This window comes from Dyella caseinilytica, from assembly GCF_016865235.1.
In the GTDB taxonomy this organism is placed as follows: domain Bacteria; phylum Pseudomonadota; class Gammaproteobacteria; order Xanthomonadales; family Rhodanobacteraceae; genus Dyella_B; species Dyella_B caseinilytica.
The window spans coordinates 2809684-2867354 of record NZ_CP064030.1; the positions used below are offsets into that span (position 1 = coordinate 2809684).

General features: G+C 58.0%; 52 protein-coding genes and 1 tRNA gene (2 of these 53 only partly in view). 22 read left to right on the plus strand and 31 right to left on the minus strand.

Translation table 11 applies throughout. The features are described from left to right. The 4 genes from ISN74_RS12105 to ISN74_RS12120 form a co-directional block, all read left to right on the plus strand. Nucleotides 1–3142 carry the 3' portion of an AAA domain-containing protein gene (locus ISN74_RS12105; RefSeq protein ID WP_188800971.1) on the plus strand. It extends 1637 nt beyond the left edge of the window, so only the last 3142 of its 4779 coding nucleotides appear in the window; its start codon lies off the left edge, out of view; it ends in the stop codon at nucleotides 3140–3142. Between the two features lie 119 nt (nucleotides 3143–3261). Next, complete coding sequence (locus tag ISN74_RS12110; protein WP_188800973.1) at nucleotides 3262–4065, plus strand: hypothetical protein; 804 nt, start codon at nucleotides 3262–3264, stop codon at nucleotides 4063–4065. Further along, entirely contained in the window at nucleotides 4056–4859 is an 804-nt protein-coding gene (locus ISN74_RS12115) for a hypothetical protein (protein ID WP_188800975.1), read from the plus strand. Before ISN74_RS12110 ends, ISN74_RS12115 begins: the two co-directional genes overlap by 10 nt. Continuing rightward, the gene (locus ISN74_RS12120; protein ID WP_188800977.1) at nucleotides 4850–5185 is read left to right on the plus strand and encodes a hypothetical protein; all 336 of its coding nucleotides are present in this window, start codon (nucleotides 4850–4852) and stop codon (nucleotides 5183–5185) included. The genes ISN74_RS12115 and ISN74_RS12120 overlap by 10 nt, the downstream gene beginning before the upstream one ends. Here the strand turns inward: ISN74_RS12120 and ISN74_RS12125 are convergent. From ISN74_RS12125 to ISN74_RS12195, 15 genes are all read right to left on the minus strand, one after another. Beyond that, nucleotides 5182–7386 (minus strand): hypothetical protein, encoded by a 2205-nt coding sequence (locus ISN74_RS12125; protein ID WP_188800978.1) that lies wholly within the window; start codon nucleotides 7384–7386, stop codon nucleotides 5182–5184. The genes ISN74_RS12120 and ISN74_RS12125 overlap by 4 nt on opposite strands. 117 nt (nucleotides 7387–7503) lie before the next feature. Next, complete coding sequence (locus tag ISN74_RS12130; protein WP_188800980.1) at nucleotides 7504–9456, minus strand: UvrD-helicase domain-containing protein; 1953 nt, start codon at nucleotides 9454–9456, stop codon at nucleotides 7504–7506. Next, nucleotides 9453–11783, minus strand: a complete 2331-nt coding sequence (locus ISN74_RS12135) for an AAA family ATPase (protein ID WP_188800982.1) — start codon at nucleotides 11781–11783, stop codon at nucleotides 9453–9455. Before ISN74_RS12135 ends, ISN74_RS12130 begins: the two co-directional genes overlap by 4 nt. 113 nt (nucleotides 11784–11896) lie before the next feature. Then, nucleotides 11897–13135, minus strand: a complete 1239-nt coding sequence (locus ISN74_RS12140) for a DUF5677 domain-containing protein (protein ID WP_188800984.1) — start codon at nucleotides 13133–13135, stop codon at nucleotides 11897–11899. Between the two features lie 14 nt (nucleotides 13136–13149). After that, on the minus strand, nucleotides 13150–17685 hold the full coding sequence (locus ISN74_RS12145) for an AAA domain-containing protein (protein WP_188800986.1): 4536 nt from the start codon (nucleotides 17683–17685) through the stop codon (nucleotides 13150–13152). Nucleotides 17686–18041: 356 nt separating this feature from the next. Next, nucleotides 18042–18599: a hypothetical protein gene (locus ISN74_RS12150; RefSeq protein WP_188800988.1), complete on the minus strand. Its 558-nt coding sequence runs from the start codon at nucleotides 18597–18599 to the stop codon at nucleotides 18042–18044. A gap of 3 nt (nucleotides 18600–18602) precedes the next feature. Further along, nucleotides 18603–19205, minus strand: a complete 603-nt coding sequence (locus ISN74_RS12155; RefSeq protein WP_188800990.1) for a hypothetical protein — start codon at nucleotides 19203–19205, stop codon at nucleotides 18603–18605. Nucleotides 19206–19404: 199 nt separating this feature from the next. Next, nucleotides 19405–19917: a GIY-YIG nuclease family protein gene (locus ISN74_RS12160; RefSeq protein WP_188800992.1), complete on the minus strand. Its 513-nt coding sequence runs from the start codon at nucleotides 19915–19917 to the stop codon at nucleotides 19405–19407. A gap of 51 nt (nucleotides 19918–19968) precedes the next feature. Beyond that, nucleotides 19969–20460 carry a hypothetical protein gene (locus tag ISN74_RS12165; protein WP_188800994.1) on the minus strand — a complete coding sequence of 164 codons (492 nt, stop codon included), beginning with the start codon at nucleotides 20458–20460 and terminating at the stop codon, nucleotides 19969–19971. 47 nt (nucleotides 20461–20507) lie between these two features. Continuing rightward, nucleotides 20508–21545: a hypothetical protein gene (locus ISN74_RS12170; RefSeq protein ID WP_188800996.1), complete on the minus strand. Its 1038-nt coding sequence runs from the start codon at nucleotides 21543–21545 to the stop codon at nucleotides 20508–20510. A gap of 68 nt (nucleotides 21546–21613) precedes the next feature. Then, nucleotides 21614–22060, minus strand: a complete 447-nt coding sequence (locus ISN74_RS12175) for a hypothetical protein (RefSeq protein WP_188800998.1) — start codon at nucleotides 22058–22060, stop codon at nucleotides 21614–21616. A gap of 92 nt (nucleotides 22061–22152) precedes the next feature. Further along, entirely contained in the window at nucleotides 22153–22629 is a 477-nt protein-coding gene (locus ISN74_RS12180) for an OmpA family protein (RefSeq protein ID WP_188801000.1), read from the minus strand. Continuing rightward, nucleotides 22619–22945, minus strand: coding sequence for a hypothetical protein (locus ISN74_RS12185; protein ID WP_203546600.1), 327 nt, complete (start codon nucleotides 22943–22945; stop codon nucleotides 22619–22621). The genes ISN74_RS12180 and ISN74_RS12185 overlap by 11 nt, the downstream gene beginning before the upstream one ends. 5 nt (nucleotides 22946–22950) lie before the next feature. Beyond that, a complete protein-coding gene (locus ISN74_RS12190) occupies nucleotides 22951–23472 on the minus strand; it encodes a tetratricopeptide repeat protein (protein ID WP_188801004.1) in 522 nt (173 codons plus the stop codon). Further along, a complete protein-coding gene (locus ISN74_RS12195; protein ID WP_188801006.1) occupies nucleotides 23469–25439 on the minus strand; it encodes an RHS repeat-associated core domain-containing protein in 1971 nt (656 codons plus the stop codon). Before ISN74_RS12195 ends, ISN74_RS12190 begins: the two co-directional genes overlap by 4 nt. Before the next feature lie 379 nt (nucleotides 25440–25818). On the opposite strand from ISN74_RS12195, the gene ISN74_RS12200 reads away from it, so the two are divergent. After that, complete coding sequence (locus ISN74_RS12200) at nucleotides 25819–26268, plus strand: hypothetical protein (protein ID WP_188801007.1); 450 nt, start codon at nucleotides 25819–25821, stop codon at nucleotides 26266–26268. Between the two features lie 2 nt (nucleotides 26269–26270). Here ISN74_RS12200 and ISN74_RS12205 read toward each other — a convergent pair whose 3' ends face one another. From ISN74_RS12205 to ISN74_RS12215, 3 genes are all read right to left on the minus strand, one after another. Next, entirely contained in the window at nucleotides 26271–27785 is a 1515-nt protein-coding gene (locus tag ISN74_RS12205) for an MASE1 domain-containing protein (RefSeq protein WP_188801008.1), read from the minus strand. A 438-nt stretch (nucleotides 27786–28223) separates the two neighbouring features. Next, nucleotides 28224–29447 carry a hypothetical protein gene (locus tag ISN74_RS12210; protein ID WP_188801009.1) on the minus strand — a complete coding sequence of 408 codons (1224 nt, stop codon included), beginning with the start codon at nucleotides 29445–29447 and terminating at the stop codon, nucleotides 28224–28226. A gap of 102 nt (nucleotides 29448–29549) precedes the next feature. Then, a complete protein-coding gene (locus ISN74_RS12215) occupies nucleotides 29550–30629 on the minus strand; it encodes a hypothetical protein (protein WP_188801010.1) in 1080 nt (359 codons plus the stop codon). Nucleotides 30630–30847: 218 nt separating this feature from the next. On the opposite strand from ISN74_RS12215, the gene ISN74_RS12220 reads away from it, so the two are divergent. After that, a complete protein-coding gene (locus ISN74_RS12220; RefSeq protein WP_188801011.1) occupies nucleotides 30848–31135 on the plus strand; it encodes a helix-turn-helix domain-containing protein in 288 nt (95 codons plus the stop codon). A 138-nt stretch (nucleotides 31136–31273) separates the two neighbouring features. Here ISN74_RS12220 and ISN74_RS12225 read toward each other — a convergent pair whose 3' ends face one another. Next, entirely contained in the window at nucleotides 31274–32236 is a 963-nt protein-coding gene (locus tag ISN74_RS12225) for a DUF932 domain-containing protein (protein WP_188801012.1), read from the minus strand. 112 nt (nucleotides 32237–32348) lie between these two features. After that, nucleotides 32349–32717, minus strand: a complete 369-nt coding sequence (locus tag ISN74_RS12230) for a hypothetical protein (RefSeq protein ID WP_188801013.1) — start codon at nucleotides 32715–32717, stop codon at nucleotides 32349–32351. A 799-nt stretch (nucleotides 32718–33516) separates the two neighbouring features. Between ISN74_RS12230 and ISN74_RS12235 the strand changes: the two genes are divergently transcribed. Next, nucleotides 33517–34053 carry a hypothetical protein gene (locus tag ISN74_RS12235; protein WP_188801014.1) on the plus strand — a complete coding sequence of 179 codons (537 nt, stop codon included), beginning with the start codon at nucleotides 33517–33519 and terminating at the stop codon, nucleotides 34051–34053. 541 nt (nucleotides 34054–34594) lie between these two features. Here ISN74_RS12235 and ISN74_RS12240 read toward each other — a convergent pair. From ISN74_RS12240 to ISN74_RS12250, 3 genes are all read right to left on the minus strand, one after another. Next, on the minus strand, nucleotides 34595–34882 hold the full coding sequence (locus tag ISN74_RS12240) for an EF-hand domain-containing protein (RefSeq protein ID WP_188801015.1): 288 nt from the start codon (nucleotides 34880–34882) through the stop codon (nucleotides 34595–34597). A gap of 135 nt (nucleotides 34883–35017) precedes the next feature. After that, nucleotides 35018–36349 carry an ATP-binding protein gene (locus ISN74_RS12245; protein WP_188801017.1) on the minus strand — a complete coding sequence of 444 codons (1332 nt, stop codon included), beginning with the start codon at nucleotides 36347–36349 and terminating at the stop codon, nucleotides 35018–35020. Continuing rightward, nucleotides 36342–37064 (minus strand): response regulator, encoded by a 723-nt coding sequence (locus ISN74_RS12250; protein ID WP_188801019.1) that lies wholly within the window; start codon nucleotides 37062–37064, stop codon nucleotides 36342–36344. The genes ISN74_RS12245 and ISN74_RS12250 overlap by 8 nt, the downstream gene beginning before the upstream one ends. Before the next feature lie 303 nt (nucleotides 37065–37367). Between ISN74_RS12250 and ISN74_RS12255 the strand changes: the two genes are divergently transcribed. From ISN74_RS12255 to ISN74_RS12265, 3 genes are all read left to right on the plus strand, one after another. Continuing rightward, complete coding sequence (locus tag ISN74_RS12255; RefSeq protein ID WP_188801020.1) at nucleotides 37368–38201, plus strand: sterol desaturase family protein; 834 nt, start codon at nucleotides 37368–37370, stop codon at nucleotides 38199–38201. 63 nt (nucleotides 38202–38264) lie between these two features. Then, nucleotides 38265–38597 (plus strand): hypothetical protein, encoded by a 333-nt coding sequence (locus ISN74_RS12260; RefSeq protein WP_188801021.1) that lies wholly within the window; start codon nucleotides 38265–38267, stop codon nucleotides 38595–38597. Between the two features lie 6 nt (nucleotides 38598–38603). Beyond that, entirely contained in the window at nucleotides 38604–39293 is a 690-nt protein-coding gene (locus ISN74_RS12265) for a DUF3313 domain-containing protein (protein WP_188801022.1), read from the plus strand. Between the two features lie 89 nt (nucleotides 39294–39382). On the opposite strand, the gene ISN74_RS12270 is transcribed toward ISN74_RS12265, so the two are convergent. Next, a complete protein-coding gene (locus ISN74_RS12270) occupies nucleotides 39383–40597 on the minus strand; it encodes a M23 family metallopeptidase (RefSeq protein ID WP_188801023.1) in 1215 nt (404 codons plus the stop codon). 52 nt (nucleotides 40598–40649) lie between these two features. Here ISN74_RS12270 and ISN74_RS12275 point away from each other — a divergent pair, with 52 nt between their 5' ends. The 4 genes from ISN74_RS12275 to ISN74_RS12290 all read left to right on the plus strand — a co-directional run bounded on the left by ISN74_RS12275 (nucleotide 40650) and on the right by ISN74_RS12290 (nucleotide 43467). Then, nucleotides 40650–40787, plus strand: a complete 138-nt coding sequence (locus tag ISN74_RS12275; protein WP_188801024.1) for a hypothetical protein — start codon at nucleotides 40650–40652, stop codon at nucleotides 40785–40787. An 87-nt stretch (nucleotides 40788–40874) separates the two neighbouring features. After that, nucleotides 40875–41360 carry a nuclear transport factor 2 family protein gene (locus ISN74_RS12280; RefSeq protein WP_229679397.1) on the plus strand — a complete coding sequence of 162 codons (486 nt, stop codon included), beginning with the start codon at nucleotides 40875–40877 and terminating at the stop codon, nucleotides 41358–41360. 227 nt (nucleotides 41361–41587) lie between these two features. Continuing rightward, a complete protein-coding gene (locus ISN74_RS12285; protein ID WP_188801025.1) occupies nucleotides 41588–43030 on the plus strand; it encodes an MFS transporter in 1443 nt (480 codons plus the stop codon). After that, nucleotides 43027–43467: a MarR family winged helix-turn-helix transcriptional regulator gene (locus ISN74_RS12290; RefSeq protein ID WP_203546601.1), complete on the plus strand. Its 441-nt coding sequence runs from the start codon at nucleotides 43027–43029 to the stop codon at nucleotides 43465–43467. Before ISN74_RS12285 ends, ISN74_RS12290 begins: the two co-directional genes overlap by 4 nt. A gap of 177 nt (nucleotides 43468–43644) precedes the next feature. Here the strand turns inward: ISN74_RS12290 and ISN74_RS12295 are convergent, their stop codons facing one another. The 3 genes from ISN74_RS12295 to ISN74_RS12305 all read right to left on the minus strand — a co-directional run bounded on the left by ISN74_RS12295 (nucleotide 43645) and on the right by ISN74_RS12305 (nucleotide 46148). After that, a complete protein-coding gene (locus ISN74_RS12295) occupies nucleotides 43645–44424 on the minus strand; it encodes a LytR/AlgR family response regulator transcription factor (protein ID WP_188801026.1) in 780 nt (259 codons plus the stop codon). Further along, nucleotides 44417–45427: a sensor histidine kinase gene (locus tag ISN74_RS12300; RefSeq protein WP_203546602.1), complete on the minus strand. Its 1011-nt coding sequence runs from the start codon at nucleotides 45425–45427 to the stop codon at nucleotides 44417–44419. Before ISN74_RS12300 ends, ISN74_RS12295 begins: the two co-directional genes overlap by 8 nt. Before the next feature lie 208 nt (nucleotides 45428–45635). After that, the gene (locus tag ISN74_RS12305) at nucleotides 45636–46148 is read right to left on the minus strand and encodes a Cif family virulence factor (protein WP_188801029.1); all 513 of its coding nucleotides are present in this window, start codon (nucleotides 46146–46148) and stop codon (nucleotides 45636–45638) included. Nucleotides 46149–46635: 487 nt separating this feature from the next. Here ISN74_RS12305 and ISN74_RS12310 point away from each other — a divergent pair, with 487 nt between their 5' ends. Continuing rightward, nucleotides 46636–47730, plus strand: coding sequence for a 3-keto-alpha-glucoside-1,2-lyase-like domain-containing protein (locus ISN74_RS12310; RefSeq protein ID WP_188801030.1), 1095 nt, complete (start codon nucleotides 46636–46638; stop codon nucleotides 47728–47730). On the opposite strand, the gene ISN74_RS12315 is transcribed toward ISN74_RS12310, so the two are convergent. Further along, nucleotides 47721–48770 carry a glycerophosphodiester phosphodiesterase gene (locus ISN74_RS12315; RefSeq protein ID WP_188801032.1) on the minus strand — a complete coding sequence of 350 codons (1050 nt, stop codon included), beginning with the start codon at nucleotides 48768–48770 and terminating at the stop codon, nucleotides 47721–47723. The two genes, ISN74_RS12310 and ISN74_RS12315, sit on opposite strands and share 10 nt — an antisense overlap. A gap of 420 nt (nucleotides 48771–49190) precedes the next feature. Here ISN74_RS12315 and ISN74_RS12320 point away from each other — a divergent pair, with 420 nt between their 5' ends. Beyond that, nucleotides 49191–49445, plus strand: a complete 255-nt coding sequence (locus ISN74_RS12320; protein WP_188801034.1) for a GlsB/YeaQ/YmgE family stress response membrane protein — start codon at nucleotides 49191–49193, stop codon at nucleotides 49443–49445. Between the two features lie 89 nt (nucleotides 49446–49534). Here ISN74_RS12320 and ISN74_RS12325 read toward each other — a convergent pair whose 3' ends face one another. Together ISN74_RS12325 and ISN74_RS12330 are read right to left on the minus strand one after the other, a co-directional pair. Then, on the minus strand, nucleotides 49535–49879 hold the full coding sequence (locus ISN74_RS12325; protein ID WP_188801036.1) for a hypothetical protein: 345 nt from the start codon (nucleotides 49877–49879) through the stop codon (nucleotides 49535–49537). A 418-nt stretch (nucleotides 49880–50297) separates the two neighbouring features. Then, nucleotides 50298–51287 (minus strand): zinc-dependent alcohol dehydrogenase family protein, encoded by a 990-nt coding sequence (locus tag ISN74_RS12330; RefSeq protein WP_188801038.1) that lies wholly within the window; start codon nucleotides 51285–51287, stop codon nucleotides 50298–50300. A gap of 168 nt (nucleotides 51288–51455) precedes the next feature. On the opposite strand from ISN74_RS12330, the gene ISN74_RS12335 reads away from it, so the two are divergent. Beyond that, nucleotides 51456–52373, plus strand: coding sequence for a LysR family transcriptional regulator (locus ISN74_RS12335; protein WP_188801040.1), 918 nt, complete (start codon nucleotides 51456–51458; stop codon nucleotides 52371–52373). Nucleotides 52374–52485: 112 nt separating this feature from the next. Here the strand turns inward: ISN74_RS12335 and ISN74_RS12340 are convergent. Then, nucleotides 52486–52562, minus strand: a tRNA-Arg gene (locus ISN74_RS12340). A 147-nt stretch (nucleotides 52563–52709) separates the two neighbouring features. Here ISN74_RS12340 and amaB point away from each other — a divergent pair. The 5 genes from amaB to murB all read left to right on the plus strand — a co-directional run. After that, nucleotides 52710–54245, plus strand: a complete 1536-nt coding sequence (gene amaB / locus ISN74_RS12345) for an L-piperidine-6-carboxylate dehydrogenase (protein WP_188801043.1) — start codon at nucleotides 52710–52712, stop codon at nucleotides 54243–54245. A gap of 195 nt (nucleotides 54246–54440) precedes the next feature. Beyond that, nucleotides 54441–55214 (plus strand): SDR family NAD(P)-dependent oxidoreductase, encoded by a 774-nt coding sequence (locus ISN74_RS12350; RefSeq protein ID WP_188801044.1) that lies wholly within the window; start codon nucleotides 54441–54443, stop codon nucleotides 55212–55214. Nucleotides 55215–55221: 7 nt separating this feature from the next. Continuing rightward, nucleotides 55222–55989, plus strand: coding sequence for a class I SAM-dependent methyltransferase (locus tag ISN74_RS12355; RefSeq protein WP_188801047.1), 768 nt, complete (start codon nucleotides 55222–55224; stop codon nucleotides 55987–55989). A 5-nt stretch (nucleotides 55990–55994) separates the two neighbouring features. Beyond that, nucleotides 55995–57032, plus strand: a complete 1038-nt coding sequence (locus ISN74_RS12360; RefSeq protein ID WP_188801048.1) for a quinone-dependent dihydroorotate dehydrogenase — start codon at nucleotides 55995–55997, stop codon at nucleotides 57030–57032. Nucleotides 57033–57042: 10 nt separating this feature from the next. After that, on the plus strand, nucleotides 57043–57671 hold the 5' portion of the coding sequence (gene murB, locus ISN74_RS12365) for a UDP-N-acetylmuramate dehydrogenase (RefSeq protein ID WP_188801223.1). It continues 400 nt past the right edge of the window; the window shows 629 of its 1029 coding nt (coding positions 1–629); the start codon lies at nucleotides 57043–57045; the stop codon falls past the right edge of the window.

Below are 57671 nucleotides of genomic sequence, written 5' to 3' on the forward strand. Positions count from 1 at the left end.
GCGCATGGAGGTGGCAAGGGATTGCGTCAAGCGGTTGACGACTACTCCCTCGGAAGAAAATGCCCAGAAACTCTCTGATCTCCTATGGCGCCCCGATACCTTCCATTGGGCCGCGCGCTACTGGGAGGGCAGATTTCTTCTCGCGCAACGCGAGCGCTTGATCACTCGGCATCCGCTCAACGTTGAAGAGGCCCTCCGCCGTATCTGCATGCTAACGCCTTGCATCGTATCGACGCTGCACAGTGCCCCACGGCTCTTGGAAATCCAGCGTGACTTCGTGGATCCAGCCGATCCCGTGACGCACGTACTCGGGAAGGTCGACCTCTTGGTCGTCGACGAGGCGGGACAAGCATCACCCGAGCTTGCAGCTTCAATCTTCGCCCTTGCCCGCCGCGCGGCCGTGGTGGGGGACATCAAGCAGCTCGCGCCCATTTGGAACAATACGCCTCTTACGGAATTCGGTATTGCCGCCCAAACCGACACCCTCGCACACCTCGACGCTATCGTCCGTTCGCGACGCTCAGTAGCCAGTGGCAGCATACTTGGCGTAGCGCGACTGCTGTCACGCTGGCGCGAGCGCAACGACCTCGGGGTCAGTCTGCGGTACCACTACCGGTGTAAACCCAACATCATCAGCTACTGCAATACGCTGGCCTACGATGGCCAGCTCATTGCACGAACCCGCGAGGATGACAAGGGGCCTGAGCCGACGATGGCGTGGGTTGCCGTAGATGCAACACCTGTCCCTGTCAGCGGTTCGTGGAGTAATCCGCGCGAGGTTGAGGAAATCGTTTCCTGGATCGTCGAACGCTGGCCGACATGGCGGAAGCACCCACAAACCGAGAACAAGTCGCTGCATGAGATTATCGCCCTCATCACGCCGTATCGCCCGCAAGCTGACTTGCTAAAAAGCAGCCTCAAGAACGCGATCGAACACGCACGAAAGAAGCACGGAGGAGACTGGCCCGATAAAGAGGATGTCGAAAAGGTGGTAATCGGCACCGTTCATAAGCTTCAGGGTGCCGAGAGACCAATCGTTTGCTTTAGCCTTGTCGAAGGCCCAGAGCAGAGTGGTACGAGCTTCATCGATACCGAACGCAGTCTACTGAACGTAGCAGTTTCACGCGCGAAGCGCTCCTTCATCATCTTCGCGAACCCGCGTCGACTGTTTTCGGATGACTTGCGTCGCGAAGTACGAGAAAGCCCGGAACTACTGGGAGCCACGATTGCCTCTATGTCACCCTCACATCAGCTCGGCGCGCACTTGCATTACCGTATCAGTGCTCGCCCGCTGTATCCGCAAAGAGTCGTTTTCATCGAGGCAATTAACAAGCAGCAAACGCTTTCAGACATCCTCGGAAAGGTATCTGCGGTCATGGCGACGGCTGGTGCGCTCACCCAGTTACCCGTCAACGGTGGGGTCGACATAGGTGCTGGCTTCGTCCCCTACCCCATAAACGAATCGACGGCCAGAGATTTCCTCAATCGAGCCGCGCGGATCCTTCCTTCCATCAACGAAGTCGTTCTGGCAACCGACGACGATCGCATGGGCGAGTACATCAGCTGGCAGATAAGCCGCCTGTTACGTGGAGAGCTGACCGGCAAGCTGGTTGTGCGCGCGCGCCTGGCGGCCATGACGCGATCGGCAGTCAGTCGAGCCATCGACGCCTCGACCGACATAAACGAACGCAAGGTGACTGCGGAAATAGTTCGTGAAATTGCCGACTGCCTTATCACTCAGCGCTTCACCGGATTATCCGCCTCAGAAGGAGTCAGGCTGGCGTGTGGCACCCTCTACGATAAACTCGCCCCGCTCGGCGCGATCGAGACGGACAGGTCACCGACAGGCCATGTCCCATCCCTGGGCAGGGTGCAGGCCGCCATCCTCGGGTTACTGCTACGGCAAGCCCGCGAGACGCTGGAACTCGCAGGATCAAACCGTATCGTCGCCGAGATTCCTTATGGCAAGGGTGCCCTGTATGGCGAGGTGTTTCATCTCGCGCAAAATCGCGCCACGACGCAGACCCGCGATGGACTTAGCGCATTGGCCGGCCTCGCCTTGGCTCCTGACACCCCTCCAATGATCGTGCGAGACGTAGCCGGACCACCGGAGGCGGGAACGATCTCGATCATGGCGCAAGCTTGGCGCCGCTTCGGCCTCGAGCCATGGACGACAATGGATGCGCTACAATCGCTCTACGATGGTTCATGGTCCGCGCAAGGCCACCAGTCCTCAGCGCCCGATCCATACGAACCGGAGGAACCGGTCGTTCCGCTTGAGCGCCAGGGACATCCACCGATCACGCCGCTCGATCGTACGGCCACCCCCGACGTACTTGCGCATCAGTTTTCCAATCCTGCCTGCGACCAGGTCTATCGACTCGTCTGGGACCGGCTCGCCGCTGCCGAACGTGGCCCGTACGAGCTCCGCTATGCAACCCTTGACCTGCCATTTGATTCGAACAGCGCCGCACAGATCTGCATTCGCGTCCGTGCCGCGTCCTGCAGGCCAGCTATCACTGCGCCGACGTTCCGTGACGACGATAATGCCATAGAAACCGCAACTCTCATGCTTGGCGATGATCCCGCGCGAATCAACGCCGTCGATGACCTGCTCGAAGCCTGGGATCGCCGTTCGTTCGACGGCGTCATACCCCGCCTGTCCATGGAACCCGCAGGTCAATGGGAGATGCCACTCGATCGCCTGTTACTTGATCTCGAAAGCGCAGGCATCGGACGTCCATCAACATTGGCCCGTTCACTCCAGAGGCTAGTCGAGAAAAAGCTAATCGTCCTCCCGGCTGCAGGCGGCTCGGTCAAGCTTACAAAATCGGGAGTCGAAGCCGCGCTCACTCTGGAAGCGGCGGAGCCAGAGTTATCGTCACCCGATTTCTCCTCGCGTATGTCCGGCCGGCTCGATGCGATCGAACGAGGCGAAGCGGGGCCCCGCGACGTACTGGCATGGCTTGCCACGTACTTCATGCCACGCGCAGCGGTGCGCGAACTGACGCCGCGTATCTGGAATTCGTTGGCCGAGCTCGAGTTCGCGATGGATCATCGAACGGCGTCGATTCCGTCGGGCGGCCTAGTCAGTCGTGCATCGAATACCGATAGCATCACGGGTCGGGAGCAGAACACTTGAGTGGAGGGCTCACGTCATATCCCCGCACTGGTGGCGGGGGTGGCTCTTCGCTCGCAGCTATCCATCGCCTGCTTGGTCGTCTTCATACGGGAAGCCAGGCAAGCAACGATACGTATGCAATGCAATTGCTAGATGCACTTGAGCGATTCAGGACTGAGCAATCCAATCAAGGCCTGCACGAGTCGACCATCGCCCAAGCCATCCTGATCAGGGACGCACTCTTCGCTGCACGGGCTTCGGGCAGAGTATCGCGCGCCCACCACCAGAAGGCCATGGAAATCTGTGCCGAGGAATTCAGAGTCATAAGACCATTTGCTAGCACAGGGTTCATGCAACGCTCCCAGAACGCAATCCTGGCGGCGAGCCAGCCCAACATCACGCTCGCAACACTGCGTGGACTTAAGGAAGAAATCGGTCTTGTCGCATGGCTCTACGAGGCATCCGCTCTGCTCGGAGTAGACCTATCCACGACCATCGCCGCCAACACGACGGCGTTGCACGCCCGATGGGGAGTTGCTTACGGTTCCAACGGTAATCTTGTCTACCTCGAGACCGGCGCTTCGTACAACGTGAATATCGTGATATGCATTGAGGTGCCGGGTAGCCCCGGCCCGCTCATCATGGCGGGGGAAGCCAAGGGTGGCCATAGCGCTTACGGCATCGTGCAAGGTTCACCAACTATGCGCGCCGAGCTCAAAGTAACGTCTCCGATCTCACAAGGCTCGCTCATTTACGCAAGATCCCGGGCGTGGTACATGCGTAGGGACATGGGAACGGCCCCACACAAGGTCGAGCGTCGCAAGGGGGGTATCATGATCGAGGAAGCCGCGAAGAGTCGCCGATTGGTCTTCATGGCGGCGCGTGGTGACATAGTGGCGGCGCAGACACAATCGACATCCCGGGACCACCTCGAATGCAATTGATACTGCCCGCTCCCCTGGAAGACACCGCGGAAGCCATCAGCCGCGACGACATGACCATGTACGAGAGCCTGCTCGCCGAAGGGGTCCTTACCCGCACCACTGCTATCAACCGGGACAACATCCAACCCGTGGCGGAACTGCATATCGGCCTAATCCAGTACCTAGGCGGCGCTTACCATCTACGGGACGCGGAGCGCTTTCGCAAAGCCGTGTCCATGCATCTGAGTCTCGCCGAGTGGCTGGTCGAGCGCTTCGAACCAGAGCCACGCCATCTGTTAGTCGACTTGTGCCTTTCAGTCATTAATGGTTCCTCGCAAACCCGTCGCTCTCTCGCCAGGGCCATATTAACGGCGCCTGGTGGCGTAGATATCCATGACGAAGCTGGACTCCTAGCCACGATATTGGCCGCAACCAGCGACTTAGATCGCGGCCGCGCAGTACTCGAAATAGCGAGACTGCGCAACGCTTGCGTCGCCCGCACCTTTCCTCGCCTGCGTACGCGAGCCCTGATCGCATTCGCGATCGGCGCACGCGAGATCAACGCTGGAACCACGACGCGCTTCGCTTCGTGGTTATTGCGCATGGACAGCAGCCGTCTCGCATCTATCGTGAAGGAACTCACCCGTGCGCAACGGGGAGAATCTACAGCGATCACGGCGGCCTCTTTCATCGATCTTCCCGCTGCCGCACTAGCTTCACTCGCTGCATCGCGCTTGAGGCGCCGGGATGGCGACACCTTTCCTAAGACGTTCTTTTCCGACTACCGCTGGATCGCTGAGGCAGGATGGGCGTAATCATCGAATTTTTCTCCGTAGCGGCCGATGCGGAAGTGACCGAAGATGGCGATGAAGTCGCTTCGATCTCAATCAATTCGCGAGCGGCAGGCTCTGTCTTCGCGGTCCTCATGGCATCACCGCTAGCAGGGCTAGTGGGTGACGGCAGTGCTGCAGAGCGAGCCATTACGGTACGGATGCCGGATTTCCCCACTCTTACCCTCTTCGCCATAAGCCTACGCGACACAGATCCCGACGAAGCGTTGCGCGACTTCGCCAATGCATTGGACGACGCCATAAACGAAGCTAGCTGGCGAATGGGCGATCTCCGGATCGTAGCGACCTAATGCTCAGTTGCAGGCTTCAGCCAAGGTGCTTTGCCGAGACGCAAGTCTGACCAGCTCATCACCAGAAAGATTTCTGCGCCAGTGGTATTGGACGCGACGATAACCTCCTTGTCAGGGTTTTCCACTTTTGGCGCAAGGTAGGCAGGAATGATACCAATACCAATCTGCCCCCCGGCGCTGATAGCGACACAAGGGAACTCCTCACCACGAGATCGTGCCGCCCTGACCTGATCCTCGCACCAATCCCAATCCTGTCCAGTCAGAGTCATGGGCACGAGCGTATGAGCGAGTTGTGGATGCCATAGATCGACCAAGTTTGGAATGTCCTCCAGCAGCATTTCCAGAACAGAATCAGGGACGAGTGCGTCAATCGCATTCGATACCGCGGCGTATCCTTGGCTCAACGGAATGCTGGCACCTAAGAGATTTTCGAACTTCTCTGCCGTCCGCGCCGCGTCACGACCGTTTCCTAGCGCGTGCTTAGCAGACTCCCGTAACCATTCCCGTCCCATGTCGACAGCTTCCGCTTTGATACCAGAGATTTCCGTTGCAGACGCAAATTGAGGATCGAAAGCTGCGTAGCATCGCAGCCCTACTCCAAAGGCTTGACGCATCAATGGCTCGCCAGCTTTTAAGAATTCGGCGCTGAACCACTTGGCGAAGGCGCCAGTTTGCGCGATCACAGCTTGCTTATCTTCATATTGACCAATAGGGAGGATTGGTGGCTCCTCGGTGATTTCCTCAGCGGATATGTACCGCAACACCACCTCATGCGCAGGCCGCACTAGATCAGCTTCGGCCCAAAACAAATTAGCCCGCATGAGGCGTTGCTGATGTTCGTCGGCGCCGGCATATTGAGCTGCAATAGAATAGAAGCGCCCCAGTCGCAGACCAATGCCGAAGACCGCGGAAATCGTCCATTGCCCATCTTGGACAAGTGGCTTGAGTGCAATGTCGTCGAGAAGGGCTACACCAAGGTTTGGAAATCGCCAATCCACACCAGGCTTTGCTAGTCCGCCGAGAAAGTTCCTCACCCGGGGAACGTTTCGGACAGCGTCTCTGACATAGTCGCCCAGCATGCCCCAAAAATCCATCATCACGGGCGTGAAATGCCGGTCCGGTGTGACGGGGTCTGCCATCCATCGGCTCACGTCACGTAGCGTTCGCCAGTTGGAGAAGTTTTCCCAGCGGGCTCTGCCGAAGGTATTCAGGTAGCCAACCGCCGCTTGCATATCTCCGCCGGTCCAGTCCCAAGAAGAGGACAAGTCATCCAGATTGCCGTCATCGTGAACGTAGCTTGCAATAGGGGACGCGTGAGCCTGTAGAAATCCCTGATCGATGGCGTGGTCCACGAAGCTAAATGGATTAACCACACCGGCGAGGATTAAATAAGGCCCTTCGGCGAGACCCGGGTAGAAGTGATTGTAGGCAATGAAAGCAAATCCAGATCCGCCTGACCGTTCAGCTTCTCGAACAATGAGCTGGGTGGCCGTGTCACACACTGCGTAAACCTGATCCTCGGTAAGGCCGGGCTCCGGCCTAAATGAAAGGAACGCAGTGACGATGGCACTATCAGGCATCGCAGCTTGCCCCATAGACGTCCAGGCCTTCGGGATATGAACGTCAAGGAGCGGCTCAATCCCGCTGTCATCGAACCGCAAGCAAAGAACGTTTCGGCGACTCCATGTATTTAGTCCTGCTACCGCATGATCCAGTAGCGTGGAAAAATCTCGGGAGACAATCACCATCATGATGTCATTTGCGCCCGCAAATGGCAGATGATTCAAAACTTCGTGCTCATAAGCGAGCAGCTCGGTTATGGCCTCGCGGGCGGTGGTATTCTGGTTTTTGACCTCGATAATGATGAATTGCGAGGTGTCTCTCTTGCAGTAGAGCAGATCAGTGAACAGTCGCTCACCCCTTTCGGCGGACATGTTTCGGTTGTTCTTAACGATTAGGTCGAGCGGCCCGAGTGAGGTCAGCACGTTTTGCGCGGCTCGTTGGCATCCCTTACGTGTTAGATAGTCAACAGGAAACGAGGGCCAGAAATCAGGCGAGGACCAATGTGCGAGCTCCACCCCGATCTTTTCCTTCCCCTGGATATGTTTTTGGATCTCACCTGATCGAACGACCGTTTCCAACCAGTCCTGCACGTCCTGTTCTGAGGTGAAGGAAGCTCCCAGTTTTGATGTAGTGGACATAGTGGCCTGGTTGTTAGCTAATTTGTGGGATGGTGCCAGGCGTGATATCGCCCAACAGGTTAGTCGTGGATCTGTGCAGTGCATCGACAAAAATCGTCATTAAACCCCGACGCACGACTACGAGAGCGCAACTATTTCGTCTTCGGCAAACCAGCCGCATGCCTTGATGGCAGTCAACGCCGAGCTCGCATCCTTCGCCCAGAGCACCAATGCCAAACTTTCTTCGGCACGGCTGCACGTGACATAGAGCAAACGAAGCGTTCGGTCGATGGCGGTTTCCTTCCCCGCCGCCATGTTTTCCCTATCGCCCTTGCTCAGCCCAGCACCGAATAGCTTGTCGTAGGAAAACAGGTTCCCCTCAGCTTCCTCATCATCCATGACGACCATGACGTGCTTGAACTCAGACCCCTTCACTACTTGGTGTGTAGCAAAGGGCGCCTCGCCACCCAGATATGTCCGGTAGCGTGCGAGTTCGGTCCATGGCGCATTCATCAGGGCGTGCCACCCGCGACGCTGACGGTCTTCCTTGCTTTCTCCGGCCCCCCGTTGGGGCTCAGGCGGCGGCGCCCGCTCATCCCGATAGGCTTCAACTAGGCGAGTGTCAGCTGGAAGCACATTGGCCTCCAGAATCGGAGCCAGAACTTGTTTGATCAGTGCGCCATCAGTGCAGCACAGCCCGGCGAATCGGCCGATTGCTTGGTGGAGCTCAGCAAGCCGCGTGGCACGCGCGGTACGCTCGCTCGGTACCTTCGCCAGTGCATCGTGGCGGCGTAGCACTGCCATCGCGACAAACTCATCCCACGTGCCACCTGTCTGGACACACTCAGCAAGTTCCAGCAACCCTCCAAGAAGAGGACGAACCATCGACGGCCCCATCCGCTCGCCGTTGGGGTCGGGCGTGGCCGCTTCTTTGTCGAGCAAAACCATACCGCTGTAGACCTCGTAGAAGCCACCTCGCTTCGCCCCCAACTTGTGCTCCAAAGCCAACGTCTTGAATCCAATTTGGTCGACAGTCCACGCTTCTGCGTTCGTTACCTGCGCCATAACACCCGCACAGTTAGCTTCTGCACCCATCTTTGCAGACGCGGAGCGCGACGTGTTACCGACGAATATCCGCAACTTGCCGCCCTGCTTTTCGCTACGGGAATGCTGGGCCACTCCAGTCTTAGGTTGAGTGCGACCTTCGATGTCGGCCTCCCAAATGGCGTTGATGAGCCGGACGATGCGCTCCTGGCTACGATGATTCATCTGCAACGCCGGACGAGCCCAGGTCGGCGGAATGTGCGACGGCAAGTCGGTATGGCCATCGGCATAGATACGCTGGCGGTGATCGCCGAGCAGGCCAAGCGTGAAGTTGCCGGGGCGAACGCTCGTAAGGTCCAACAGAGCATCCAACACACCCCGCATCGTATCCTGCGATTCGTCGATGAGCAGGAGGGGATGTCGATCCTGAACAATGCGCTGCAAAGTGGGCCGCTCGCGAAGTAGCCACGCCGCCACGTGCAGCACGTCCTGGTGCGAAAGCGCGCCTTCGCCATACGTGTTGTGGTCGGGGTGATATCGGAATGCGGGGGTCGCCCTCAGTTCGTCCGCCTCAGCTTCCAGCTCCGCATACTTCTTGCGGTCGGTGTCGGTCTCGCCTTTCTTCTTCGACTGCGCATAGGCTTTCGCCTCAGCAAGATCCTCTGCGTTCTTTGCTAATAAAGCCTGACGGATATCGTCGTCGAAACCTTTCACCAGCTCCCAACAGAACGAGTGGATGGTGGAAACGTCAGTCATTCGGTTCTCGCCAAGTCGACTGGTGACCACCCGCGCAGCGTTTTTCGTGTAGGTAATTACCCGCACCGACTGGCCTCTCGCACGCAGTTTCGAAGCGTAGACACCGCCTGCTGCATGCTCGACCACGCCAGTGATGCGACGGAGCACCTCAACCAGCGTACGCGTCTTGCCTGACCCTGCACCCGCAAAGAGGAAAAAGCTGCGCGGGTGAACATCAGCAACGTAGCTGCAAATTTCCTCGACAACGTGCGCGTCCCGCTCATTGCCCACCTCTTCGACGGCTACGTTCATACCGTCAATCCCGTCGACTGCAGTTGCATCGCGAGCCAATTAAGCGCTTCGGCGATGTAGCTAGGACATGCGAGGTTTCCGCTGGCGAATCGTTCGAACAAAGTAGCGGCAAAGTCTCCTTTGCTGAATCCCTTGTGCATTGTTTCATGGAGCTGCTGTGCCAACTCTGCGGGCTTGGGATAGTCGACCACGAGTCCGACGACTTTGCCTAAGGCTCCCCGGTGTTCGACCTTCTTGCCGGAAACCGGATCTTTCTCCTCATCCAAACCTTTGAACCAAGCTATGTTCGAAAGCACCAAAGCGTCTTCGAACGAACTGGGCCACTGTCCGTCGGCACTGGGAATGGGTACCTGCCAAGCGAAGCGCACCTTGCCTCCGTTGAGCGATGTCCATTCGAGGTCTGCTGCCTTTGGCGTACCATACTCCTGAAAGCTGGCAAGCTTAGGATGCCACGCAGTCAGGGTATCGTTCCCGCATTCGAGGGCCGACTGTCCTGCAATGCACACGGCGACCTTGATGGTCCGCTTACCGACCACCTGCGGCGCCACCGGGTCGACATCGGTAATGATCACTGTCGGAATGCCCAAGCATTCCACCAAAGGCCGAAGCCGATGGGCATGGCTCCCCCCTATATCGAGGAATGACAGATACTTTTTGTCCAGGGCTGGAAGATCTCGCGCGATGAACAGCGGCACGAGCATCCGTTCTGCAGTGCCCTCGACGAACACTGCCGCGTCGGCGAACAGCAAGTCGGTATGCTGAACTTGAAAATATCGCTCGGCGAATACCCTGGTCTGTACGTCGCTGCCAAACACGTCAGCAAGATTGATGACGCGTGTACTCGCCTTGGCCCCCGCAGCGGATGCTGGTGTGCGCTTCACGTAGCGTAACCGGGTGAAACTGTTGCCGTGAGCCAAATGACTGGAGTGGGTGCTGATGAGAAGTTGCGTGCGCAAGTGGCTCTGTTCAGTGCCATTGGGGCACAGAAGTGCATGGGCGTTGGCGGAGAAACATCGTTGCACCTGCACATGGAGGTGGGCTTCGGGCTCTTCCACCATGACAAGATGGACTGCCGCGGGTGTGCCTTGCGTCGGATTCAATCTCGCCGTGCGGAACGACACAAGCATGAAACTTAGGGATTGGAGATTCTGGTAGCCAAGCCCGATGGAGTGCTCCGGCAGCGACTCGTCCAATGCCGTCTTGTCATTGCGGTACTGGATGGCCGTGCCGTGCGCAAGCAGGTCTGCCGTCTGGATGCGCGTGCGGAAATGCATCTCCTGCGGGTCGTGCAAGCCTGGGTAGCCCAGAATCTGCACGTCTTGCATCGCCGGTTGGAGCGCCTCGAAAATGCGCTCGTCCAGGTTCGCCTGCGCATTGGCGACGGCCTCGACTAACGCCTCGCTTTGTCCATGAGCAGACGTGCTGACGTTCAAGTGCTGACGCGCAAACTTTACGAGCTGGCTTGAAAACAAGCCCGGTCTCGCGCCCGTCGACTCGGACCGCGTCTCGTCGTCCTCAGCTCCCAGGCCACGCTGCGCCGGCACGAAGTCCACGCGAATGAGTTGCCGCAGTAACGCCAACTCCACCGGCTGCGAACTTGGCGGGAGGGGTTGCGGCGCACTTGCTTTCACAGGTGACAGAGGGCCTTTGGTGGGGTCCAGCCGATACGCTTGGATGCGACGCAGGTCGGTCGGGTGCCGGAGCCAGTAATCAAGCAAGTCCGTCGGCCACGCGTGGCCCTTCTTCGCCAACTTGCGCACAGGGGCTCGAGCCTCGCGATAACGCCAAGCCAGCTTGCGCAGGTCGTTTGCATCACTCGTAGGCTCCAATCGTAGACGAAGTCCGACAGCACCACCCGACCACATGAGGGTGGTGATGAAAGGCGCCACGTAGTGATACGCGCCGTCCTTCGCGTCGAACCATAGGTCGATGAACGGCATACAAGCTAATAGTTGCTGATGCTGCTGCTCCCAGGAGTCGGCGTCTTTCGTGTCTGTCGTGGGATCCTCATCGAGAGCCTCCCAAGCTTCAGCCAACTGCCTGAGCGTGGCCCATTGCGAGAGGCTGATATCGAAGGCGCGAAAGCCCGGCGATTCACTCAGGAAGTTGCGCAGCGCGATAAGTAGCGACGTCTTGCCGCTGTTGTTGGCGCCAACTAGGACCGTTGTGCAGTCATCGAAATCCAACCGGGCCTGGGTCAAACGACGGAAATTCCCCACCTCGGCACATGCGAGCCTGATTGGTGGGGACACCGCAGATGCCGCCGATGGAGCGAGCGACTCGCTGAGCGGCGCGGCGTCGACGGGTGTTTCGACGGAAGACTGCATGGTCCATTCCTTGCGCGATATGTGGTGACACTGCGTAACAGGCGCCTATGCCAGGCGCACACTCCTTGCTACTAGCCAAACTCTGCCTAAGAATTCGCTCCTACGATCGAGGACTAGGCCTGACGGTTCCGTCGATCGTCACGACGTAACCGCCGGCTCGCTCGACCAAACTCCTTAGGAATGTCCGTCCCGAGTCTGCTGACCAATTTGGCGACCACGATATCGTCCAAAATTGGGCTGTTGTCGATGAGTAGCAGGGTTATTTCCATCAAACTGACTGCAGCATGCTGCCCAGGTTCTGCGAGGCCTGCATTGCTAGCACCCGCCAATAGCGCAGGGGATCCATCCAGGGTCCCCATTTTGAAGTAAACCCCTTTTGGGCTAGCGTGAACGTTGTAGCTGGCCATTTTGTAGGGTGATCGCATCATTGCATCACCTGCCTCGGCTTCCAGGTCGGCGAACGTTATCCGCTTTTTCGTGGGGCCACCGAGGTGATGCGCGGCCCAACCGTATTCCTCACTGAACTCCTTCCCAAAACGCTTCTTGACCTTGTCGTAATCACGACGGATTCGCTCCAACTGCCGTTTAGAGATCGGCTTGAACCCCAATGCCTGGTGGTTTTTCTCATACGCAATCGCCGCCTTGTGGGACTCAACAATTTGGTAATGGACGTATCGTTCCGCGATCTCGTCACCGAATTTTGCAATCACGGCGGCAGTGATGGCGATCTCATGCAACGTTCGCCAACGAGCCATGGCGCCGTCCGCGTAGCCACTTTCCAAGAGGACAATGATTTCATGGGTCACTTGGCACGCACGAACGTGCAACCGGAGCAATACGTCATCAAGATGAGGAAGCTTTCTGCCAGGATTTTTCTGCTTTCTCTCGAACGCTCCCTGCGCCCATTCCATCACGATGGTAAGGAGCATACGAAGCTTGCCAAGCGCCTTGCCCCAACGCATCTCTAGACGCTCTTTGAAAGCCGCCATCTCTTCTTGCTGAGCCGCAAACTCTGCGCCCCATCGCCTTCTGAGGGTTTGATAAAACAGCTCTGCGGTCTTACCACCCACATCGCGAAGCACATCAACGAGCTTTTCCTTATAAAACTCCTCCGACTTCGCCACGACGTATTCGAGATCATCCTCAGTAATTTCGATGGTGACATGGTCGTCGGTATCACCAAAGTGGAAGGTCTCAGTGTTCCCGCTTAGCAGATGTTCGGATGCCCGAGTTAAGTCTGCGTCGCTGGCCTGAATTCCGGCCTCAAGAAATCGCTCGGACAGCCGCTTTTCCAGAAAACGTCGCGGGACGGTCTTCAGCTCCTTTTCGAGCATGTTTTGAAACTCTTCCATAGGCAATCCTTTCCCTACGCGGTCTCTGATTGGGCCCCGTCAACGGCTCGCCGGATCACTTCGTCAACCTCATCTTCTTCCTGCTGATCCCAGACACGATGTTCGACCAGCGTCGCGAGCTGACCCAGCGCACCAATCGGCTCAATGCCCATGGCATACAGGAGGGCAAGTAGCTCCGCAAAGACATCTTCTTTGTGGAGAGACCACGTTGAGGCAAAGCACCGCCAGAACGTCCAGCCGGCTCGCTCCAGGATCCGTTGCCTGATCATGTCGTGCTGCCAGCGATCCGGCCCGTGGAATTCATCGCCATCGAGCTCGATAGCCAACCGTTTGTCGTCGGTGCCTTCCACCACCATATCAATGCGGAACTCGCCGACCTTGACCTGAGGGATGACGCGATAACCCCTTTCAGTGAGCATGGTAAAGACTTCCCGCTCAAAGCCGGATTCGCACAACCGGATGGGGTTTTCGTCGACGCCTTCTGTTACCACCATGGGCTTGGCGAAATGCTCCACCAAGCTTCGGCGTAAATCGACTTGCGATAAATCGCTAAGTTCAACCGATCGCACTAAATACATGCGATCGCGTGCACGACTGGCGGCCACGTTGAACCGCTGCTCGTCGCCCATGCGTGAGGCAGCATGGTGACGATCGCGGTCCGCCACCATGGAGAGGAAGACGATGTCGCGCTCGCTGCCCTGGAAAGCACGCGGTTCACCACAAAGAAATTTCCGCCGCATCAACTCAGAGGCTGAGAAGGCAGTTCGAACCAACTCATCGATATATTTGGATTGCTCAATGCCAAGCAATGAGACGACCCCGATGGTTTTCCCAGCGAACGTTGAATCATTCAAGATCGCTTCAATCTCCTGGACGATAAATTCGGCTTCTTCCTTGTTGCGATCCTTCTTGTCGCGATAGCCACTGGGGACGTAGACATCCACGAGAGGCGGATCGATGCGTTCGGACGCTAAGGGAACGCGAAGTGGTCGAATGGCACCCTTGTAAAACGTCTTGTTCGAGTAGGCAATGATCGGTGCCACACACCGAAAATGCTCGCGCAACATGACCTGATGGGACGCAAACACACGCGCCGCCAAATCGTAGAGAGACTTCTCCGGCGTCATATCGGCTTGGAAAGGCTGATCGCCCAGGAAACGCTGACGCAGGGACGTTATCAACTCGGCCGAGATGAATCCCCCATCGGGCGACACCTGCTTGTCGTCGCCCACCACCAGGATTTTCTCTCCTCGCAAGATCGCGGGAAGTGCCCAAAGGTCGGACTGACTAGCCTCATCAACTATCACTAGGTCGAACGCGCCAATGTCGGCCGGCATCGCTTCGGAAATGCGGGCGTGGTTCATGATCCAACACGGCACCGCACCAGCCGCGTCGTTCATCGCGTCGCGCGCATCCCGGCGATAGCGTGGCGCATTGGTCCCTGTGCCCTGCCCGATGCGCCGAATGGCCGTGGCATACCCGTTGAGTGCGGACATGATCTTCGGGGTGGCGTTGTTCTTAGTTTCAAGCCATGCGGACTTCGCCACCAGGTCCGAATACAAACGTTGAAGGCCTTTGGAAAGCTCCGACCGTTGGGTTGCCAGTTGGCGGAGCTCATCGCGGGCCTCGATTGATTCCAGATGACCGCGCAACCGCGCCCACGTCCAACTCTTACGCCATTGTGCAGGCACGATGGTGTCGTCGCCTACGCCGGCGCACGCGTGATGCGTGATCCGCTCCGACCAGCGAACGGCACCGGCCGTGCGTAAGTGTTCGGCAGCAGAGATGATCATCGCCAAGTGCGGCCCCAGACTGGTGATACGGCGCAGCTCTGCCATCAGCGCGACATACTCGGAGGTCACTTGCTCGGGCGTGCACAACCCATTACCCAACATGTGAAGCGAAAATTCGCGCAGCTTGTCCGAAATCGCACCGGTCTTGCCGCCTAATTTCTCCTGAAAGCTCGTCAACCCTTCTGCAGCCCGTGCAAGCCTCGAACGGACTAAGTGCTTCTGAAGGCTCTGCGCCACCTCGCGCAGGTCGGCGGTCTCCCCATGAAGCTTCGCGGTCGGAACATCAGTAAAGACTTGTCCCGCCTGGTTGGTCAGAACACGATCCAGATGCGTGCCAAGCCGATGGGCTTTACGTGCTGCAGTCGCCAGCTTTTCGATATGGCGAAGATCCAACGTGCCCTCGGAAAGGCTCGGCAAGGACAAAGGTTCCGCGAAGGTGTTCCAACGCGCCACGAACGATGCCAGTTCTTGGTGGAGCAGCACATGCCGCTGCACGTGTTGCCACGCATCCGCGTCTTGAGGCGCCAAGCCTGAGACGCGCACGGTGGCCAAGTGCTGTTTTGCATCTCCCACGCCAACTGCCAAGATCCCGAACGGTTTTCCCGTAACCGCTGCACGCGCCACGGCTTCGATCGTTTTGGGCGCGCTCAATCCTTCCGGAGGAAAAACAACCGGTCGCTTCAAAAAGTCCGCGCGCGCGGCGACGAGGCGATCGATGTCACTGAACAGTGCTTCAAAGGCGTTGCGCTCGGCCGCATACGAGGCTGTGCGGCACTTCTCTCGAAACGCCAGCCCCCAACCAGCGGCGTTCGTTTCGAGGGCTTCGGCCTCTTGAATGGCCAATTCAATGGATTTGGCCAGTTCTTGCACCGCTTGGTGGACCTCGTTGGTGTTGGCACGCACCGCCAACCCAGGCACTTCGGCGATCGCATGATCGATCTCTTTCAAGCCCACCAGCGTGCGATGCAGCTCCCCGATCTGCTCAGCCGTGGGCAACGCATCAGCACCCGGCAGTTCGGCGCCCAAATAGACCAAATCCGCACCCACCGACCGACGTGCTAAGCGAAGCGCAGCAACATCGCCCTCGCCTAGCGGGGCCTGATGAGTGGGCGCGAGGGTCAGCTCGTCATCGAACCAGCCATGCACTTCTGTGCCACTTAACAGGAATTCTGCGGCCTTTTGGGCACGCAGCATCTCGCCATCGACTTCGATGTCACCCAATTGCGCTAAAGCGATCTGATCCACTCGATGATCCAGCTTGGCAAGGTCGCGATGCGTGCGGTCGATGGCTGCTTTAAGCGTTTCGATCGCGCGCGTGGTTTCCTGTCGGTTGAGCTGGGAGACCTGGTGTTGGATGGCCTCGATGGAAGCTTGGAATTGGCGCATGCCATCGCGATCGCTCGACAACAGCGCCACGGTCAGCGGTCGCACCTCGGCGGGCAATTTTTCCTGGAGCACTTGAAGTGCAGGCTCGCCGCGGGAGGTCACCAGCACACGCCGGCCGGTAGCCAGGTAATGACAGATGACGTTGGCGATGGTGTGCGTCTTACCCGTACCGGGCGGCCCCTGAACCGTCACGCCAGGCGCATGCTCCAATTGCTCAATGATCGTGATTTGTTCTTCGTTACTCGGCAGCGGGAAGTACAACTCTTCAATGCGGCCACCATCGCCTTCGCCGCTCACGCCCGTGGTCGACAGGCCACGGAATCGAACAGGTTCGGGAATAACCACACCATCGGAAGGTGGCGTGACCAACGACAGTGGCCCTGCAGGCAACGCTTCGGCCGCCTCCACTTTAGCTTTCAGGCGTTCCAAATCTTCCAGTAGAAAATGGCTTCGGCGCGGACGTGCTAGCAGCACCCAAGAGTCGGTCACTATTAAGTGCGGCCCCGGCGAAGGCCAACCTTCGCCCGTGGCCAGGACTCCCTGGTATTTGCCGTTGGCATCCAGGTTCGACGCGACCAGCTTCAAGATGGGCGCGTAGGTCGCCGGATTGAACGGCGACAGGTCGGCGGCGCCTTCGCGGTTCAAAGTGTTCTTGGCGGTGACTTCGACCTCGGCCGCGCCGGTCACGGCCGAGGCCACCAGCGCGTCCAATTCGACGCGTGCCTGCGCATCGCGAGGGCGCAACTCAAGGGCCATGGTCTTCGCGTCCATGGCGATATCGACCGCCTGGGTAAGCACCGGATGCTCGAACGTCAGACCGCCATCCTCGCTGGTCAGCTTCCATGTCGCCACGCCCACGCCCCAGACCAATTCCTGGGGTTGGGCGGTCTCCTCCGCTTCCATCTGCTGTTTTAGGGCAAAAAACGACCCATACAGGTCAATAACTCGTCGGCGGGGCTTCTCCTGCTCGGCCCAGCCCCACCACTGGCTGGCGTAGGCCTCAAACGCCTCGGTCAAGTCGGCTCGAAACGCCTCGCCATCCACCTCTGGACGAGCTGCAATGTGGGAATCGATGGTCGCAGGGACAAGTGCGGGCGGCTGGCCCGTAGGTTCCATCGAGGTCGTCAGGAAGGGAGCCAAATGGACCGGAACGTCCGGCGCGGGCAGCGCTTCCAAGCGCTCGATCCTCAGCCAGACCGCGTCGGTATCAGGGTTTAGGTTAAACGTCAGCGCCGGCAAGCCGGCCAAGTCCAGTGGACCGTATTTCAGGCCCGAATGGGTGGAGAGCTGGAATCCATCTGGTTTGGCTACCTTGGCCTGCTCACCGATGTAGTTGAGTAGCCCGACCAGCAATTGCTTGGCTTGGTTCATCTCCGCACTCTTCCTAACCATCCATGGCAACAACCGTAGCATGGGTTATGCCACTCCCCAGGGCACCCCTATGGAACCCATTAGCTCTATCTCATTCGAGAGTCTTCGCAGCTTTCGCAATATCTTGCGAACCAAGTGACTGAGCTTTTCACACAGCTAGCGACATGTACCACAGCCAGCCCGAAGCCAGTGGTTATCGCGCACATACCCACCGAGGTGTGAAGTCACAACCTCCCGACGGAGGACGTGCGAATTTCGCCACATTGGCTTCGGATGGTTGCCTTCTGATCGGCTTTATCAACGCAGTGGTTCCATCTCGAATTTAGTGACAATCCTGCTCTTCATGCGCTTGTAACCTATGCGGGCTTAGGAGCCTCTGGCGCCTGCTTCTTCAACTTCGTGTAAAGGTGGTTTTGTACCAATACCGGTATCCCTCGACACGCGATTTCAAGATCCACACTGTTGTAGCCGTCTGGAAACGTGCGGGTGAAGTGAGCCAACCCCTTGTTGGCCAGCTCGAAGATCGCCACCAATGCGTGCTCCCCTCGATCCCTCGGCCCCGTGTAAGCACTCAAAACCGCGTCTGGCGTCACTTTTTCCAGGGCCACCCCATCCACGTTGAAGTGCTCAATGGCCATGTCATCCGCGCGCCGATTGTCGAGGGTAATGAGCTTGCCCTTCTTCACACCCAGACCGAGAAATTCCAGCAGGCACCGCGCATGGATAAAGCCCGCTTCGACCATCGGGTTGAGCACAGCACTGGCATTGCCTCCAAGGATTTGCTTTCCATCCACTAAGACTTGGAGTTCCCGCGGCTGCGGCAAGTCATGCAGTTGGTTGTAAGCCCACCACAACGTTTGGATCCCCTGCAGACGGTAGGGGATCCAAATGTTGAGCACGTCCTGATCATCCATCGCCTATTGCGCCGAATAGATCTTATCCAAGAGATCGTGGGCACGCTGTTGCGATGCAGCCACATCCTTCGCATCGGTATTCTTCGCCCATTCTTTATCCACGCCGAACACGATATCGGCAGCAATCTCGCACTTGGCGTTGGATGACACTTTCGCCAGTTTCGACAGCAAGGCGCTTTCCACACCGGGTTCGAAATAGTGGGGCTCTGCACGAATGACGTCATCACATATGTGCCCTTCGCCAAAATCGGGCATTACGGCATAGAAACCGCTGTCGTCGGCCGCCATTTTGACCGACGACATCAACTTTTGCTCATCGACGGGCGATGCAGCGGTCATGGCCGAGGAATCCACGCGGCTGGGTGCGGGATGCGCTGAATGTGGACCCGCGCCGGCCATCAGCAGCGTAAAAGCCGTGTCATTGATCCCATCGTCGGCAATCGCTTTGCCATTCACCGCCATGTGCTCAATCTTCACGGTTTGATCGTCTTTCGGCGCGATGACTTCAACGATGGTGAGTTCAGGGTTGGTGAATGTGAGCATGAGACTACCGCTGCCGTGGATGATCTTCGCCGGGCTCCCGGTACTTCGCTCCATGGCCGTCACATACTGGCCAAGCGTCGGCGTGCTGGCTACGTTGGGCAAGGACGGATCGCTCAACGTCAGGTCGATATGCATGGCGCTTATATTGAGCGGGAGTGTTTGCGCGTGCGCCAGGTCGCAAGCTACGAGGGCAACTACTACCGCGCTTCTTTGAACCCATCTGCGAATGGAATGGATCATCTTCTTTCCCCCGTTGAACTGATTAGTGCGTGCGAAACGTATTCCAGTTGGCCGTATCGAGCTTCATCGAGGCATAAACCTCGAAGGTATAGAGTTCCAAGTCATTCTCGATCTCGACATAAGCCACGCTGGTCTTCTGCAACCGGCTTTGGGCAGAGAAAAATTCCCAACGGAACTTGTCATCCTGCATCGCCTGTTCGCGCTTCATTTCGTGTGTGAATTCGTGAAACGCCATCCTGTAAACCAGGCTTGCTGTGAAGTGAGACTTGGAGTTGAGATGCTGGACCAACCGCTTCACCATACCTCTTGAAATGCCGACATAGACTGGCGCACCGTTATCCAGAAAGACATAGCAGCCAGGAAAGTCTTCATCGCGCCCCACCTTCCCCAGCAATGCCCTAGTGGTCGATCCATAACCCACAAAATCCTGAGCCATGCGTGGGCTTTTTATCGCTTCCTCCAAACGCTGAAAGTGAGCCGGCAGCACCTGCGCAGCAAGGTTTTCGAAGCTGTGTTTGCAATCGTCGATCGCCATAAAGTTTAAGCTCGCACGGTTGTCCGTGCCTGCGGCTGAATGAATTTGATGTCAGGTTTTGGTGAACATATGCTCGGTGGCTGCGTGAAATTTGTCACGCCCGGCCACGATGAGTTTGCGCACCTCTTCCACATCAATGTCGTCGTCCAACTTGTCCACTTCCTGCGCCGACATCAAATCCGGATACACGCCTCGTTTTGCGGCGTAATCTCCAATCTTCGCAAGCACTGGAATGCAATGAACGGCAAGGGCACCACGTGGCATCTTACGTTCGCGCTCGTACCCTTCGATTCCGTTGAGCGCGTTGTCCATGAAGAACGTGATGTTGGCCCAGTCCTTATCACCCGCCACTGACATTTTCATTTGCAGGTAAAGGTCATAAAGGCAGTTTGCCGCCGCATAGAAGTAGAGTGCCGCCTTGGCTTCATCATTCAGCTCGCTCTCATCGATCGTCGTCTTGTCGATGTAGTCACCCAGGAAGAGCGCGTAAGCGCCGCGCCTGATGACCTCCCCCGTCCTGCCCCTTAGTCCAAATCCGAACATGCCACCCCTCGCGTCCGTAGCCTTGTCCCCGTCATACCGCCTCCGCACTAGTGCGCCCCGTCCACCAAGTCCTGCGCTTCCTTCAACCGCTCCTCGTATTCCGAACGGGTTTGTTGATTGACGCTGTTTAGTTGGGCCAATATCGATTCGGCGGAACCGTGAACTGCGCGATAGCGCGACACCAAGTCCGGCAGGGGCGCACACGCCGGAAGCGGGTTGGGCACCAGCGAACCATCTGGCGCCAGACAGGGAGAGACGGCGATGGCGTTATCTAAGCTGGCCATCTTTTGCTGCGCTGCGTTCACCGCGTTCGTGTCGTTATCGAGCGCCAAGCCCAACTGGATCGCCGCAGTATTCATTTGCACGGTGAGGGTGCTTGCGCTGAGGTTGGCCTGGAACTGATGAAGGGCCAGCAACTGCTTCACCTTGGCCAATCCAACATCGCCATAGGCAACCGCTTTCTTATGGCGCGCTGCAGCTGGACTAACACTCCACGTTGTCTCTTTGTCGAGGAAGTGTTGCAGCCGCCCCACTAGTTCCGCTGTGTCTTTGTTCGCCTGCTGCGCTTTGGCTACGGCCGCATCCGTCACCACCAGGTTCTGCGCCGCATGGCCCAGAGTTTGGAGCATGAAGGCGTATTGCTCGTCTGACTTGCGTGCAAACTGTTCAGTGGCGAGCTGCCCGTTTTGCATCCACGTCATCGTGATCGAATCGGAGGCAATCGTCGCCTCGCGGTTGACGTGGCCAATGACCTGGTCGAGCGCAATGGTGGCGTGGGTGCCGTCGAAGTTACCAGTGACGTTCTGCGTGTTATTGGTCGTCTTCCCGGCCTGGTTCACCTCCGTGCTTTCGAGGGTGCCGGTGAACTGATTGGGCCCGGACTGCGTGATCCGGAGGGCTTCGATGAAGACCTGATCGGTGCTGCTGTCGTGGCCCACGGACACATACGTGCCGGACAGGCTGGTCGAGTCGGGAGGCGTGGGGGTGGCCGATGGGGGTGATGCAGTGCCGGCCGCTGCCTGCTGGGCCTGCGGCGAGCAGCCAGCCATGCCCATCATCAGGATCAACAAAGCTGCCCGTCTCATCGCCCCTACCCCCAAATGGCTGGAACTAGCTTACCGCAGCCCGCCTACGGGGGCGGCCGTGCCTAGCCCTAGTCCCGCTCACCTTCTTCTTCATCGTCCTCGTCGTCAGCGTAGTCAAAACCCAATACATAGCGATTGGGCTTTCCTTTTTTGCGCCACGCCATCGTCAACTGCTGAATGCCGGCGTCGACGCCACTCATCCCAATGACACCATCGCCAGAGAGGTGAAGCACATCGAACTCATCGTAATTGTCGAGATCGTCGATGGTGTCATACGTGCAAATGCATCCCTGGCTGTTGACCACCAAGGTTTGCAGAATCACATCCTCGTCCTCCTCCTTGCCCCATCGCTCAGAGCGTTGCTTCAACGCTTCGGAAATGGTATTCCGCCGATGTGACTTGGTGGGACGGGTGCCGATTTCGACAATGACGACATCATGTTCCAAAAGATCGTCGCAGATGTCGCTGTCCGTGCGCGTTGGGTCCAAGTCGATCACGATTGAGCCAAATGCCATGATTGTTCCTCATTCACTGCGCGCAATGCGCTTTCAAAGCGGCCGCCACGGTGGCGTCCAATCCGGGTGTAGAGGAATTGTGGATTTCGACATCAAGGCTGTCCTGGTGGTGGCCCAATGATCTGGAATTCAACGCGCCTGTTTCGCTGCCTCCCTTCCGCCTTCGCGTTGTTGTCGATTGGCTCGCTGCTGCCGTGTCCCTCGGGCGCCAGCAACCGATCTGCGGGAAACCCGTGGGCGAGCAACCAGGCGTTGACGAGCTGGGCACGGCGCAAGGAAAGAGCCTTGCATGCGTCGCCCACACACTCTTGACTGTCGGTGAACCCCACAATCCTCACTTTCGCATCCGACTTCAAACGCAAGAAGGCGGCGGAATCGTCGTTCAAGACGGGGAGAACATAGTCTTCAAACATCACCGTCGAACCAGCCAAGTCCCCGCCGGTTCCTGGTAGGCCTTCTTTGAAGAAGACACCCTTGAAGTCAAGGTCGGTGGCATAAACATGCGCGCTCACCAGAGCAGCGAGCAAAGGCAAGGTGGCGTTGATAAGCCGCGTCGACCTACTCTTCAAAGTAAGGCTCCTCGCCATCCGGGAAGTAAAAGTCATACTTCTTGCTCAGCCATTTCAGATGGCTATCAATGGAGCCAATGGCAAGCTCCAACGCTTGGACAGCATCACCACCGTGAATGGTCCTAGCCTTTTCCGAAAGACCTTCGAAGCTGAGCACGCATCCGGCCGCTCCGTCGGCAAATTCAACGTCGCTGTTATCCGGCGTGAGCAGGAACGGTTCGCTGACGCAGACGCTAAAAGGCGTTCGCCCCGCCTCCCCTTTGCGAGCGTAAGTCAATTTCCGCTCAGCAATGGTGCGAGGCGTCGCTGTGGTCACGGCGATCACAGACGGGGACGAGGTGACCGCCGTGGGCCCAATTTTTCCGCCTCGGCCATCAATTGCTTCTTCGACACCAGTCCCTCGATCCACAGGGAAAATTCGTCGTCTTCAATCTCAGAGAGATCTGCCGCCGCGGCCGCGCCATCGCGGAGCCGCACATGCGCCGCAGCCCGGAAAAAGAGAAGCGAGTCGCGGTAGTAGTTGTTTTGGTGATGCGCACACTGTTCAAGCCCACGCGTGAAATCCTCGATCGCTTCCTTGGCCCGCCCCAATCGCAGGTGGAACCGGCCACGATTAAAGAAGAAGACCGGTTCGGTGGGCGCCAGCTCAATCGCTTGCGTCATGTCCTGGATCGCGCCATCGAAGTCATTCGAGCGCGAACGGATGTAAGAGCGCAGCGACCACACGCGGGCGTCTTCGGGGAACCGCTCAATCAGGTCATTGACCTCGGCCAGCGCCTGGGGATCATCCGCGCGCACGCGCGTTTCGATCGAAGCAATCAGTTTTTCCAAGTTGTCCGTCATTGATCTTGTCCGTCCACGGTGACGCGGTTGCCACCGCAACGCTGGCTGACCAGGCCTTTGGCACATTGATACAGGTTAGTGTAGCCACCCGTGATGCCACGCGGCGGATTGGGCTGGGAGTTGTAGTTCTCACACATGCGGAAGGCGTCCTCCCATTCCTTCTCGCAATCGTCGTTGTTCTTATGGCACTGCCCAGCGGGAGGATGGGGTTCGTCCGCACACGAGTCAGCGGTGGAGTTCGGGTAGAGGCACCCGCCGACGATCCCCGCCGCGACACACAGCTCTGGCTGCGCAGCACACAGGGCGGCGAGCCCTCGTAAGGCCGAACCCGGACTGGGGATGGACCGGGGAGGCGCCAGGGGATCCGCTGGCAACACGCCCGGCCCTGCCGGGCTGGTGGGTCCACCGGCCGGCGCGGGTGTGCCGAAGGGGAACAGGCCAAGCGGGTCCACGTAGGCCAGGGGATCATTCTGGGCGTAGACATACAGTGGGAGCCCGCCGGCCTGCCCCAGGGGATCGACTTCGGTGTAGCTCCCGGTGCTGCTGTCGTAGTCGCGATTGATGTTGTTGGCCAACCCGCTTTCGGCGTCGTAATACTGTCCTGGGGCGCGGAGGTTATACGTGTAACCATTCGTGACCGGCGAAAGTTCACCCCAGGCATTGCCTTCATACGGCCACGCCCACAACACGTTGCCACTCCCATCCTCCACTGCGCGCGGCGTGCCCGTTTGGTCGGCGGTGACGTAGGCCACCGTCGTCGTCGTGCCCTGCATGTCGAGGTTGGCCACCGGGATGTCGCCCATGTAGACGTATTCCCGGTTCGTGGCGCCGTATTCACCGAGCAAATGGTGGTCGAGGTCGTAGTTGTAAGTTTCCGTCGCCCCGCCCGTGGTCTTGGCGACCCGCAACCCATCGGCGTTGTAGAGGTAGGTGGCCACCGTGGATTGATTGACCTGCACCACGGACATGCGGTTGCGATCGTTGAAGCCAAAGCCGTAGGTCGTGCCGGCGTTGGAAATCGCGGTGGTGTTGCCATTGGCATCCACCGTGCGCGCCGCATTGCCGGTGGCGATCAGTTGGTGGGTGCCCGTGTTGTAAGCGTAGATTCCCGTCGCAAGCCCACTGCCCGTCTTCGTCAATCGATCGCCCGCCTGGTTATACGTCGCGCTTTCGAAAATCGAGCCGTTGGCTTCGGTCACGGTGTTCAAGCGATACAGCGAATCGTAGGCGTAACTTTCCGTCGCAGGATTGGCGCCGGGTGCGTTGCCGATCGCCGTGATGTTGCCCATCGCATCACGCGCCAGATGCAGCGCAAAACCCGGGCTGGTCAAATCCGTCAGTCGATAGTTGGCGTCGTAAGTGCGAGTGACGGTCTGGCCGTTGCCCAGGGTGTAGCTCGTTACCGGGCCAAAGGGCGCATACGTCACGTTGCTCACCAGCGTGGTCGTGCCACTGCCGGTTGTGACAGACGCTCCGCTGATGTTGCCATTCCCATCGCGGGAGTAGTTGATCTGGTTGCCGCTGGGATATGTGATCGCCAGCAAACGACCCGCTGCGCTACGTGTGTAGTTCGTGACTTGGGTTTGTCCGTTCAGCGCCTGCATCTTTTGGATCACAAAACCCTGTCCGTTGTAACAGAGGGTCGTGGTCACCGAATTCTCAACGACCTGTGTCAAACGGCCGATTGGATACGACACGGAACAACCGGTGACGGCGTTCGATTGATCGTAAGTGTAGGTCACGTTGAGAGTGCTGTCGGCATACGTTGCCGTGAGCCGCCGATTGTCGGCATCGTAGGTGTAGCTGACGGTGTTGCCCTTGGCATCGGTCGCCGTCAACACATTGCCGGCGGCATCGAAAGTTTGCGCTTTGGTTCCCGAGTCCGGGCTGGTGGTGCTCGTCGGATCGGAAAGGCCATCGTATTGATACGTGGTGTTGAACCCGCTCGGGTCCGTGACCTGCGTCATGCGGTTCAACGCATCGTATTGATAAGTCGTCGTCGTGTTCGCCGTTTGGGCGAAGAGCGGCGACCCGAAAACGAATGGCGCAACAACGAAAATCCCCTGCGCCCACTTCCTGACGCTCCACATCTCCATCCCCCTGTCGGCCCTGCCTGGCCGCTGTCCATGAGTGGTATTGGTCGTTCCGATATTACCGAAGCCACGTGCGATTTTGACGGTCACCCATGCATGATTTTTCGTCGCATGCCATCTTCACATTTCCATCACGCACCCCCTGCCGTGCTGAACGTTGACATCGCACCCACCGAATGTCGGTCAAGCTGCGGTGTTAGATTGCCCTTTCCACGGAACGGGCATCCACCACATAAGCAAAGGGGATTTTTCTATGAAGAGTAAGCGTGCAGTGCTCGCCATTGGTCTGGCTCTCGGTCTTTCTGGCGCTGCTTGGGCAGGCGCGCCGTCCACAGGCCTAGGGCAAGCGTGGCCCAATGCCACGGATGTCAGTTTGAGCCCGCATTACCACGTGTACGTCTTCGCAAAAGATGGCATTGAGTATGTGCAGGTCAATGACCTAAATGGCACGGTGCGCAGCGCGGTTGCCGCGGCGAATGGCACGGTGCTGGTGCTACCAATCGGGACGGATGCGGCGCACGTGAACACCACCAAGGCCAAGACGGCCACGAGTGCCAGCACAGAAACCGTGTATCAAGACCAAGCCGTGACGGTGACGACCACGCCCGCCAGCAACGGCGCGCTGAATGTCACCGCCTCAGCCTTGCTGGACACCTGTTCAGATCCGGGTGAGTGCGGTGATGTAGTTAAACAGGTCCAGTGACTTCAGGCGGACATCACCACGGTGAGATGCAGACCTCGCTCACTGGCACGTTGACGCGCGGCGCCCCCAAAGGTCGCCGCGTCGTCATTGATGGCCTGGAAATTCGTGTGGCGAGATAACTGTTGCAAAGCCATCAAGCGCGATTCGGACAGCGGGAAAGGATCGTGATCTTCCGTGCCCGTCATGCGCAGAATGACCCAACGCTGGTCGCGGTAATGCACGCACCGAACGCTGATCAAGACCTGGCCCACGTGATCTTGCGCGGCCAGGTGCGTGACGCCACTGCAAATCATCCGATAGATCGCCAGATGCATGGCATTCGGTAGCGCGCTCACGCCCCCGTGGAAATTCGTGCGGAACGGGATCTGGTGCTGGGACAAAACTTGCGCCAGGCTGCCCTTTTCCAGCGCCTTGGGCAGGCTTCGGCCTTGGCCTTCCAGCGGATCGCAGTATTCGATGAAGCGGTTGGCGGCATCGACCACGGGTTGCGCCCGCTGGTAGTCGCTCATCTGGGTGGGGAAGCGGAGCCAGGACGAACCGAGCGTTTGCATTTCGCGGAGCATGTAAGCAGCGCGCCGCAACTGACGTTCGCCTTCATGATAGTTCCGCTGCGCCAACGCCAACGCGTTGCGCATGTCCTGCTTTTCTTGCTGATCTTGGCGATGCCATGCCGTGATCTTCGAGCCGATGATCAGCATAGTGGAGGTCACAAAGAGCAAGAGGACCTGAGCGTGCAACGTAGCGTGATCGTATTTCGCGGGCATCAGCATCACGATGGCGATACTGGCCGCTGTACTCCCTACCGCCGCGCCTTGCCAACCGTTTTTAAGCGCCAACATCACCAGCGGCAGGAACATGGCGACCTGGGCCATGTAGCGCACGTCCGATCCCAGCTTGGCGCGTGAGCCAATCCAAAGCAGCAACCCCAAGACGGGGATAAGCACGCCGATGCTGTCCACCAGCATCCGGTTGTCACGAAGTTCCGAGACCAGGGTTTTGAAGGTTTTGCCGCGCACGGCGACCCACACCGCTATGGCCAACGGTGCGATGGTCAGGATGCCTAGCGAATGACCGAGGACGTAGCGCAGCATCCATTGGTGCAGTGGCGGATAGCCCGGCGGGCGTGGGGCCAACCAAAGGAGCAGTATGTTGTAGGCGGCTACTGCAAGAGCGGCCGCGGCGGTGCACAGCACCAGCGCTGGCATGCTGACGCCATCACCGCGGCGCCGGATCAAGCCCAGGCGTTCACGGCACACATACACGATTGGCATGACCAGGCAGATAGACGGGACGGCCTTGAAGCTGGCCCAGGCCACGCCGAAGGAACTTACGCAGGTGATAGCCACGGTGGTAAGGGGAATGAATTCGCCGACCGCCAGCGCCGCCCAGTAACGGTAAGGGAGCAAGATGAGAGCAGCCAATTCCAAACCGGCCACCAAGTCCCAGTGGGAAAACGATACAGCCCGCAGCGCAAAGTAGACGCCTGCGAAGCCCAACATCACGACAAGCTGTCGCACTGCTTGATGCGCCCGAAGTGTGTTGCGCCCTGGTCCTTTGTCCATCCCCTCCCCCCGGTTGTTCGGCGACTGCTGACCCTCAACCTATACGTTCCCCAAAACTAGCGGATGATGGAACCATTCCGCTTGTGAAACCGGCGTGAGCCATCGGCGCGATCCATGCAAGGTGTGCGCTCCGCTGTGAACGTCGCGCATACTGGCGGTTACTGCACACCCCTCAAGTGATCTATCCCGGTCAACCGGTTTGTGAGGTACATGGTGAAGGTGCAGTGATGGCCAAGCTATGCGATAACAGAGCTGCCGGGATGTCCTTGGCGTCCGGTAGGGGCCCCTACCAGCATGGAAGCCGACGCCCGACCGGGCCGCCTTTAGGCGGCCCGTTTTCTTTTGGCGTCCGACTTGGGCAAACACGGCCATACGTAAGCTGTTTACAGCTGACTAATGCGCTTGAGTAAGGTATGCACGCATAGGTGGAGCCACCGAGCCGACAACGTTGCCCTGGGGGTCGGTACAGATCCAATCGGGACAGTGATAACGCAGGGCATCCGCGTTGCGTACCGGGGTCATCGTATCGGCGACTTGCGTAGCGCTACCAATCGGCTGACCGGTTTCACCGACACACTGGTGAGAACCGACATTGCATTCGATCAGATAGATCGGATAACCATCCTTGGATTTCATCCCGGAGCTCGTGGCAAAGGGAAAGGTGCTGCCGTCGATCGCACCACCATTGGGATCGGCCGCGCCTGCGTTCTGAAGCGCCCAGAGTGCCTTGGGATCATCGGGTGGCAGCTCCGTTGACGTCGTGGCTCCCGCCGTGACCGAACCAGGTTCAGATCCACTTACCGGCCCCACGGACAACGCGGTTGACGCGGCTTGCGTTGATGCGGAAGGGGCCGTTCCTTCTCCCAACGTCTGCATGACGGCCTTAGCCGCCGCGTCACTATCCGGGTCAGGCTTAGCCATCTCGTGGGCAACGATGTGGAAATACACGGCGAGACCGGCGCAGATGACCGAGATGCAGCCCAGCACGATCTGGCCTCGTCGAATGTTCTTGGCTCGCCGTTGGGCTTTCGCCTCGTCCTCAGCAGGCAAAGACACGCTCGCCGTTGGAAAAGAGACACTCCCTGCCGTTGCTGCGCTTCCAGCATCACTCCCGGTCAATGATGGAGAACTTGCCGTATCCGATACAGCTACCGCGTTCCACCCCATGCGAAGACCTTGCAAGAGTGCAAAGCCCATGACGATCGCTTCCGCAATGAGGAAAATCGCCGCGCGAAATGCGGCCAGATCTTCATCGTCACTCATGTTGGTGACAACGACGATCACGATGGCTGAGATCAGCAGGGAGATAACCACCACTCCCACGTACCATGCCATGCCACCGCTCTTTAGCACGACAGGAACAGACGCCCCGGTAGGGTGTAGCCCGGCCCGATGAAAGCCGATGCCCCGCTTGAAGCCCAACCAGAGCATGAAGCCGCTTTCCAGGGCATAGACCAGGAGTACCGTAGCGGTATTGGCCCAATCATTGTCAAAGTAGCCGCCGGTCGCCAGGAAATAGGCGGCAATGTTGATGACCACAAAAATGCGTAGCAGTACAAATTTCTGCGCCGTTTGAAGCTTAGTAAAAACGGTAAGACCATCGCTGATGGGGTTCATGACATCCTCCTTGCAGCACTTCCAAAGTAAGGTGACAAACACTCCCATCAGGCCAGGCAGCTGCCTGGCCTGATGAAGACGTGTTATGGGGCGAAACGGAATCTAGTTCCGGACAAAATCCATCACGGATTGCGCAGAGAATTGCTGGAGATATTGAACAAACGTGGTGGCATTGTTTTTCGCAATCAGCACCAAGGCCGCCTCAGCATCGCCGTAGGCCTGATCTTTCGCGGTGCCATCCTGGTGCTTCGCCTCGGTACCGGCGTAAACCAGCACGAAATCACCACTGTCCCCCACACTCCACTGGAAGACCTCGTCAACCTCGACAATGGGGTTGGGATGAGTGGATTGTTGCTTCAGCTCGTTATCGATCGAAGCGAAATAGGCATCCTTTCCCGAGGTCATCTTGCCTAGCTTCTGCTGATATTCCGAGATTTGCTGATTCTCCACATTCATGCTGATCTTTAGCCCTGCCTGAAGATCGGCCTGATTCCTTTGGCGCGTAGCCATGTCGTAGCTGAGCTGTTGCTTCAGGGCACCGATGGCTCGCGGAATTTCTTGCCTCAAGACATCCCCGCAGTGCTTCTTCACGGCAGGATTTTGCTGCGGGTCCGTATAACAGGAAGCAGCGATGCCCAGCGACGCTGACGGGTCAAGGGGGGTAGATGCAATTTTGTCGATGTCTCCGGATTGCAAAACCGCTATTTGGTCGTTCAGTTTTTGAACTTCTTGATCTTGCTGATTGGACGCCCCTGCATCGGTCTGCACGAGTCGTGCCTGGTCGTCAGCGAGCGTCTTCTGCCGCTGCGCAAGGTTGTCCTGCAAGGTCTTGATGTTGACCAAGTAAGCGTTCTTCAGCACCTGCGCATTGCTGTTCATCTCCTTCAAATGGGCTTCTTCAGTGCTTTGAATGTAGTCTTTGACGCCCTTGAAGCTGCAACGGTATTCGACAATTTTGCGACCGCGCTCGTCCTTTATCGTGTCCCATGTCACTGCGTCGCAAACACTCCGGTGATCGAAGGCTTGCCCTACCGTGTAGGACGGATCGGGTTCGAATTTCATCTCTTTGACTTTCGAAATATCGCTGTCTGTGCATCCGGCGAGGTTGACGACACACATCGCCACGATCGCTTTGGCCACCATGGCCGATGTCACGCCATGCTTTCTGGTTGCGTACTCCATCGATGTACCCCTGTTAATTGGAAGGTGTCGTATGCCCTACGCGAACGAAAGCTCACGAGGGCGCTGAAGCTGACGAGGTGGGCCATCGCGTCCCTACTGGGGGAGGCGTCGATGGCGCTCAATGAATAGTAGAACATCTATTACGATGATATCGAATATCATCATAATAGCTTGTTGCATATAGCTTTATGGCCCGTCCACGATCCGCGGAGCGGGCCATGCCAGTACCCAAGAAAACGCCCAAATCGATCTACCGACCGGAAATTCTGATCGTCGTTGGCCTGCTAAGAGGTATGCGGGAGGCTACCGGTCTGAACCAGACAGCCTTTGCCACCAAATTAGGCCGGTCGCAGGCCTACGTCAGCCAGGCCGAGCGTGGCGCTGTCCGCCTGGATGCCTTGCAGTTGCGCGACTGGTGCCTCGCGTGCAAGACCGACCTCGTCACTTTTGCGCAGCAGATCGAAGATGCCCTGAGCAGTCAGGCTGGAAGCCGGAAAAGGCGATAGATAGAGCCGTGCCGCCTTTGGGGGCGGCACGGTCGGGCATCGCCCTCCATTGCTGTAGGTGGCTCCTCACGACGCCAAGGACTTCCCGGCACCTCAGCTATCGCATAAGGTGAAACCGGAAGACACGGGCAGAGATGGTCAGCCAACCATTTCCACGGCTTGCTCCCATGCTTTCTGCTTTAGCAGCAGCCCTTGCCCAAACCACGCTGCATCGCGGCGATGATCATGGCTACGGGAACGGCGATGATGATCCACATATTCCGTGACGCTATTCAGCAGGCCCCACGCCGTCCCTTTGGCCGATGACATGCCTGCCCCTTTACCCTCGCCGGTATAAAGAGCAAGCACCTTCTGAGCCGCATGCTCATTGAAGGCGGGACCATGCCGTTCCGCCTTAACATGGCCGTAGGCAAACACCTTGGCCAGAAAGTCTTCGACCGTCTTATCCGCAACGCGGCAGCTAGCCAGTTCCTTGATGTAATCCGAAAACGATGACCACGGGGTGATGGCAACACCCAGTTGCTGTTTGACTGCTTGAGCATCGAACGCACTACGGTGCGGAACCTTGATAGCCTCCGCACCCTCGCCCAATGCAATAGCCAGAGTGTTGTTGCAAACCACCCGAACCGACGTGAACTGGGCTGTGGTGGCTAGTGTTCCATCGCACGCCGTGGCCAGCAGTAGGTAGCCGTTGACGGTGTCACGTCCTTTCAGGGTGACATTTTGCCCAGTGCGGGCCAATGCCCAAAGCTTCCGCCCCTCTCTGAGGACACCCGCAGTTTCCATCTGATAGCCACCGATCTCGGTCAGGTCGCGGTAGAACTCGAGAATTTCTGCTGGCTGGACGACCTTAAAACGCTTGGACACCACGGACAGTGGCGCTTTGGTATCCGATCGATAAAGCACCTTCTGGTCCGGGTATTTCTGCAGGGAACTTGGGAAAGGGTGGCCGGCAATGTAATGGACGTCAGCGGTCTCGATCTGCCAATTCATGCCGGCTTGCTGTGCCCATACTTCCAGCGGCTGATCGGGGACAAGCCGTGTCCCGAGGCCATGCCAGGGTTGTTCCCCGACGTAGGCCATCGATTGAACTAGATGCATCACAAACTCCTTAATTATATAGATGCATAAAACGCATAGAGCCCGGCGGAAGCCGGGCTCTATGCGCCTGCACGAGAGGACGAAAAACGAAGGTCGTTGAAGCAGCGAGGACCTATGAAGACCGGTCGCTGAAGGTGTGGCCGCAGTGGCGGCATTGCTGGTTCTGAAGGATGTTACGGTCGATAGCGGCACCGAGCTTCGAACCTGCTGCACAGCCCGCAGCACCACCGACAATGCCATCGATGATCACACCAGCAACGCCACCCAAAACCGCACCGACGGGACCTGCAAGCAGGCCGACTTCTACCCCAGTTATCGCCAAAGCCACACCACTGGTCGTACCCGCGATCGCCCCGATGGCACCGCCCAGTCGCCTTGCGAGATTGCGCGGCTCAATTTGCGGTGACTGACACTTCGGACAACGCGGCGTGATATCCACGATGTCTTCGTTCCACTCATGTTCCAGCGTCAGGTTATGCATGGGCGGCCTCCTCCATGCGGTATTCGACATAGCACCGAATGCACGATGCCCAAAGGCTGCCTGCCAGGAAGAGAACCGAGAACACGATCAGGCACTCAAGCAACGAGGGACAGGGATAACCGATCCAGGATCTATCAAACATCATCCATACTCCTTTGAAGTTAAGGCTCCCGCACGATTGCCGCGCAGGAGGAGCAGATCTAGTTCTGCTCAGTAAGGTGATATGGATTTATAAATGGATGGGCCGAACACTTGCGTGAGCCGCCATTGTTTGATCAATTTGGGCTAACGGAGGTCTTGCGGGGGTAACTTTGGGGGTAACCAATAAAGTCAAGCTCATTGAAACTTCATTATAAAGCCATCTACAAGGCATGATTCGACGCCTATTTCCGCACCAGATAGCAATCCAAGCACGTCCAAAGAAGGCCAGAAACCTTGCAAAAATAAGGGTTCTGGCCTTTTTTGTTGCCCTATACCGTCCAGACCCATCCCTTGCAATTCCGGGGCAAGATCGAGGGCAACTGCCCCCCCCAAGACTCGCCCCCATGACGCTTTCCGATAGCGCTTTATGTAAGGCAAAGCCCACGGACAAGACGCAGCGCTTGTTTGATGGCGGCGGCATGGGGCGGCTCCGTCCCACCGGTACACGAGAACATGTCTTGCGCTAACGACGCATCGCTGTAACAGGCTCTTACATTTTCCCCTGTTTCTCACATAACTCATTTAAATCCGTTATTCAGAATCGCTCCTCGTCGGGACTAATCATGTCGACGTCCCTTTTTAGGCAGGAGAATTTGAGATGCGAGTATTACCAACTTTGAAATTGTTATTGGCGGCCGTCCTGATCGCTGCGCTGGCCGTGGCCACCGAAACACCAGCGCAAACACGCTTCCATGGGACGGGGGCTTTTGGTGCGCGCGGTAGTGCGGGCGGCGGTGGATACACGACCTGGTCAGGCGGTTCCACCACGCATCAAGGACGCCACTGGGCGAATGGTGCAAATGGCGGCAGCTTCAGCGGCCACAACAGCTATAACAGCAACCCGAATGGTTCCGCACAGGCCAATTTCTCCAATTCCGGCCATACAGCCTCCGGCGGAAACTTCTCGGGCGATGGGTCGTATTCGCGCAATGCCAGCGGCACCTGGTCCGGCAATAGTCAGTCCAGTGGCAGCGGGCAGCATGGTAGCTACGCGACTTCTACGAGCACGTCGAACGGAGTGACCACGCATACGGCAACCGCCACCAATGCGGATGGACAGACGTACAGCCACAGTGGCAGCTATACACAAGGCCAGGGTTACAGTCGCAGTAGCAGTGGGCCGAACGGCAGCTAAAATAGCGCAGTCACCACCATCAATGAAACGACGACGCGCGACATCCACGCGTAACGCTAGCGGCGCTTCCTGAAACGGAAGCGCCGTTGTCATGTCCGGGTGATGCATGACATGCTGGGCTGACGACATCAATGCGAGCCGCGACCGAACATCCGCTGCAATGGAACAAAAGCGACAGTGTTCCAGTTTTCGCGATTTGCGCGGATCAAGGTTGCGATAACGTGCGTAACCCATTTATCAATGGATCCATCCTGCATTCGTAATGACCTCGTCAATGCCCATACTCGTCTCGCTAGTGCCAACTTCGCAGGCTTGAACGATCCATCGACGCTCCATCATCGAACGCGTGGTTGCGTGTAAAAAATCGCAGTATGGTTCGCTCGGCTTTTTTGCCTGCCTGACCTTATCGATGCGCAAAAAAAACACCCGCGTGATGGGCGGGTGGCATAAAGGGGGTAAGACGGCACCGGGTGTGGAGGGTATCGGAGGTGTTGATGCCGTCTTGCCAAGAAGTACGCGCTAAAAATCGCGTATGACGAACTCAGCTGCCGGCGCGGCTGGCCATGAAGAGCTTGATCTGGTCGAGCGTGATGTAGCCCTGGCGGGTCGTGTCGATATCGGCGAAATGCTGCGCTACGCGCGGCATGCCCGCCTGAGCCTCGGCCAGCGTCAGCTTGCCGTCGTGGTTGGTATCAGCGGCAGCAAATCGCTGCTCCAGCATGCGCATCATCTGCTGTGCGCGCGGAGAATTGGCGGATGTTTGCGGGGTCGCGACCGCGACGACTGGTGACAGCATCGCAGCGAGAAAAATGGAATAGATCTTGCGCATAATAAAATGTACCTATGGAGTGAGAGAGCGACCACGGATCGGGCCGCGCCGGCAAGGAAGTTCGCCGACGAAAGACATGCTACGCATGAGATGTTGGGTGGATATTGCGCGCGCGGGCGCAAATGTTTCAGGTCGTTACAGCGCCGCGGGGGCCATATCGGAAGGCGACGGGACGAGCGAAAACGTCACTCGCGCTTCCATGCCTCTGGGTTGTCGGCGAATCAATTGCAAATAACCTCCGTGCAAGCGCGCAACGCGATCGACAATGGCCAGCCCGAGCCCTGAACCGCTGGTGTTAGAGCGTCCGACGTCGCCTCGTGTGAACGGTTGAAGCAAGCGTGCTTCATCACCTTCAGCTAAGCCTGGACCCGCGTCGAGCACAGCCAGCACCATGCTGTCATGCTCCATATAGGTGTGTACCTCGAGACCGGCCCCAGCGTACTTCACTGCGTTTTCCATCAGATTCTGCACCAGCCGCATCATGGCGATGGGGCGGAACGGCCATATTGGCAGCGGTTCGAGGCTTAATGCGAAAGCATGGCCTCGCTCGGCAAATCCGGAGGCCAACTGTTCCACCAATGTGTTCAATTCGCCTTCAACCATGCGCTCGTCGCTACCGACGCGGCCGAAGTCGATGAATTGACCGATGATGGCATCGATCTGGTCGATATATTGGCCCACGGGTAGTTCGCTGGCGTGCTTGTCCAACGCCAAGGTGAGCCGCAATTTGGCCAGTGGCGAGCGGATGTCGTGCGAAATGCCTGCGAGCATGACGGTTCGGCTCGACTCCATTTCTTCCAGGTTATCCAGCATGGCATTGAACTGTTTCGCGACGATCGCCAGTTCGCTTGCATCGTAGGTTGGTAAACGTGCGTGCCTCCCGCCTGAACCGACGTTCTGCGCGGCACCGGCGATGTCGCGCAATGGGCGATTGATGCGCCGCTGGATCAACAGGGCACCAAGCGCAGCCGACAGTGCGAGGCTTAACCACAGGACCAGCGCCGAAGTAAGCCAACGATAAGGAACCAAAGCGTTGACGGGAAACTTTATCCAGTAACGCTCGCCACTGATGTTCAGGTGCACCCAGATACTCAAGCGCGGAACGCTTGTCAGGCGTAAGGTGATGCCTTTGGCCAGGTTCCGTCGCACTTCATGAATGAACAAATCTGCCAGTGGTGTGCGGTATGCGAAATTGTCGGGTGGTGGTTCAGTGAGCTGAGCGCTAAGCGCCCCGACTTGGTTCAAACGGGCCACATAGGCGTCGCGATCCGTCGCTGGTACCTGCGATAGCGCCGCATCGAGCATGTTCACCTGGGTGGCGACCAACTGCGCGACCTCCATGACACGTGGGCGTTGGAGCAATACGTAAAGAACAATCGTGGACATCTGCGCGATCGCAATTAGCCCCAGTAGCAGGAGTAGATTGCGGCCAAACAGCGAGCGCGGCCACAGACGCAGCTTAAGCATAGCCGCCGTCCGGCGTGAACATGTAACCGACACCCCACACCGTGCGGATATAACAGGGCGCCGCCGGATCGTCTTCGATCTTGCGACGCAGGCGCGAGATCTGCACATCCAGCGCACGGTCCATCGCCTCGTGATCTTTTCCCTTTACCTTGTCCTGCAGGTGATCGCGGCTCATCGGCCGGCGCGGATTGGCCGCAAAGACGCGCAGCAATTGGAATTCCATGTTGGTAAGCGGAATGGATGCGCCATCACGCTGCAGCTCCATGCGCGAAATGTTGAGCGTAAACGGTCCGAATTCGGTGACTTCGTCGTTACCCCATACCTGTGTGCTGTGCAGCATGTGTTGGCGTCGGCGCATGGCCTTCAACCGCGCGACCAGTTCTCGCGGATCAGACGTTTTCGGCAGGTAATCGTCCGCGCCCATTTCCAGACCGATAATGCGATCGATGGAATCGCCGCGTGCTGTCAGCATGAGAATGGGAATGGTCTGGCCATTCGCGCGCAACCGACGGCAGATCGAAAGCCCGTCTTCGCCCGGCATCATCAAGTCCAGCACGAGCGCATCGAACGGTTCGCGCTGCAAGAGACGATCAAGCTGCTCAGCGCTGTCGATGGCCTGAACCTCGAAGCCGTTATCGGACAGATAGCGGCGCAGCATGTTACGTATTTCGGCATCGTCGTCGAGCACGATGATGCGCGGAGAGCGCTCGTTCACGGACAGTCTCCTCGTCAGTGGTACGGCGTTACGGCACAGGCATTATGCCACCCGCCTGCTACGGCGCAGGCGGTGGCAGTCGGATGTGAATCTCATTGTCACGCCGGGCGGCGTCCTCATCGCCCCGCCACTACGAAACCCGCAAGAAGCGACATTTTTCTATTTATATCAACAATTTGTGCGATGTAACAACCTGTTACAAAGTCGCCGATTGCGGACATAGCCAGGTTACGAGTCGGGACCAAGCTGTTGGTCAAGCGCAAGGCATCCAGCGCTCACCCCCTTCCCTTCTGAGTAACCGTCATGTCGCACATCTTTCAACACGCTCATTCGGTCCACATCCCGGGATTTCTGCCACTGGCCATGATCACGGTGGTGGTTGAAATGCTGTGGCGCCTGCTGGTCGTCAGCAAGGGTTACAACTTTCGCAGCGCGGGCAGCACCTTGCTGATTGCCCTGGGCCACACACTTACCGACGCGTTGACGGCGCTGGCTCTCGCGCCGGTGTTTGCATTGGTATGGCATTTCGCGCCATGGCATTTCTCGATGCATGACTGGCGTGTCTGGGTCATCGGCTTCTTTGTCGTGGAGTTCGCCTACTACTGGTACCACCGTTTTAGCCATGAAGTGCGCTGGTTGTGGGCCAGTCATGCCGTGCATCACACGCCGGAAGAGATGACCTTGCTCTCGGCCATTCGCCTGGGATGGACAAACCTGATCTCTGCCGGTTGGCTGGTGTATCTGCCTGTGATGGCGCTGGGCTTCGATCCGCGCATGGTCATCATTCTGCTGGCGCTGGATCTCCGCTTTCAGTTCTTCCTGCATACCGAGGCGCGAATCAACCTCGGTCTGCTGGAATGGATTCTCAATACACCAACGCATCACCGCATTCATCACGCCTCGAATGCACCGTATATCGACAAGAACTACGGTGGTGCGCTGATTATTTTCGATCGGATGTTCGGCACGTTCGCCGCCGAACGCAAGGACGAGCCGCTGCGCTATGGCCTCGATCACCCGCTTGGCACGCATAACCCACTTGGGCTCGTGTTCGGCGAATGGCGTCGCTTACTGACCGATCTGCGACGTGCGCCTAACTGGTACGCCGCCGCACGCATCGCGTTAGGTCGTCCTTGATCTTGCTTATCCATCGCGGTGTTACCGCATGACATTTCCCTCTAACTACGAGAACTCATCATCATGAACAAGACACGTTACATATTCGCCATGTTATTGGCCGTTGGAATCGGCACCTATTTTTCTTCCGCACATGCCGGCGCGGCGGTAGTCACTCGTTCCACCACGCCGAACTACAGCGTCACCACGGTGCGTACGACTGGATCCTATGTCGTCTACCCCGCTCCCTGTTGCTATAGCAGCGTCGTGGTGAGAAGCGTCCCTTCAACAGTCACCGTTAAATCGGTTTCTCCGCCGCCACCGTCGGTCCGGGTGGTCTATGCAACACCCGTTGTAACGACGTATCCAGCGCCGAAGGTGGTCTATATGCCCACCACGTATTACTACGTGCCGTAAGGAAGGATGAAACTGCCAATGATTACGTCAATGATCAAAAGAAATGCATTGCGGTGCTTGTTGCCTGTGCTTTGCATGGTTGGTATGGCGGGCTGTGTTACCAACTCGCCGGTTCAATATCGCGGCCTGGATTCCACCGCACAACTGACCCCAAACTTGCAAAGTCAAAACACACATATCCCGCTCTACTACTCAGTACCGGACGCGCATCTTTCCAAGTACACCCAAGTGATACTTGATACGGTGACGGTCTACGACGGCGAAGATCAGCAGTTTGGCAAGCTGAGCGCAACCGAACGACAACAGCTCGCCGGTTACATGCAGATGCAATTCAGTCAAACACTCGGGAAGAAATATGTACTGACATCGGCGCCCGGTCCCGACACATTGAGGATCCATCTCACCTTGACCGGCGCTTCCGCCAGCGTGCCGGTACTGAGCACAGTCAAGCAAATCCTGCCGGTCGGTGCGGTGCTGGGCACGTTGAAGAGTGCCGCAGACAGCCCCTCCAGGTCTCTCGGATCAGTAACCTATGCCGTAGAAATCTATAACAGTCAAAGCAATCAATTATTGAGGGCGTTTGTCGCGAAACAATACCCAGCAGCCGAAAACATCTCCGCCAGTTTGGGCACCTTAAGTGCCGCCGAAACCGGTATCGAGAAAGGCGCCAAGACGTTGTTGACGCAGCTTGAGTGAAGATAAGGGTCGTTGGCTTCGACTGTCACATTCAACTTAATCGTAAATCCGTACCGATTTCGAACTGACACGAAAGTTAGCTCACGGCCTCAGTCAGCCCCCTTTCCATTCTCGAAATCAACGAGCATTCCATCGAGCGGCGTCTCGTTTTTGCGAAGACCTAGGGTACGTCCTTCGCCTCCGATGACCCGGAAGTGATCAATCACATAGGGAATGCCTTCACCAGTGAGCAAGGAGGTTTCCGTCGTCACCTCGAAGTGTAAGTGCGGTTCGCGTGCATCCCCGGAAGCACCGATGTGAGCAATGGCTTCGCCCGCTCGAACGCGCTGCCCTTTCTTCACCTGAATGGTGCCGGCCTTCAGGTGATAGTAATGCGCAAACTGTCCATCGCCGAGGTCAAGGACAATAGTATTGCCACCAGCATTGTCGAACGTCACCGGTTGCGCTGGATGAAAATCACGATTATGCCCGGGCGGGTTATCGGGTAGTCCATCCCGCACATATACGACGGTGGCATCGGCAACGGCGAGAACAGGTTTGTCGTATGCGTAGTACGACCGATCGGCGTGAACGTCGCCATGATACGGCAGGCCTTGCTCGACTTGTTTCCAATCAATTGCAAAGCGGCGAGAGATCGTCATCGCTCCGCCGACAACGAAGATTCCGCGTCGATGGTGGTTGTCTGGCGCATTGCTCGGACCGTCATCAGCGATCCAATCGGTACCCGCCACAGGTGCACCGAGCACCTTCAATGGAGTGTGTTGCGTGCCTACTGATGCGCCTTCTACGATTTCACCATTGGTCAATGACAAGCGCTGTATGACATGCTCAGGCATGGAAGTCTTGGGCGGCACGGTCACCGACAGAAACAATACCGCCGATCCCCCAGCGTCGACGCTGATGGGCTTCGCCACGTTGCTCATATCCATGACGTCATCCTTGCCAGCTATCCGCACTATCTCATTCAACGGGTGCCCGGCAAAACTCGCCAGTGACGGTTTACCAGCCTGATCTGCATCGAGTATATCCACGTGGTCGAGCGTGATCGGCGCGTCTTCGAAATTCGTGATATGGAGTTCGTACAGAAGATGTTCGCCGTCTTCCGCGGGGAACGCCGTCGGCGCAAAGGGAACCTGTAGCTGGATCTGCGGCGGGAAAGGCGATCGGTCGGTGGGTGCTGATTGGCCCGTCGTATCAGACGCGAATGCCATATGGCATACAGCCGAAGCGAGTAGCGTAACCACAACTCCTGCTTTAGCGCGCGTCGTGATCGAAGTGGCGGCAATAACGGGGCTTTTTTTCATGGCCTTGCACTCTCTTACAAAACGAAAAACGCGGACACGGCGAGTTTGATGATTGAGTGAAGTTTTGACGCGTGCGTGGACGCTGCGCTTCGATGCGTACGACTTGTACCGACAGATATCGGTCGAGGGCAATGTGCTGGAAGGCATGTACGAATGGATTGCAACCCTTTGGCGCCCGGAAGATGTCTGAGGTTCGAAAACTGCAACCGATCGGAGGTTGAACGTATCAGATCAAGAACACTCGATGGGTTGGGCAACATTCACAATGGAGAGGAGAATGAACAGACGTATCTTTGTGGCGAGCATGTTCTTTGCTTTTGCCGCCTCGAATGCGGGCGCCGCGCCACCTGTGGCGTCTAATCCGGAATCATTAACCGACACCATCTTAAAATTGGACGCGAAATTTTTTGATTCGTTTAATAGCTGCAGCGATCCAGATCAGCTTAGAACACATGCAAGCTACTTGAATCCAAACGTTGAGTTTTACCACGACAAAGGTGGTGTCACATGGACGAGACAAGACTATATCGAGAAAACTCGTGAGAACGTTTGCGGTAACTTTCGGCGCGTGCTTACGGCCGGAACTGTGCAGGTCTATCCTATAAATGGATATGGCGCGCTCGAAGAGGGGCATCACACATTCTGTGAGATTAAATCTGGCAAATGCTTCGGAGAGGCCAAGTTCCTGGTCGTTTGGCACCAGACTTCTGATGGATGGGAAATAACCAGAATTTTTAGCTATGGGCACGAAGCCATTAAATGAAAGCGTGCGTTTCTCGAATCCCAATGTCCGCTTCCACCCAAAGCCGACATTGATCAGCACGGGAACCGTTGAGTATGGAACCCCGGGTAATGGATCAAGCCCCCCCCCCCCGAACCTCTTGGAAAACGTGGCCACCGCCCGATACGCGCGCCGCCATCAAAGCGTTCACGTACATGACAAAGCAGAGGGCACTTGACGGGGAATAGTTGTTAATTAACAATAGTTGTATGAATACAACTATTAGCCATGCCGAACGAACCAAGACCCATCCGAACCTCATCCTCGGCATTTGCTGCCTGAGCCTGCTGATGGTTGCGATGGACGTCACCATCGTCAATGTGGCGCTGCCCTCGATCCGTCATGATCTCAGCGCCTCGATATCGGGGCTGCAGTGGGTGATCGATGCCTACACCATGGTGGTGGCGAGCCTGCTGATGCTGGCCGGGTCGATGGCCGACCGCTTCGGACGTCGCCGCGTGTTCCAGACAGGCATGGCGCTGTTTATGCTCGGTTCGTTGCTGTGCAGCCTTGCCCCAGACATTCATAGCCTGATCGCGTTTCGCATTCTGCAGGCGCTAGGGGCAACGATGCTCAATCCGGTCGCCATGTCGATCATTGCCAACACGTTCCACGAACCCAAAGCACGTGCACGTGCCATCGGCGTCTGGGGCGCGGTCGCCGGCGTGGCCATGGCACTAGGGCCGGTAATCGGCGGCGCGCTTACTGAAAGCATCGGCTGGCGTTCCATCTTCTGGGTGAACTTACCCATCGGGGCCGCAGCGATGCTGCTGGCCGCGCGCTACATTCCAGAATCCAAAGCACCACACGCGCGGCGTGTCGACCCGATCGGACAAGTGTTGGTGTTTATCATCCTGGCGACGGTGACTTATGCGGTGATCGAAGGTCCGCACGACGGATGGAGTTCGACGACGATCATCGGCCTGTTTGCCGCAGCCGCTCTTGCGCTGATCGCGTTGCTTATCTACGAACCTCGGCGTCATGAACCATTGATCGATGTGCGATTCTTTCGCAGCGCGCCCTTCAGCAGCGCGACACTGATCGCCGTATGTAGCTTCTCAGCGTTCTCGGGGTTCCTGTTCCTCAATGCGCTGTACCTGCAGGAAGTGCGTGGCCTGTCGGCTTTCCAAACCGGCTTGTGCACCTTGCCGCTCGCGCTGGCGACGATCCTTTGTTCGCCCTTCTCCGGGCGACTCGTCGGCACGTATGGCACACGACCCTCGCTACTGGCCTCCGGTACCGCCACTGTCGTCAGCGCGTTGATGATGACGCAGCTGACCGCCACGACGCCGCTGCCATTGTTGTTGCTGACGTATGTAATCTTTGGTATTGGTTTTGGCATGGTAAACGCACCCATTACTAACACGGCCGTGTCCGGCATGCCCAAGGCGCAGGCAGGTCTCGCCGCGGCAGTCGCCTCCACCAGCCGACAAATCGGCGCATCGCTCGGTGTCGCGCTTGCGGGCACCATCTTGGGCGCGCACGTGCATAACGGCTTCGCCGAGGCCTCGCATCCGTTTTGGTGGCTGATCACCGGTGGTGGTTTTACGGTGTTGTTGCTGGGATGGTTGTCCAACACGCGCTGGGCGCATGACACCACTCGCCACGCGGCGCACTTGTTGGAGGAAACGGCTGTCGGAGCGAAGGCGTGAGGGCTCGCGCCACCAGTGGCAGCGAAGCCGATCGCATCTGGCAAATGTTGGTTGCCCTGGTGTGGGAAACCCGCGGTGAATGGCGCCATAAAATCAGCGATGCCTCGGGCTTACCCTTCAGTCGCGCACGCATATTGTGGCGGTTGCTTGATGCGTCGATGACCCTGAAGCAGATCGTGGATGACACCGGCAGCGATGCGCCCGCCGTCACCGTAGCCGTGAACGATCTTGAAGACCGCGGCCTGGTCGAACGCAATCCTCACCCGGACAACCGGCGCGCGAAACTGGTATCGATCACGTCGTCAGGACAGCAGCTCATCGAAGCGGCACTTCGTGTAGCACGCGACGATGCCCCGCCCGCTATGCAGCGTCTTTCCAAGACCGACCTTGCACACCTTAGCCGCATTCTGGAGCGAATTCATAGCCGCGAACCTTAGAAGATGCCAGTCCTGCCAAACCTGTCGGTCTTCGATTCGGTCACTGTGCAAGCCCTCCCCTCTTTTCAGGCGCACGGCAAGAACGCACTTTTCAGAAGCCCCATGAGCCACGGCATCGGGGCCTGCTCCATCACCCCAGGCTTTCACGGGGCGTAGTTGTCTATGCCCATGCACGCGCTATAAGGCCTGTCCCAGCCGCGCCTCAAGCAATGGGCGAAACGTCCGGCTGACGTGAACACGGTGGCCGCCCCGCAGGATGAGATCAAATTCTCCGTGCGTCGCCGGCTCAAGATGCAAAATGCTGTCGATGTTGACGACGGTTGAGCGATGAACGCGAACAAAGCGGCGCGGATCGAGCCGCCCGACAAGTTCGCCTAGGGCGGCTCGATGAATGACACGCTCACGACCTACATGCAATGCCACATAGACGCCCGCGCTTTCGATGCAGTCAATCGATTCGACGCGGATGAGATCGGTCTTGTCGCGTTCCCGAATAACAATGCGGTCGAGAAAGGATTTGTCCGGGCGACGGTTATCGAGCAGTTTGAGCATGTTCTGCCCGAATTCGTGCACATGCTTGTCGTCTAGACGTGCCTTTGCTCGGGAGAAAGCCGCCTCCATGCGCTCATCTCCGTACGGCTTAAGCACATAGTCGATGGCGGCCAATTCGAAGGCACGCACAGCGTGCTGATCGAAGGCTGTCACAAATACGGTGACGGGCATTCGCTCGACGCCGATTGTATCGATGACGTCAAGGCCATCGAGGCCCGGCATTTGAACGTCAAGAAAAACGATGTCGGGCTGCTTTTGCAAAATCGTCTCGACGGCGTCGAGCCCATTCTCGGCCTCGATTATTTCGCCGACGTCGGGATCGTCATGCATCAATTCGCGCAAACGCTGACGTGCAGGCTCCTCGTCGTCAACGATGAGAACACGATAAGTATTTCTCTCACTCATCGCTATACGCCTCCGTCACGCTTATGGGTATTGAGACGCGAACAACGGTGCCACCACCTTCGCGTGGACCGATTAGAAGACCTGCATCCTGCGTATGATGGAGCATGGCGATGCGCTCGCGAGTGATCCCCAAACCTAACCCGACGCGATCGTCTGCCCAGTTCTCGCCAAGCCCGACGCCATCGTCTTCGACGGTAATGAACAAAACAGCATCCTCGATCATCGCTCGAACCCAAACGGTGCCCCCGCCCGGTCGAGGAGACAATCCGTGGCGAACCGCATTCTCGACCAGCGGCTGCAGGATAAGGCTTGGCACCATGACGTCGCGAGCGGATGCGGGAACGTCGAGCACGACATGCAAGCTATCGCCAAAACGGGTCTTCTGGATGGCGAGGTAATGGCCGAGGAACTCCAACTCCTTGCCGAGGCGCACCTGCTGCCGACGTCCGGACTCCAGAGAAAGGCGCAACAAATCGCCTAACTGCTCGATCATTCCACGCGCCAGCTTTGGCTGACTGACGACCAGGGAAGAGATGGTATTGAGCGCATTGAAAAGAAAGTGCGGGTCCAACTGCATGCGCAGCACATTCAGACGCGCTTCGGAAAAATTGCGTTCCAGCCGTTCGAGCCTGAGCTGCGAAGCAAGATAGTGCTGACTGTACTGCACCGCCTGCCAGCCACCGACGACGAGCAGATAAACCAGAAGGCTCCAAAGAAAGCCACCTTTCAGGGCTTCATGCAGAGGGCCAAGGCCGATCATGTCCGGCCATGGCATCACACCCAACATCACTTGAAGCGCGGCGCTAACGTAGCTGTAAACCAAAGTTGTCGGAATACCGATGACGATGTGGACAGCAAGCCGCGTTCCCAGGCGATTCACCGCGATGGGCAGGTGTCGGTCCACCGCAACAATCATCGGGACGAGGAGTGCCCACGCCCACCAATCGGCTAACGAGGTACGCAGCACGAACCACCATGCGGTGGTCGACGCAAAACGCGGCATCGCGAAAACCACCCCAACGGCCGTCCAGGCTACCAGGGAGATGAGTACCAGACGCAGCCTGGAATATGAGCCGTTTTCCATACGCTGAGCATGGTTCCGAATCGGGGGCACCTTCGTCCTCACATGCTTGCCGAACGCCTCATGTCATCCTACACGAGCGCTTCGGTCTAGCCCACGCCATCTGATCCAACGTCACCGCCGGGTTGATTCACACTGTCCCGGGATTTGACGAATAGGTAATGGCAACGATGCGCCACCCATCGACGGTCTTGACCAGTTGCCATGTCTCATCGCCACGGTTCTCGACTTTACCATCGATGACAAAGTCAAAATGAAAATAGACCGAAGCCACCGCACCGTCGCTCATGATACGAATGTCGGAATGGCGAGGGTCGAGCGCCGATTTCGTACTTGATACGAAGGACGAAAATCCCTGATAGCTGCTGACGCGGATTTTTTTCACCGAAGCATTCTTCGCCTTCTCAGCCGCGAATCCTTTGTCGGACAACACAGTCACCCACGTGCTTCCTTGGTCGATAAAAAGGGCGGAAACGCCCTTACCATCATGTGTAACTACGGCATGGTGAAACGCATCCATAACGTGCTGAATGTCTGCCACATCCTGGGGCGCCGTAGCGGCCGTGCTATCAGATTGATCCGCTGCGGCGGTGCCGCAACCGAGCATCAGAAGGGTAGCTCCGATAAAAATGATCTTTTTCATAAATGCCTCATTCGATTGTCTGCGCTTTTAAGACAGCTCCCGCGCGGGGATCGCGGTTGCATCACGCACCGGCAGCGCAACGCCATCAAGCCAAGTCCACCTATGGGACACCCTGCCACGCCCATAGACGCGCGTGGCAATGTGCCAAAAATAAGCATTCCCATAGGTGGTAGGGGCGCAAATATGACGAACCGGCCGCAGCATGCCCTTAAACGGTCAAAGACCGGCACCAAGCGGACGATGCGTTTCACATTGAAGGACCTGCCCGCGGGCTCGGAGGCCGCCGAATTCATTAAGCACGTGCACCAGCCGTCTCAGCACGTTTCCAGTCCGCTTTGCATCGTCTCGCGAGACACTGGCGGAACACGTCGTTAGGGTGTGCACACTCGTCCTTCGGTAGATGCACATGCAAAAGCGACTTATTCATTCGGTCTATGCGCTCAGCCTACTCAGCGCCACGTCGGCTTTCGCATCAACAGTCACACCCTTGCAGATTCCGCTGGTTGCCGACGGCTGGCAGGCAAGCGGCAATGCGTCATTCATCACCAGGGAGGCGTTCCCGAACGGCATCCTTCAGGTGACCTCCGAAAGCGAACAAGGTTTTGTCGCGCTGAAAGATAAACACTTCGGCAGTGGCACCATCGAGTTCGACATCAAGCCCGTCGGCGAAGAGTTCCCTGGTATTCGTTTTCACCAGAAAGACGCAGACACCGCCGACATGCTTTATATCCGGGTCAGTCCCGACTGCCCTGCGTCACAGGACTGCCTGCAATACGTCCCTATCATCAAAGGTCGGGTACTCTGGGACGTCTACCCGCAATATCAAGCAGCGGCGCCTTTTCGCGAAAACGAATGGAACCACATCCGGCTGGTCATTTCCGGCGAACGTATGAACGTCTATGTGAACCGGCAAACCGAGCCATCGCTCCGCGTTGCACATATGGAAGGTGATGCGAGTACCGGAACCATCGCGTTCGAAGGAACCGCTTACTACGCCAACTTGACGCTTGCGCCCGGTGTGACCGATGGCCTCGACCCCAAAGCTCCGGCGGACCCTGCTTCAGGCGATCGGCGCTATCTCGTTCGGTGGCGGGGCACCGACCCCGTATCGATGAGCACAACGGACCATCTCAGTATGTCGGACATGCCCTCTTCCGCATCGACTTGGTCGCCGATAACCGCCGACTACGGTGGCCTTATCAACTTGAGCCGACTTTACCCGCCGATATCCAAGCAGGCACCTGCGCAGGTGGTCTGGCTTCGCACCACCATACAGTCCGATCGCGAACAGGTTCGGCATGTGGCCGTCGGCTGGTTGCGCGAGATATGGGTATTCGCCAACGGCAAACCCGTGTTTTCCGGCAAGAACCTTTACAACGTAAAAGGCGGCCGCAAAGCACCCGATGGCCGCCTATCATTAGAGAACGACAGCTTCGATCTTCCTCTTCACAAGGGCGCCAACGAGATTGTCGTGGCCATCGATGGCAACACACCCGACATGAGGGGCCGTTATGGCTGGGGCTTCATCATGCGCATGGATCAAGCTGAAGGCACGACCGAACTGCCAAACGTTCAGCGCTGATCCAGCGCCTTACGCCCAATGGCCGGATCATCGGTAAAGAACGCATCGATACCCGCATCGAGGTAAGCGCGAATCTCGGCGATCGAGCCGGCTTCGTTGAAGGTTTTCGGGTCGCTGCCCTGCCAGAAGTTCTTCGCCTGAAAATGGTTTTCCGGCCGAAACGTATACGGATGCAGTTCGAGCTTCGCGGCATGGGCGTCATGCACCAGTGATGTTGGTTTGCCTAACGTTCCATCGGCAGCGAGTGGAATGATCGCGCGGACATTCGGACCGATCGCATCCGCGTAGCTGGCTACTTCGTGCAGGCCGGCTGGCTTCATCATGTCGCCGTAAGTCAGTTTACGACCGGCGGCGATGACATCGTAGGGTTGCTGATCCTCGTCATCGATCAGCTGAAGCAGGCGGATATTGTTGTGATCCTTGCCGAGTTTGCCGCGCAGATAGCGGAGATTGGTGATTTCGAAAGATTGGATCTCCACCGGCGCGGTGCGCGTATAAGCATGCGCGTCGATGATCGCCAGTACGCGGTCCTCCATGGGCAAACCGATCTTCTGAAAATAAGTGCCGTGCTTGATTTCAGGAATGATGCCAATCACCCGGCCACTTGTCGCCGATTCGGCAGCGACAAAGTCGATGATTTCGTCGAAGGTTGGAATCGGGAACTGGCCATCATAGGCGGTGCTGCGAAACTCCGGGAGGCGCTCACGAGCACGGAGTGTTTTCAGTTCGACGAGCGTGAAATCCTCCGTGAACCAGCCCGTCACTGATTGGCCGTCGATAGTCTTTGTTGTCTTGCGGCTGGCAAATTCCGAATGAGTGGCGACATCAGTGGTGGCGCTGATGTCGTTCTCATGGCGCGCCACCGGCACACCATCCTTGGTCATCACCAGATCCGGCTCAATGAAATCAGCACCATCGGCTATCGCCTTGCCATAAGAAGCCAACGTATGCTCCGGTCGCCACGCGCTTGCACCACGATGGCCGATGACCAGCACTTTGGCGGCAATGGCCTTTTCATTTGCATGCGGGAGCAAAGACATGACCCGTGACCCGGTAATAAGCGGCGATGTAAGAAAGCATAGCGCTTTCATCGCGGTGCTCCCTTGTCGACCTTCTCACCCTCGCGCCGTGGCGGCGGCAGTTTTCTTGTCAGGCCACAAATTCGGAATTTTCTGATTCGGCTACCCGGAGCAAGCTTTCACACTGTCGCCACTGAGCACGAATGTGACGGCAGCAGGTATGACTGCCATGACATACGTGTCATCAGTTCCCGCATGTAACGTGAGCCTGCGGTGATACACACAGCGGTTTTGCATGGATTCTCCTCCCCCTTTGGATCCGGGCCGCCAAGTACTTTCCTTTGTAAGTGTGGGGTACGCCAGGCATGGCTTCTTCAGAGACATGCCTGGCTTTTTTTTGAGCGAAGTTTCCATTCTCCAAACTCTTCCGGAGCACTATCCATGGCATCTCACGGCATTATCGCTTGGCTGATCATTGGCGCCATCGCCGGCTGGCTGGCCGGTCAATTCATCAAGGGCGGCGGGTTTGGTTTGTTGGTCGATATCCTGGTCGGCATCGTTGGCGCCTTTGTGGGCGGTTGGCTGGCCGGTCTGCTGGGCATCAGTCTGGGCGGCGGCTGGATCGCTTCCATCATCACGGCCACGGTGGGCGCGGTGATCCTGTTGTTCGTGGTACGACTCGTCAAACGCGCCTGAGCCACACCAAAAACCGACGCTTCACATGCAAAAAAACCTCCCGTGCATGCACGGGAGGTTCGAGGCTCACGTTAACCGGAAACCGCAGATCAGTGCTTCTGCTTGTAGATATCGCGACTGTTGCGATTCTCGGACTTGTTGAGGTTGTGCTGTTCCTGCTTAGTCAGATGACCGTCGTGCTTGGCTTCATCCACGCTTTCACGACGGGCGATGTTGGCATCGCGGGTCTCGTCATGATCGGCTTGCTTGGCGCTCATGGTGCCGTTCTTCAAACCGTTGTTGATGCGGTTCTGCTGGTTGTTCAGACGGTTGTTGACCTCATTGACGCGCGGATGCCCCGGAACATCAGACTGCGTCTGCGCCATCACCTGGCCCGAGACCATCGCTGCACCGATGATCAGGCCCATGAGGGTAAGTTTCGACTTTGCATTCATGGCAAATTCCTTGAATTAGCGGACGTTACGTTTTGGAATCTGCCGCCTCACCGTTGCCGGAGAAAGCGGCATGGATGCGTCGAGTGGGGTCATCGGATCTTCTGTGTTGTCTAGCCGATGGTGTCTCCTCCAGCGTCCTGCTCCATCGCGTGCCCCCTTGCCTCCCGCAATCGCCATGAACGAGCGGATGTGGCCTGCGTTGACAAGCGTCTTAACTGGAACCGGTTCGATTCAGCCAATGCATACCTTTGTGTACATGGCCTGTCGTAAAGCCGCCGCGTCTTTCATTCGGCTGACTTAACCGGTCCGGTGGACGATTGAAATTTTGTGCACTGCGGCTATTCCCAGGCCTTTCTAGCCCGAGCCACCAAGGCCCCACCGCGTGCTTACGCGCGGGGACCGCCTCACCGGGCTGGCATCAGACGGTAACCACGACCTTACCTATCTGCTGGTTCGATTCCAGGAACCGCGTTGCGTCTTGGATCTCGTCGAATCGGAAGGTTCGGGAAATCAGCGGAGCGAGCACACCTGATTGCAGGCCATCGGTAATGAATGCCTTGGCTCGCTCAAGGGCAGCATCGTCGGCCACTACTTCTGTATAGAGGTAGCCCCGGATAGTCAGGCTCTTACCGAGCACGGCAAATTGCGGAAAGGGACCTGTCTCGGAACTTAGCGCGCCGTACTCAAGCAAGATTCCACCGACCGCCATGCACTCGGTGAGCGTGGCGATCGCAGGTCCCCCAATGGGATCGAACACAACCCGCGCCCCTTGGCCGCCGGTGATCTCACGGACGCGGGCAACCAGATCTTCTTCGGCAGTGGCAATCACATGATGTGCACCTGCATCACGTAGTGCTTGTGCCTTGTCACTGGTGCGAGTTGTCGCAATCACGGTAGCTCCCACGCTACGCGCGACCTGGAAGGCAGCGATGCCCACACTGCTCGATGCGGCGGAGACGATCAACGTGTCTCCGGCATGCAAGCCCGCCTGCTCGATCAATGCACCCCAGGCCGTGATGTATTGCATCCAGCTGGCCGCTGCTGCCTCGAAGGACAAGTTGGTCGGATGTTTCACGACGTACCTGACCGGAATATTGATGACCTCGCCATAGGTCGGCCAACACGACATATCAAGCGTCGGAATAACGCTGACCGCATCACCGACGGCAAACGCACCGACATCCGCACCCAGCGCTCGAACGACGCCAGCGGCCTCGTAACCCAATGAGGACGGAAAGACTGCCTCCTGAAGATAAGTACCACTGCGAAACATGCTCTCGGCGCGATTGAGGCCGATCGCACGAACGGCGATCTGCACCTCGTTGGAAGCCGGCGGCGGGATGTCGATGTCCTCGATGCGCAGAACGTTCGCATCGCCGTATGCATGAAATCGGATGACACGGGACATGGGGGGAGACTCCTCGAATGGGATAGTTGGCTATTCAGGGCACGGGATTGCGGCGATGCGCATTGGCAAGGCTGTCCGCACCCGCAGAAAGTTAAGCCCCCGGCTCCCGTAGCAAAAGAGCAATAGTAGGTACTTGATTGTTATCTATTTAGATAACTATCCTGATTCATGGATCTCATCAGGCAGCTGCGGATTTTCGTCACGGTCGCCGAGACCCGGAACTTCTCGCGCGCATCTGACATGTTGCGGATGGCGCGGCCAGGCATAACCAAGGCGATCAGCGAGTTGGAAGCGAGCCTGGGCGCACGCCTGCTCCATCGCACAACCCGCCGAGTCAGCCTGACAGGTGAAGGCGAATCCCTTTACGAGCGCGCCACCGGGCTTCTTAGCGATGCCGCCGCCATACGGAATCTGTTTGGCGGAAGCGAAGAGCATCCGGCTGGCCGACTTCGCGTTGACGTTCCCGTGGCGGTCGCCAAGCCGCTGCTAATCCCCGCACTGCCGGAATTTTCCGCTGCGTATCCAGATATCGAGATCATCCTGGGCGTCAGCGACCAGCCGGTTGATTTAGTCGCGGACGCGATTGACTGCGTGCTTCGCATCGGCGCGCTGCCTGTTACCAGCATGATCGCTCGTCAGTTAGCCACCATCACGATGGTTATCTGCGCCTCGCCGAACTATCTGAGCGCTCACGGTACGCCTCGGCGACTGGAAGAGCTCGCACGCCACAAGGCCGTGAACTACTTCTCTGGACGTGGCCATCGGGCTATCCAGTGGCACATGCCAAAGCATGGAGAAAAGCACGAACTAGCCGTTCCTAGCACCATGATGGTCAACGACGCCGAGGCGCTTGTGGCCTGTGCCTTGGAGGGCATGGGACTGATCCAGGTGCCGGAGCTTCTGGTGAGTGAGCATCTCGCGAATGGACGATTGATTCATGTACTTCCGTCGGTGTGCGACGACCTATGGCCGCTGTCGATCATGTATCCGAACCGTCAGTACCTGGCGCCTCAGGTAAGAGTGTTCATCGACTGGGTCGCTCGACTCGTGGAGAGGAAGCGCGGCGCGATGTTGCACCCCATTTAAGCCGACGCATCGTCACGGGCTCACTCATCCTTTAGGCGCGCTTGATGTCCGCGCAAACCGTTCGTACGCAGGCGCTTCCGGGCAAATACGCAGAAGCTCGACAAAGATGGAATGGTGCCCCCGATACGATTCGAACGTACGACCTTCCCCTTAGGAGGGGGACGCTCTATCCAACTGAGCTACGGGGGCATGGCTTGGTGTGCCTGACGGGCGGCGATTTTGGCATGGATCGGCGGCGAGCGCGATCTGGCCAAATCGGACCCTCCCTGCGCCCCCTGTTAGAATAGGAATTTCCCCATTCAAGGCGCCAGCCGGCGCCACGACTCAGGAGTACGCATGTCGCACGAAATCCTCAAGGCGCTCGGCCTTACCGGCGAGCAGTCGGGCACCTATCTCGGCAACGGCGAGTGGTCAAAAACCACCAACGCGGGCACCCTGCAGCCGGTGAACCCGGCTACGGGCGAGGTGATCGGTACTGTGCATGCGTCCAGCGCCGCCGATTACGAAATCATCGTCAAACGCGCCCAGGAAGCTTTCAAAGTGTGGCGCACCACTCCCGCTCCGCAGCGCGGCGAAGCTGTGCGCCTTTGCGGCGAAGCGTTGCGCAAGCACAAGGACGCGCTGGGTTCGTTGGTCGCGCTGGAAATGGGCAAGATCAAGCCCGAAGGTGACGGCGAAGTGCAGGAGATGATCGACATCGCCGATTTCGCCGTGGGCCAGAGCCGCATGCTCTACGGCTACACCATGCATTCGGAGCGCCCGGGCCACCGCATGTATGAGCAATACCAGCCGCTGGGCCTGGTTGGCATCATCAGCGCGTTCAACTTCCCGGTGGCTGTGTGGGCGTGGAATGCGATGCTGGCCGCCATCTGCGGTGATATCTGCATCTGGAAGCCGTCGCCGAAGACGCCGCTGTCGGCGATCGCCACGATGAAGATCTGCAACGAAGCGCTGAAGAACGCTGGCTTCCCGGACTTGTTCTTCCTGTTCAACGATGCCAGCACCGAGCTGTCGCAGGTGTTCGTGGATGACCACCGCATTCCGCTGATCAGCTTCACCGGTTCGACCAAGGTGGGCCGTCACGTGGGCGAGCGCGTCGCCAAGCGCATGGGCCGTTCGCTGCTGGAACTGGGCGGCAACAACGCGATTATCCTGGACGAAAGCGCGGAGCTGAAGTTGGCGATTCCCGCCATCGTGTTTGGCGCAGTCGGCACCGCGGGCCAGCGCTGCACCACCACGCGCCGCCTGTTTGTGCATGAGTCGATCATCAACGAGGTCACCGACAAGCTGGTCACCGCCTACAAGCAGGTGGAAGGCAAGATCGGTGACCCGACCCTCGCCACCACGCTGATGGGCCCGCTCAACAGCAAGGAAGCGGTAGGCGCGTATCTCGCGGCGGTGGAAAAGGCCAAGGCCAGCGGCGGCACGGTGCGCACCGGCGGTGCGGCACTGACCGATCGCAAGGGTAACTTTGTGCTGCCGACCATCGTCACGGGTCTGAAGAACAGCGATGAAGTGGTCCAGACGGAAACCTTCGCACCGATCCTCTACGTGATGCCGTTCAAGACGCTGGATGAAGCCATCGAGCTGCAGAACAGCGTGCCGCAAGGCTTGTCTTCGTCGATCTTCACGCAGAACCTGAAGTCGGCCGAGCAGTATTTGTCGGCGGCGGGTTCGGATTGCGGCATCGCCAACGTGAACATTGGCACCTCCGGTGCGGAGATCGGTGGGGCGTTCGGCGGCGAGAAAGAAACCGGCGGTGGCCGTGAATCCGGTTCGGATGCGTGGAAGGTCTACATGCGCCGCCAGACCAACACCATCAATTACTCGAACGCGTTGCCGCTGGCGCAAGGCATCAAGTTCGATCTGTAAAACGATGATGTAGCCCCTCTCCCCTCTGGGGAGAGGGTTGGGGTGAAGGGTCGCATGTGCCCCGACATCCACACTCGCGCGGCGCGTTAAGCAGATACGCCGTGAGACGGGAAATAAGCATTCCTGCAAGATTGTCCCTTACCCTAACCCTCCCCCAAGAGGGGAGAGGGGACACCTCCAAGTAAGGACTGTGGCATGCCTTCAACCCCAACACCCTTCCCGTTCGATCTCAGCGATTACCGCATCGTCATCGCGGGTGGCAGCAAAGGCATTGGTCGCAGCATGGCGCTGGCCTTCGCGGCATCCGGTGCTGCCGTATCGATCTGCGCGCGCGGGCAAGCCGCTCTGGATGAAACAGCCAAGGCCATCGCTGCACACGGCGTACCGGTGCATCAGCAGTCATGCAACCTGGGGAATGCATCCGCTATTGATGCCTATATCAACGCTGCTGCCGAAACGCTGGGTGGCATCGACGTACTGATCAACAACGCCAGCGGATACGGGTTCCAGGACACGGAGGAAGACTGGGCGGCCGTTTTCAATATCGACATGATGGCTGCTGTGCGTGCTTCACGCGCCGCCATGCCGTATCTGGAAAAATCCTCGCACCCCAGCATTCTGCACACCAGTTCCATCGCTGGCATGCACCCACGGCCCCATATGCCTTCGTACGGTGCCATGAAGGCGGCGCTTTGCCACTACACCACATCGCAGGCCCTGGCTCTTGCTGTGAAACGCATCCGCGTCAACGCCATTGCACCAGGTTCCATCGAATTCGAAGGTGGCATGTGGGACCGTTGCAAGCGCGAAGATCCCACGCGCTATGCGGCCGTATTATCGAAAATCCCGTTTGGCCGCTACGGCACACCGGAAGAAATCGCGCATGTAGCGCTGTTCCTCGCCTCGCCATGGGCGGGCTGGATAACCGGACAGATTCTGTGTGTCGACGGCGGCCAACAGTTGACGTGAGAAAGCCATGAGTAACCTGCACAGCACCGAACGCTTCAGCAATCGCGTTGCGGACTATGTCCGCTATCGCCCCACCTACCCTGTTGCCCTGTTCGACTGGCTGCGCGATGCCCAAGGCGTCACGCCGGACTGGCGTGTGGCCGATGTGGGTGCCGGCACCGGCATTTCCAGCAAGATGTTTCTCGATGGCGGACATCCCGTTACGGCTGTTGAACCCAATGCCGCGATGCGGGAAGCCGCGCTGACGTGGCTGGGCGGCAATCCGCGCTTTCGTGCGGTGGACGGCCGCGCTGATGCCACCACACTGGACGACGCAAGCGTCGATCTTGTTTCCGTGGCGCAGGCTTTCCATTGGTTCGATCCCGCGAGTACGCGACAAGAGTTTCACCGCATCCTGCGTAAGGGTGGCCTAGCCGCCATCTACTGGAATTCACGGCGGCTCACCGGCACACCGTTCCTGGTTGGCTACGAAGCGTTGCTGCAAACCTACGGCACCGACTACACCAGCGTAGCAGAGCGCTACGCGGATGAGCCGCGCATGCGCGAGTGGTTCGGCACCGGCTGGCGAGCAACAGCGCAGTTCGATCATTGCCAGTTGCTGGACTTTGAGGCGCTGCGTGGCCGCCTGATGTCGTCGTCCTATGCACCGAAAGAAGGCCATCCGAATCACGCTCCGATGATCGACGCACTGCGCAAACTGTTCGACGACTGCCAGGAACATGGCAAGATCAGCTTTGATTACGATACCCGCGTCTATGTGGGCGAGGTTCCTTAAAAACTATGTACGCCTGGATTCGCCCGCTGCTGTTCAAACTGGATGCCGAGACCGCGCACGGCCTGACGCTTTATGGCCTGGACGTGGCCCATCGCAGCGACCTTGGACGCTTCGTCGCCACACCACCGCAAGACCTGCCCGTGGAAGCCTTCGGTATACGCTTCCCGAATCCGGTCGGCCTTGCCGCCGGCCTGGACAAGAACGCTTCGCACCTGGATGCGCTAGGTTCGCTTGGCTTCGGCTTTATCGAAGTGGGCACGGTCACGCCACGCCCGCAGATCGGCAACGATCGCCCCCGCCTGTTCCGCCTGCCGCAGCACGAAGCCATCATCAACCGCATGGGTTTCAACAACGAGGGCGTGGATGCGCTCGTACGCAATGTGCAGAAATCCAGTTATCGCGGCGTGCTCGGCATCAATATCGGCAAGAACAAGGACACGCCGAACGACAAGGCCGTCGACGACTACCTGTTCTGCCTGGAACGTGTGTACGCACACGCCAGCTACATCACCGTCAATATCTCTTCGCCCAATACCAAAGGCCTGCGTGATCTGCAGGAAGAAACGACACTGCGACGCTTTATCGAAACGCTGCGCGAGGCGCAGGAACGGCTCGGTTCGCAGCAAGGTGCGCGCAAGCCGATGCTGTTGAAGATTGCGCCGGATCTAAGCGAAGCCGAACTGGACAGCATTGCCGATGTGTTGCTTGCCACGCATATCGACGGTGTGATTTGCACCAACACCACCATCGATCGCGCCGCCGTAGCCAACGATCCGCACGGCAACGAAACCGGTGGCTTGTCCGGCAGACCCTTGTTCGCCCGCTCAACCGACGTGGTGCGTGGCATGCGCCGCCGCCTGGGTGATCGCATCGGCATCGTTGGTGTCGGCGGTATTTTTGAAGGACAAGATGCGGTGGAAAAGCTCGACGCCGGCGCTTCGCTGGTGCAGATCTATTCCGGCCTTATCTACCGCGGCCCTGCACTGGTTGCCGAATGCGTCAACGAAATCCATCGCCAGAAGGACGACCACGATGGTCGTTGAACGCATCGACATGGGCGGTTACACGCTGATCGAAAACGCATCACTGACTACGCGCAACACCTTCCGCGTCAATGTGCGCGCCAAACTGCTGGCGGAAATACGCGATGCCACCAAACTGCCGGAACTGCTCGATTTTCCGGCCATTCGCAACAGCCGCCTGCTGGTATTGGGCGAAGGCAGCAACATTCTGCTAACCGGCGACGTCGATGGCACCGTGCTGGCGATGGAAACACGCGGCGTGCACGTCGAGCAGGATGGCGATATCGCGCGCATTGCCGTTGCCGCTGGCGAACGCTGGGATGACTTCGTGCGCTGGACGCTGGGCCAGGGTTTTGCCGGCCTGGAAAACCTGATTCTGATTCCCGGCACGGTGGGTGCCGCGCCGATCCAGAACATTGGCGCCTACGGCACGGAAGTGGCTGAATTTATCGAAAGCGTGGAAGCCTGGGATCGGATGGAACGGCGCGTGGTGACACTGGATCGCAAGGCCTGTGCCTTCGCCTATCGCGATTCACTGTTCAAGCACGTACCGGATCGTTTCATCGTGACCGCGGTGCGCTTCGCCCTGCCCCGACAACATGCTTTGCGGCTGGACTATGCAGGCATTCGCGAAGAGCTCGAGCGCATGGGCGTCGACAG

What these genes read in the sequence shown, in the direction of transcription:
- ISN74_RS12140 (WP_188800984.1), bottom strand. Translation starts at nt 13,135, where the DNA reads ATGGAAGAGTTTCAAAACATGCTCGAAAAGGAGCTGAAGACCGTCCCG.
- ISN74_RS12280 (WP_229679397.1), top strand. Translation starts at nt 40,875, where the DNA reads ATGAACAGACGTATCTTTGTGGCGAGCATGTTCTTTGCTTTTGCCGCC.
- ISN74_RS12265 (WP_188801022.1), top strand. Translation starts at nt 38,604, where the DNA reads ATGAAACTGCCAATGATTACGTCAATGATCAAAAGAAATGCATTGCGG.
- ISN74_RS12220 (WP_188801011.1), top strand. Translation starts at nt 30,848, where the DNA reads ATGCCAGTACCCAAGAAAACGCCCAAATCGATCTACCGACCGGAAATT.
- ISN74_RS12315 (WP_188801032.1), bottom strand. Translation starts at nt 48,770, where the DNA reads ATGTCTTTGCTCCCGCATGCAAATGAAAAGGCCATTGCCGCCAAAGTG.
- ISN74_RS12170 (WP_188800996.1), bottom strand. Translation starts at nt 21,545, where the DNA reads ATGAGACGGGCAGCTTTGTTGATCCTGATGATGGGCATGGCTGGCTGC.
- ISN74_RS12225 (WP_188801012.1), bottom strand. Translation starts at nt 32,236, where the DNA reads ATGCATCTAGTTCAATCGATGGCCTACGTCGGGGAACAACCCTGGCAT.
- ISN74_RS12285 (WP_188801025.1), top strand. Translation starts at nt 41,588, where the DNA reads ATGAATACAACTATTAGCCATGCCGAACGAACCAAGACCCATCCGAAC.
- ISN74_RS12260 (WP_188801021.1), top strand. Translation starts at nt 38,265, where the DNA reads ATGAACAAGACACGTTACATATTCGCCATGTTATTGGCCGTTGGAATC.
- ISN74_RS12240 (WP_188801015.1), bottom strand. Translation starts at nt 34,882, where the DNA reads ATGCGCAAGATCTATTCCATTTTTCTCGCTGCGATGCTGTCACCAGTC.
- ISN74_RS12210 (WP_188801009.1), bottom strand. Translation starts at nt 29,447, where the DNA reads ATGAACCCCATCAGCGATGGTCTTACCGTTTTTACTAAGCTTCAAACG.
- ISN74_RS12110 (WP_188800973.1), top strand. Translation starts at nt 3,262, where the DNA reads ATGCAATTGCTAGATGCACTTGAGCGATTCAGGACTGAGCAATCCAAT.
- amaB (WP_188801043.1), top strand. Translation starts at nt 52,710, where the DNA reads ATGTCGCACGAAATCCTCAAGGCGCTCGGCCTTACCGGCGAGCAGTCG.
- ISN74_RS12215 (WP_188801010.1), bottom strand. Translation starts at nt 30,629, where the DNA reads ATGGAGTACGCAACCAGAAAGCATGGCGTGACATCGGCCATGGTGGCC.
- ISN74_RS12200 (WP_188801007.1), top strand. Translation starts at nt 25,819, where the DNA reads ATGAAGAGTAAGCGTGCAGTGCTCGCCATTGGTCTGGCTCTCGGTCTT.
- ISN74_RS12160 (WP_188800992.1), bottom strand. Translation starts at nt 19,917, where the DNA reads ATGGCGATCGACGATTGCAAACACAGCTTCGAAAACCTTGCTGCGCAG.
- ISN74_RS12270 (WP_188801023.1), bottom strand. Translation starts at nt 40,597, where the DNA reads ATGAAAAAAAGCCCCGTTATTGCCGCCACTTCGATCACGACGCGCGCT.
- ISN74_RS12350 (WP_188801044.1), top strand. Translation starts at nt 54,441, where the DNA reads ATGCCTTCAACCCCAACACCCTTCCCGTTCGATCTCAGCGATTACCGC.
- ISN74_RS12125 (WP_188800978.1), bottom strand. Translation starts at nt 7,386, where the DNA reads ATGTCCACTACATCAAAACTGGGAGCTTCCTTCACCTCAGAACAGGAC.
- ISN74_RS12195 (WP_188801006.1), bottom strand. Translation starts at nt 25,439, where the DNA reads ATGACGCAGGTCACGGACCCGAGCGGGTTCAACACCACGTATCAATAC.
- ISN74_RS12355 (WP_188801047.1), top strand. Translation starts at nt 55,222, where the DNA reads ATGAGTAACCTGCACAGCACCGAACGCTTCAGCAATCGCGTTGCGGAC.
- ISN74_RS12360 (WP_188801048.1), top strand. Translation starts at nt 55,995, where the DNA reads ATGTACGCCTGGATTCGCCCGCTGCTGTTCAAACTGGATGCCGAGACC.
- ISN74_RS12305 (WP_188801029.1), bottom strand. Translation starts at nt 46,148, where the DNA reads ATGAAAAAGATCATTTTTATCGGAGCTACCCTTCTGATGCTCGGTTGC.
- ISN74_RS12295 (WP_188801026.1), bottom strand. Translation starts at nt 44,424, where the DNA reads ATGAGTGAGAGAAATACTTATCGTGTTCTCATCGTTGACGACGAGGAG.
- ISN74_RS12175 (WP_188800998.1), bottom strand. Translation starts at nt 22,060, where the DNA reads ATGGCATTTGGCTCAATCGTGATCGACTTGGACCCAACGCGCACGGAC.
- ISN74_RS12115 (WP_188800975.1), top strand. Translation starts at nt 4,056, where the DNA reads ATGCAATTGATACTGCCCGCTCCCCTGGAAGACACCGCGGAAGCCATC.
- ISN74_RS12320 (WP_188801034.1), top strand. Translation starts at nt 49,191, where the DNA reads ATGGCATCTCACGGCATTATCGCTTGGCTGATCATTGGCGCCATCGCC.
- ISN74_RS12245 (WP_188801017.1), bottom strand. Translation starts at nt 36,349, where the DNA reads ATGCTTAAGCTGCGTCTGTGGCCGCGCTCGCTGTTTGGCCGCAATCTA.
- ISN74_RS12120 (WP_188800977.1), top strand. Translation starts at nt 4,850, where the DNA reads ATGGGCGTAATCATCGAATTTTTCTCCGTAGCGGCCGATGCGGAAGTG.
- ISN74_RS12235 (WP_188801014.1), top strand. Translation starts at nt 33,517, where the DNA reads ATGCGAGTATTACCAACTTTGAAATTGTTATTGGCGGCCGTCCTGATC.
- ISN74_RS12165 (WP_188800994.1), bottom strand. Translation starts at nt 20,460, where the DNA reads ATGTTCGGATTTGGACTAAGGGGCAGGACGGGGGAGGTCATCAGGCGC.
- ISN74_RS12335 (WP_188801040.1), top strand. Translation starts at nt 51,456, where the DNA reads ATGGATCTCATCAGGCAGCTGCGGATTTTCGTCACGGTCGCCGAGACC.
- ISN74_RS12190 (WP_188801004.1), bottom strand. Translation starts at nt 23,472, where the DNA reads ATGACGGACAACTTGGAAAAACTGATTGCTTCGATCGAAACGCGCGTG.
- ISN74_RS12255 (WP_188801020.1), top strand. Translation starts at nt 37,368, where the DNA reads ATGTCGCACATCTTTCAACACGCTCATTCGGTCCACATCCCGGGATTT.
- ISN74_RS12325 (WP_188801036.1), bottom strand. Translation starts at nt 49,879, where the DNA reads ATGAATGCAAAGTCGAAACTTACCCTCATGGGCCTGATCATCGGTGCA.
- ISN74_RS12330 (WP_188801038.1), bottom strand. Translation starts at nt 51,287, where the DNA reads ATGTCCCGTGTCATCCGATTTCATGCATACGGCGATGCGAACGTTCTG.
- ISN74_RS12145 (WP_188800986.1), bottom strand. Translation starts at nt 17,685, where the DNA reads ATGAACCAAGCCAAGCAATTGCTGGTCGGGCTACTCAACTACATCGGT.
- ISN74_RS12230 (WP_188801013.1), bottom strand. Translation starts at nt 32,717, where the DNA reads ATGCATAACCTGACGCTGGAACATGAGTGGAACGAAGACATCGTGGAT.
- ISN74_RS12135 (WP_188800982.1), bottom strand. Translation starts at nt 11,783, where the DNA reads ATGCAGTCTTCCGTCGAAACACCCGTCGACGCCGCGCCGCTCAGCGAG.
- ISN74_RS12130 (WP_188800980.1), bottom strand. Translation starts at nt 9,456, where the DNA reads ATGAACGTAGCCGTCGAAGAGGTGGGCAATGAGCGGGACGCGCACGTT.
- ISN74_RS12150 (WP_188800988.1), bottom strand. Translation starts at nt 18,599, where the DNA reads ATGGATGATCAGGACGTGCTCAACATTTGGATCCCCTACCGTCTGCAG.
- ISN74_RS12300 (WP_203546602.1), bottom strand. Translation starts at nt 45,427, where the DNA reads ATGCCGCGTTTTGCGTCGACCACCGCATGGTGGTTCGTGCTGCGTACC.